At 53.8% G+C, this 48,681-nt stretch carries 51 protein-coding genes and 1 tRNA gene; 29 read left to right on the top strand and 23 right to left on the bottom strand.

The genetic code is table 11. The features are described from left to right. The 4 genes from L975_RS08820 to mutY all read right to left on the bottom strand — a co-directional run bounded on the left by L975_RS08820 (nt 1) and on the right by mutY (nt 2,838). Nucleotides 1–72, bottom strand: a tRNA-Asn gene (locus L975_RS08820). Nucleotides 73–348: 276 nt separating this feature from the next. Continuing rightward, nucleotides 349–1,428: a membrane-bound lytic murein transglycosylase MltC gene (gene mltC / locus L975_RS08815; RefSeq protein ID WP_047708176.1), complete on the bottom strand. Its 1,080-nt coding sequence runs from the start codon at nt 1,426–1,428 to the stop codon at nt 349–351. A gap of 55 nt (nt 1,429–1,483) precedes the next feature. Next, nucleotides 1,484–1,756 (bottom strand): oxidative damage protection protein, encoded by a 273-nt coding sequence (locus tag L975_RS08810; RefSeq protein ID WP_010864568.1) that lies wholly within the window; start codon nt 1,754–1,756, stop codon nt 1,484–1,486. Continuing rightward, a complete protein-coding gene (gene mutY, locus L975_RS08805) occupies nt 1,753–2,838 on the bottom strand; it encodes an A/G-specific adenine glycosylase (RefSeq protein WP_047708185.1) in 1,086 nt (361 codons plus the stop codon). The genes L975_RS08810 and mutY overlap by 4 nt, the downstream gene beginning before the upstream one ends. A gap of 188 nt (nt 2,839–3,026) precedes the next feature. Between mutY and trmB the strand changes: the two genes are divergently transcribed. The 4 genes from trmB to L975_RS08785 all read left to right on the top strand — a co-directional run bounded on the left by trmB (nt 3,027) and on the right by L975_RS08785 (nt 5,992). Further along, nucleotides 3,027–3,743 (top strand): tRNA (guanosine(46)-N7)-methyltransferase TrmB, encoded by a 717-nt coding sequence (gene trmB, locus L975_RS08800; RefSeq protein ID WP_010864566.1) that lies wholly within the window; start codon nt 3,027–3,029, stop codon nt 3,741–3,743. Next, on the top strand, nt 3,743–4,069 hold the full coding sequence (locus L975_RS08795) for a YggL family protein (RefSeq protein WP_047708175.1): 327 nt from the start codon (nt 3,743–3,745) through the stop codon (nt 4,067–4,069). The genes trmB and L975_RS08795 overlap by 1 nt, the downstream gene beginning before the upstream one ends. Nucleotides 4,070–4,266: 197 nt before the next feature. Then, complete coding sequence (gene glsB / locus L975_RS08790) at nt 4,267–5,187, top strand: glutaminase B (RefSeq protein WP_039045862.1); 921 nt, start codon at nt 4,267–4,269, stop codon at nt 5,185–5,187. Nucleotides 5,188–5,254: 67 nt separating this feature from the next. Beyond that, nucleotides 5,255–5,992 (top strand): DUF2884 family protein, encoded by a 738-nt coding sequence (locus L975_RS08785; RefSeq protein ID WP_081995648.1) that lies wholly within the window; start codon nt 5,255–5,257, stop codon nt 5,990–5,992. A gap of 44 nt (nt 5,993–6,036) precedes the next feature. Here the strand turns inward: L975_RS08785 and L975_RS18120 are convergent, their stop codons facing one another. After that, nucleotides 6,037–6,174: a hypothetical protein gene (locus tag L975_RS18120; protein WP_156121145.1), complete on the bottom strand. Its 138-nt coding sequence runs from the start codon at nt 6,172–6,174 to the stop codon at nt 6,037–6,039. A 221-nt stretch (nt 6,175–6,395) separates the two neighbouring features. Between L975_RS18120 and L975_RS08775 the strand changes: the two genes are divergently transcribed. Continuing rightward, nucleotides 6,396–6,689: a hypothetical protein gene (locus L975_RS08775; RefSeq protein WP_047708169.1), complete on the top strand. Its 294-nt coding sequence runs from the start codon at nt 6,396–6,398 to the stop codon at nt 6,687–6,689. A gap of 89 nt (nt 6,690–6,778) precedes the next feature. Here L975_RS08775 and hemW read toward each other — a convergent pair whose 3' ends face one another. From hemW to L975_RS08740, 7 genes are all read right to left on the bottom strand, one after another. Then, nucleotides 6,779–7,921 carry a radical SAM family heme chaperone HemW gene (gene hemW, locus L975_RS08770; RefSeq protein WP_047708168.1) on the bottom strand — a complete coding sequence of 381 codons (1,143 nt, stop codon included), beginning with the start codon at nt 7,919–7,921 and terminating at the stop codon, nt 6,779–6,781. Next, a complete protein-coding gene (locus L975_RS08765; protein WP_047708167.1) occupies nt 7,914–8,519 on the bottom strand; it encodes an XTP/dITP diphosphatase in 606 nt (201 codons plus the stop codon). Before L975_RS08765 ends, hemW begins: the two co-directional genes overlap by 8 nt. A gap of 193 nt (nt 8,520–8,712) precedes the next feature. Then, nucleotides 8,713–9,216 carry a DUF4426 domain-containing protein gene (locus L975_RS08760; protein ID WP_081995647.1) on the bottom strand — a complete coding sequence of 168 codons (504 nt, stop codon included), beginning with the start codon at nt 9,214–9,216 and terminating at the stop codon, nt 8,713–8,715. A 68-nt stretch (nt 9,217–9,284) separates the two neighbouring features. Beyond that, a complete protein-coding gene (gene yggU / locus L975_RS08755; protein ID WP_047708165.1) occupies nt 9,285–9,572 on the bottom strand; it encodes a DUF167 family protein YggU in 288 nt (95 codons plus the stop codon). A gap of 11 nt (nt 9,573–9,583) precedes the next feature. Next, nucleotides 9,584–10,138, bottom strand: coding sequence for a YggT family protein (locus L975_RS08750; RefSeq protein WP_010864557.1), 555 nt, complete (start codon nt 10,136–10,138; stop codon nt 9,584–9,586). 28 nt (nt 10,139–10,166) lie between these two features. Beyond that, complete coding sequence (gene proC / locus L975_RS08745) at nt 10,167–10,985, bottom strand: pyrroline-5-carboxylate reductase (protein WP_047708163.1); 819 nt, start codon at nt 10,983–10,985, stop codon at nt 10,167–10,169. Nucleotides 10,986–11,067: 82 nt separating this feature from the next. Continuing rightward, entirely contained in the window at nt 11,068–11,775 is a 708-nt protein-coding gene (locus L975_RS08740) for a YggS family pyridoxal phosphate-dependent enzyme (protein WP_047708161.1), read from the bottom strand. Between the two features lie 22 nt (nt 11,776–11,797). On the opposite strand from L975_RS08740, the gene L975_RS08735 reads away from it, so the two are divergent. From L975_RS08735 to npr, 3 genes are all read left to right on the top strand, one after another. After that, a complete protein-coding gene (locus tag L975_RS08735; protein ID WP_010864554.1) occupies nt 11,798–12,898 on the top strand; it encodes a type IV pilus twitching motility protein PilT in 1,101 nt (366 codons plus the stop codon). Beyond that, the gene (locus L975_RS08730; RefSeq protein ID WP_010864553.1) at nt 12,882–13,991 is read left to right on the top strand and encodes a PilT/PilU family type 4a pilus ATPase; all 1,110 of its coding nucleotides are present in this window, start codon (nt 12,882–12,884) and stop codon (nt 13,989–13,991) included. The genes L975_RS08735 and L975_RS08730 overlap by 17 nt, the downstream gene beginning before the upstream one ends. A gap of 237 nt (nt 13,992–14,228) precedes the next feature. Next, nucleotides 14,229–14,504 (top strand): PTS phosphocarrier protein NPr, encoded by a 276-nt coding sequence (npr, locus tag L975_RS08725; RefSeq protein ID WP_047708160.1) that lies wholly within the window; start codon nt 14,229–14,231, stop codon nt 14,502–14,504. Nucleotides 14,505–14,520: 16 nt separating this feature from the next. Here the strand turns inward: npr and ruvX are convergent, their stop codons facing one another. The 4 genes from ruvX to rsmE form a co-directional block, all read right to left on the bottom strand. Then, the gene (ruvX, locus tag L975_RS08720; RefSeq protein WP_010864551.1) at nt 14,521–14,940 is read right to left on the bottom strand and encodes a Holliday junction resolvase RuvX; all 420 of its coding nucleotides are present in this window, start codon (nt 14,938–14,940) and stop codon (nt 14,521–14,523) included. 24 nt (nt 14,941–14,964) lie between these two features. Next, entirely contained in the window at nt 14,965–15,528 is a 564-nt protein-coding gene (locus L975_RS08715; RefSeq protein WP_010864550.1) for a YqgE/AlgH family protein, read from the bottom strand. Between the two features lie 213 nt (nt 15,529–15,741). Further along, nucleotides 15,742–16,695, bottom strand: coding sequence for a glutathione synthase (gene gshB / locus L975_RS08710; protein WP_047708158.1), 954 nt, complete (start codon nt 16,693–16,695; stop codon nt 15,742–15,744). Nucleotides 16,696–16,704: 9 nt separating this feature from the next. Then, nucleotides 16,705–17,439 (bottom strand): 16S rRNA (uracil(1498)-N(3))-methyltransferase, encoded by a 735-nt coding sequence (gene rsmE, locus L975_RS08705; protein WP_010864547.1) that lies wholly within the window; start codon nt 17,437–17,439, stop codon nt 16,705–16,707. 181 nt (nt 17,440–17,620) lie between these two features. Between rsmE and L975_RS17245 the strand changes: the two genes are divergently transcribed. Genes L975_RS17245 through L975_RS08685 form a run of 4 tightly spaced genes read left to right on the top strand, consistent with a single transcriptional unit; the run spans nt 17,621 to nt 21,043 of the window. Next, nucleotides 17,621–18,133, top strand: coding sequence for a MarR family winged helix-turn-helix transcriptional regulator (locus L975_RS17245; RefSeq protein WP_010864546.1), 513 nt, complete (start codon nt 17,621–17,623; stop codon nt 18,131–18,133). Then, a complete protein-coding gene (locus tag L975_RS08695) occupies nt 18,130–18,339 on the top strand; it encodes a DUF1656 domain-containing protein (RefSeq protein ID WP_010864545.1) in 210 nt (69 codons plus the stop codon). The genes L975_RS17245 and L975_RS08695 overlap by 4 nt, the downstream gene beginning before the upstream one ends. Before the next feature lie 31 nt (nt 18,340–18,370). Further along, a complete protein-coding gene (locus L975_RS08690) occupies nt 18,371–19,378 on the top strand; it encodes an HlyD family secretion protein (RefSeq protein WP_036769981.1) in 1,008 nt (335 codons plus the stop codon). A gap of 3 nt (nt 19,379–19,381) precedes the next feature. Continuing rightward, the gene (locus L975_RS08685; RefSeq protein ID WP_047708156.1) at nt 19,382–21,043 is read left to right on the top strand and encodes an FUSC family protein; all 1,662 of its coding nucleotides are present in this window, start codon (nt 19,382–19,384) and stop codon (nt 21,041–21,043) included. 130 nt (nt 21,044–21,173) lie between these two features. Here L975_RS08685 and endA read toward each other — a convergent pair whose 3' ends face one another. The 3 genes from endA to metK all read right to left on the bottom strand — a co-directional run bounded on the left by endA (nt 21,174) and on the right by metK (nt 23,972). After that, nucleotides 21,174–21,902: a deoxyribonuclease I gene (gene endA, locus L975_RS08680; RefSeq protein ID WP_047708181.1), complete on the bottom strand. Its 729-nt coding sequence runs from the start codon at nt 21,900–21,902 to the stop codon at nt 21,174–21,176. A 90-nt stretch (nt 21,903–21,992) separates the two neighbouring features. Further along, a complete protein-coding gene (locus tag L975_RS08675) occupies nt 21,993–22,601 on the bottom strand; it encodes a SprT family zinc-dependent metalloprotease (RefSeq protein ID WP_052181357.1) in 609 nt (202 codons plus the stop codon). A gap of 216 nt (nt 22,602–22,817) precedes the next feature. Continuing rightward, nucleotides 22,818–23,972, bottom strand: coding sequence for a methionine adenosyltransferase (gene metK / locus L975_RS08670; protein ID WP_010864540.1), 1,155 nt, complete (start codon nt 23,970–23,972; stop codon nt 22,818–22,820). Between the two features lie 999 nt (nt 23,973–24,971). Here metK and speA point away from each other — a divergent pair. Then, nucleotides 24,972–26,870: a biosynthetic arginine decarboxylase gene (speA, locus tag L975_RS08665; protein ID WP_081995649.1), complete on the top strand. Its 1,899-nt coding sequence runs from the start codon at nt 24,972–24,974 to the stop codon at nt 26,868–26,870. Between the two features lie 91 nt (nt 26,871–26,961). Next, the gene (speB, locus tag L975_RS08660) at nt 26,962–27,882 is read left to right on the top strand and encodes an agmatinase (protein ID WP_010864538.1); all 921 of its coding nucleotides are present in this window, start codon (nt 26,962–26,964) and stop codon (nt 27,880–27,882) included. Nucleotides 27,883–27,975: 93 nt separating this feature from the next. Here speB and L975_RS08655 read toward each other — a convergent pair whose 3' ends face one another. From L975_RS08655 to map, 4 genes are all read right to left on the bottom strand, one after another. Then, nucleotides 27,976–28,395 (bottom strand): DUF3461 family protein, encoded by a 420-nt coding sequence (locus L975_RS08655; protein ID WP_039045872.1) that lies wholly within the window; start codon nt 28,393–28,395, stop codon nt 27,976–27,978. A 236-nt stretch (nt 28,396–28,631) separates the two neighbouring features. Beyond that, nucleotides 28,632–29,456, bottom strand: a complete 825-nt coding sequence (gene dapD, locus L975_RS08650; protein ID WP_047708152.1) for a 2,3,4,5-tetrahydropyridine-2,6-dicarboxylate N-succinyltransferase — start codon at nt 29,454–29,456, stop codon at nt 28,632–28,634. A gap of 97 nt (nt 29,457–29,553) precedes the next feature. Beyond that, nucleotides 29,554–32,175 carry a bifunctional uridylyltransferase/uridylyl-removing protein GlnD gene (glnD, locus tag L975_RS08645; RefSeq protein ID WP_081995646.1) on the bottom strand — a complete coding sequence of 874 codons (2,622 nt, stop codon included), beginning with the start codon at nt 32,173–32,175 and terminating at the stop codon, nt 29,554–29,556. 93 nt (nt 32,176–32,268) lie between these two features. Then, nucleotides 32,269–33,054, bottom strand: a complete 786-nt coding sequence (gene map / locus L975_RS08640) for a type I methionyl aminopeptidase (protein WP_010864534.1) — start codon at nt 33,052–33,054, stop codon at nt 32,269–32,271. A 315-nt stretch (nt 33,055–33,369) separates the two neighbouring features. On the opposite strand from map, the gene rpsB reads away from it, so the two are divergent. From rpsB to rnhB, 15 genes are all read left to right on the top strand, one after another. After that, complete coding sequence (rpsB, locus tag L975_RS08635; RefSeq protein ID WP_010864533.1) at nt 33,370–34,095, top strand: 30S ribosomal protein S2; 726 nt, start codon at nt 33,370–33,372, stop codon at nt 34,093–34,095. A gap of 130 nt (nt 34,096–34,225) precedes the next feature. Further along, nucleotides 34,226–35,080, top strand: a complete 855-nt coding sequence (tsf, locus tag L975_RS08630) for a translation elongation factor Ts (protein WP_010864532.1) — start codon at nt 34,226–34,228, stop codon at nt 35,078–35,080. A 146-nt stretch (nt 35,081–35,226) separates the two neighbouring features. Then, the gene (pyrH, locus tag L975_RS08625; protein WP_010864531.1) at nt 35,227–35,949 is read left to right on the top strand and encodes a UMP kinase; all 723 of its coding nucleotides are present in this window, start codon (nt 35,227–35,229) and stop codon (nt 35,947–35,949) included. An 85-nt stretch (nt 35,950–36,034) separates the two neighbouring features. Next, a complete protein-coding gene (frr, locus tag L975_RS08620; protein ID WP_010864530.1) occupies nt 36,035–36,592 on the top strand; it encodes a ribosome recycling factor in 558 nt (185 codons plus the stop codon). A 238-nt stretch (nt 36,593–36,830) separates the two neighbouring features. Beyond that, nucleotides 36,831–38,021 (top strand): 1-deoxy-D-xylulose-5-phosphate reductoisomerase, encoded by a 1,191-nt coding sequence (ispC, locus tag L975_RS08615; RefSeq protein ID WP_047708178.1) that lies wholly within the window; start codon nt 36,831–36,833, stop codon nt 38,019–38,021. 288 nt (nt 38,022–38,309) lie between these two features. Then, complete coding sequence (gene ispU / locus L975_RS08610) at nt 38,310–39,056, top strand: (2E,6E)-farnesyl-diphosphate-specific ditrans,polycis-undecaprenyl-diphosphate synthase (protein ID WP_039045874.1); 747 nt, start codon at nt 38,310–38,312, stop codon at nt 39,054–39,056. A 34-nt stretch (nt 39,057–39,090) separates the two neighbouring features. Beyond that, on the top strand, nt 39,091–39,945 hold the full coding sequence (gene cdsA / locus L975_RS08605) for a phosphatidate cytidylyltransferase (protein ID WP_010864527.1): 855 nt from the start codon (nt 39,091–39,093) through the stop codon (nt 39,943–39,945). A gap of 57 nt (nt 39,946–40,002) precedes the next feature. Beyond that, nucleotides 40,003–41,367 carry a sigma E protease regulator RseP gene (gene rseP / locus L975_RS08600; protein WP_047708148.1) on the top strand — a complete coding sequence of 455 codons (1,365 nt, stop codon included), beginning with the start codon at nt 40,003–40,005 and terminating at the stop codon, nt 41,365–41,367. A gap of 31 nt (nt 41,368–41,398) precedes the next feature. Continuing rightward, nucleotides 41,399–43,867 carry an outer membrane protein assembly factor BamA gene (bamA, locus tag L975_RS08595; protein ID WP_047708146.1) on the top strand — a complete coding sequence of 823 codons (2,469 nt, stop codon included), beginning with the start codon at nt 41,399–41,401 and terminating at the stop codon, nt 43,865–43,867. Between the two features lie 36 nt (nt 43,868–43,903). Beyond that, a complete protein-coding gene (locus tag L975_RS08590) occupies nt 43,904–44,413 on the top strand; it encodes an OmpH family outer membrane protein (RefSeq protein WP_010864524.1) in 510 nt (169 codons plus the stop codon). After that, complete coding sequence (lpxD, locus tag L975_RS08585; RefSeq protein WP_010864523.1) at nt 44,413–45,444, top strand: UDP-3-O-(3-hydroxymyristoyl)glucosamine N-acyltransferase; 1,032 nt, start codon at nt 44,413–44,415, stop codon at nt 45,442–45,444. The genes L975_RS08590 and lpxD overlap by 1 nt, the downstream gene beginning before the upstream one ends. Before the next feature lie 142 nt (nt 45,445–45,586). Continuing rightward, nucleotides 45,587–46,039: a 3-hydroxyacyl-ACP dehydratase FabZ gene (gene fabZ / locus L975_RS08580; RefSeq protein WP_010864522.1), complete on the top strand. Its 453-nt coding sequence runs from the start codon at nt 45,587–45,589 to the stop codon at nt 46,037–46,039. A 3-nt stretch (nt 46,040–46,042) separates the two neighbouring features. Next, complete coding sequence (lpxA, locus tag L975_RS08575) at nt 46,043–46,831, top strand: acyl-ACP--UDP-N-acetylglucosamine O-acyltransferase (protein ID WP_010864521.1); 789 nt, start codon at nt 46,043–46,045, stop codon at nt 46,829–46,831. Between the two features lie 54 nt (nt 46,832–46,885). Further along, nucleotides 46,886–48,058, top strand: coding sequence for a lipid-A-disaccharide synthase (gene lpxB, locus L975_RS08570; protein WP_047708144.1), 1,173 nt, complete (start codon nt 46,886–46,888; stop codon nt 48,056–48,058). Continuing rightward, on the top strand, nt 48,051–48,644 hold the full coding sequence (gene rnhB, locus L975_RS08565; RefSeq protein ID WP_039045876.1) for a ribonuclease HII: 594 nt from the start codon (nt 48,051–48,053) through the stop codon (nt 48,642–48,644). Before lpxB ends, rnhB begins: the two co-directional genes overlap by 8 nt. The last annotated feature ends 37 nt before the right edge of the window (nt 48,645–48,681 follow it).

Raw genomic sequence — 48,681 nt, 5'->3', positions numbered from 1 at the left:
TCCTCTGACTGGACTCGAACCAGTGACATACGGATTAACAGTCCGCCGTTCTACCGACTGAACTACAGAGGAATTGCGTAGCAGACGTGTCTGCCTAACGGAGTGCTATTAAACGGATTTTTTCGCCAGAGTCAACGGTCAATGACACTTTTTTATCGCTATTGGCATGCGTTTGACTGCTTTTTAGTCATTGGCGCATAATTTCTGCACTGAGCCTCTCATCGCGCTTAAGCGCCTGCGTAGCCGAAACCAGAGCTCGGTAAACCTTGGGTTCGGTAAGCCAGAGTTCGGTTCGCAGGCTCAGGCTTCGCGGTGGCTACCGCTAAGCCTGATCGCTAAGTAAGATGGTCAGACTATCCGGCCGCGATAGTTACGCTGCGCGGTATTCACCTTGTACAGGTAATGACGAGCTTGTGCCGAAGGGTGGCGAGTTGTCAGCACGTTGTACAGCTCATCCGGCGACATGCTGTTGATGATATCCACCGCTTTTTGTTTATCTTGCGAGAAGATTCGCAGCACCGCCCCAGCACCACCGTTATAGGCCGAAATCATGGCATAACGACGGGACACCGGATTGCGAATATTGGCCAGATAGTTGGTCTGCAAAATATGCAAGTACGCCGTACCGGTATCAATATTCTTTTCTGGATCAAACAGATAATCACGGCTTGGCGTGCCGTCTTTATTTTTGACCAGATTATACACATCGCGTCCGGCGGTGTGCTGCACCACCTGCATCAGCCCCAGCGCATTGGCCGAGCTGACCGCATACGGGTTAAAGCTCGATTCCACCTGCATGATGGCCAAGATCAGGCTTTCATCCACATTGTAGTTACGTGACGCTTTACGCACGATGTGGAGGTATTTCTTAGCCCGATAATTCAAGTGGTTAGCGATCATCGGAATATCGACATACCACACGGTACGGCCACCGATTTGGCGACTTTTCAGCTTGGTTTGCAGCAGATAATCGGCAAAACGACCGGCTTGGATCTGGTTGGTGATGGCTTTTTTCTGCTCATCCACCACTTGTCCGGCTAAAAATGGATGCTTGCTAAAAGGCACATCGCTGTCGGAGAACAGATCGATCCCGTTTGGATCGTCGCCCATCAACAGGGTATGCACCATGGCATTACGCAGCTTATCCAGTGGGTTTTGGGTGGCGATAGTTTCCACCGTCACCATCCCGTTTTCAAAGTCGATATGACTGCGGGTGTAGTAACGATCGGTGTACTTTACATAGTCTTTGCGGCTGGCAACCAGCATCTCGTTCAGACCCCACAGATCTTCGATATTGGCCGAAAACTGGCCCATCAAAATATCGAAACCGTTGGTATCTTTAACGTATAGCGAAGGATCTTCCTTTGGTTTACTGGCACAGGCAGCCAGTAGAGGCAGGATCACACACCAAGTGAGTTTTTTCTTCATAAGTCAGGGCAATACATACCGAAGCGCCAGCAGCACTTCGGTAATAGATGGAATATTATTCACTCGGTGGAGTGTAGCCTTCGATCTGAACATCTTGCCCTTCGAACAGGAACTTCTCCATCTCCTGCTCCAAGAATTTACGATGTTCTGGATTCATCATGTTCAATTTTTTTTCGTTGATCAGCATGGTCTGCTTGCTTTGCCACTCTTGCCAAGCTTCTTGGCTGATGTGGTCATAAATGCGTTTACCCAGCTCTCCTGGGTAGAGTTGAAACGCCAGTCCAGCGCCTTCTTTTTTCAGGCGGGCGCAAAATACGGTGCGACTCATCGTGATTCCTCGCTAGATAATTCCTCCGGTAGCAAGCGCAATAGGCGCTCTACCGGTGCAGCCAGTCCGACAGCTTGTGGTCGGGCTAAGTTATACCAGAGACCGTGCCCTTCATCCATGCAGTGATGGGATTCGCCCACCACCAACAGCGGAATAATATCCAGATGGAAGTGGCTGAAGGTATGGCGAAACGCCGTTAATTGACGACGTACCGTCAGACCACGCTGGGCCAGCCATTGTTCCGCTTCGCTGCGGGTCGCAAATTGGGGAAAGCAGAATAGGCCGCCCCACAATCCACTGGGTGGTCGCTGCTCTAGCCAAACCTGCGCATCGGGCAGTTCGGCCGGTGGCGACCACAAAATAAAGTAGCCCTCTTTTTCCGGCAGCGTCTGCTTAGGCTTTTTACCGGGAAATGATTGCCAATCGGCGTGGGCATAGGCTTCACAGCCATGTGCCAGCGGGCAGAGCGAGCATTTGGGTTTGCTGCGGGTGCACACCAGCGCGCCTAAATCCATCATCGCTTGATTGAAATACTGCACGCCCTCTTGCGGCGTGACTTTGGCGCTGATGTCCCACAGCCGATTTTCGACCGCCTTTTGCCCCGGCCAGCCGGCGACGCGATAACAGCGCGCCAAGACCCGCTTCACGTTACCGTCCAAAATAGGATAGTGCAGACCCAGCGAAAGCGACAAGATGGCACCTGCGGTGGAGCGGCCAATCCCCGGTAAGGCACAAATGGCATCAAAATCGGTCGGGAACTCGCCTTGATACTGTTCGGCAACAATTTGTGCGGTTTTATGCAGGTTGCGGGCACGGGCGTAGTAGCCGAGTCCGGTCCACAGGTGTAATACTTGATCCAATGGCGCGGCCGCTAAATCGTTGACCGTGGGGAAGTGCTGCATAAAGCGCTCAAAATACGGGATCACCGTGGCCACCTGCGTTTGTTGCAGCATGACTTCGGATAACCAAACGGTATACGGCGTTTTCTGGCGCTGCCACGGCAAGGTCTTGCGACCAAAGGCGTGATACCAGGTCAACACGGCCTCGGAAAAGGCAGCTGCAGGGAAGTGCGCGGTTGGCATAACTGACTCGGGTAATTGCAGGAAGCGTGATTGCATCACAGCCTTGGCAGGCTGTAAACCGGATAATCGGTAAGGGAATCGCCCTTCAGCGTGGCTTTCGGTGCTATCCTGCTTGCTATGTTGGGCCATCTTTGCATAATGCGCCTTCTATTAAGATTGATTGACGATGAATTCAGCAGGGTATGACCATGGGTGAGGTTACCATTCCAGAGTTTGATGAAGAAGGCCGCTATCTGCGTAAGATCCGCAGCTTTGTACGCCGTCAGGGCCGACTGACCAAAGGTCAGGAGTTGGCACTGGAGAACTACTGGGAGCAGATGGGCGTAGATTTTCAAGAGCAGGTGCTGGATTTTACCGCGCTGTTTGGCCGCGAAGCACCGGTGGTGCTGGAGATCGGCTTTGGTATGGGCGCATCGCTGGTGGAAATGGCGAAAAACGCACCGGAGAAAAACTTCCTCGGTATTGAAGTGCACACCCCAGGTGTGGGTGCTTGCCTGTCTTCGGCACATGAAGCTGGCGTGACTAATTTGCGCGTGATGTGCCATGACGCTATCGAAGTGCTGGAGAAGATGATTGCGGATGGCTCGCTGAGCACCGTACAGCTGTTCTTCCCCGATCCGTGGCATAAGGCGCGTCACCATAAACGCCGTATTGTTCAGCTGCCGTTTGCCGAGCAACTGCGCGTGAAACTGAAAATCGGTGGTGTGTTCCATATGGCCACCGACTGGGAAAATTACGCCGAGCATATGCTGGAAGTAATGCAAGCTGCGCCAGGTTACCGTAACCTGTCTGCTAGCAATGATTTTATGCCGCGTCCTGAACACCGTCCGCTGACCAAATTTGAGCAGCGTGGCCACCGTTTAGGGCACGGCGTGTGGGACCTGATGTTCGAGAGGACTGAGTAATGGCAAAACACCGTAGTGCGCGTCTGCGTAAAAAGCTGCATGTGGATGAGTTTCAGGAACTGGGCTTTACCGTTAATTGGCAGTTTCCTGAAGGAACCAGTGCTGAGCACATCGATGCTGCGCTGGATGCCTTTATCGCCGAAGTGATTGAGCCAAATGGCCTGTCCTACGACGGCAGCGGCTACCTGTACTGGGAAGGTCTGGTGGTGCTGCAGCAAGTGGGTAAATGTACTGATGAGCACCGTGCGCTGGTTCAAGCATGGGCTGAGAAGCAAGGGCTGCTGGAAGTTGAAGTTAGCCCACTGCTGGACGTCTGGTGGGATTAATTCCCCGCGCTGACTTCGCTATAATCTGGCCCCATTCGAGATAATTCGATGTGGTCGGGTAGTAGCAGGTTATCGGATGATGTAGTTCAGTGAATCTGCACTCTGAAACGGGCTCCCTCGGAGCCCGTTTTTTTGGCGTGGAATTTTTGTTTTGCCCTGCGAGCCGGCAGCACATCTAGGTGTAAGGATAAAAGACAGTGATATTGAGTAACGCATTGCTGGAGGAGATTCTGGCAGAGGTCCGCCCGCAAATCAGTCGCGGTAAAGTGGCCGACTATATTCCGGCGTTGGCCAGTGTGCCGGCGGAGCGGCTCGGTATTGCGGTGTGCATGAATGATGGCACGGTCTATCAAGCTGGTGATGCGCAGGAGCGCTTTTCGATTCAGTCGATCTCAAAAGTTTTAACTCTGACGCTGGCGTTAACGCGTTACTCGGAAGAGGAGATTTGGCAGCGCGTCGGCAAAGAGCCGTCCGGCCAGCCGTTTAACTCGTTGGTGCAAATTGAGCTTGAGCGCGGAAAACCACGCAATCCGTTTATCAATGCCGGTGCACTGGTGGTGTGCGATATGTTGCAAACGCGCTTGAGCGCGCCGAAACAGCGGATGCTGGATTTGGTGCGCCAGCTGGCGTGTCAGGCAGATATCGGTTATGACAGCGTGGTAGCGCGTTCAGAATTTGATCATTCGGCGCGTAACGCGGCGATTGCCTATTTGATGAAATCGTTCGGTAACTTCCATAATGATGTGACTGACGTACTGCAAACCTATTTCCACTACTGCGCTATCAAGATGAGTTGCACCGAGTTGGCGCGCGCCTTTTCCTATCTGGCCAATCACGGCCAGTCACTGTGCGCGCTCGAGCCAGTGATCTCCAGTCGCCAAACGCGGCAGATTAATGCGCTGCTGGCCACTTGTGGCCTGTATGATGGCGCCGGAGAGTTTGCTTATCGCGTTGGGATGCCGGGGAAATCTGGTGTCGGAGGCGGCATTGTGGCCGTCATTCCAGGTGAGATGAGCATCGCCGTATGGTCACCAGCGCTAGATGTAAACGGCAACTCGCTGGCGGGGATCTCAGCGTTGGAGCTGTTATCGCAGCGCTTAGGACGCTCGATTTTTTAATCTGGGTATTTAATCAAAGTTGTTAGCACGCAGACAAATGTGGCGCGGAAAATAACGAGGAACAACGATGAGAGCAAAACCGATGTTAGTCGCGCTACTGATGGCGATGGTGGGCGGCGTGATGACGCTGCCAGCGTTGGCGGCGGAGACTTGTCCGTACACGTTGAACCAGAATATCTATCTGACTCCAGAGGCGGTGGAGTTGCAGGGAAAAACCACGCAGCTGCGCATCAGCAAAGAAGGTGAGGTGAGCCGTAATCAGCAGCCCCTGACATTGGATCTGGCCGCTCAGCAGCAGGCATTTGCGCTACAGCAGCAATTACGTCGTGAGCTACCGGCGCTGGATAAACAGGCGCATCAGCAGTTACAGCAGGCGCAGCAAGGCCTCGATGATGTGGTGATCCGCCAGCTAGGGGGAAACAGTAAAGTGCGTGCGCAGCTGCGCGATTTGCACGCATTGCTGACGGTGCGACTGGATAAAATCGTGGTGCATCAAAACGGTGGACTGGCGATTCTCGCGGATGCATTGCCTGCCCAGCAGCAAGAAACCGAGCGTTTGGTGCAGCAAAAACTGGGCGAAATCTTGCAGCAAGGCTTGCAGGAGTTGAGTAGCCGACAAAGTGAAGGCGATGCCGCCAGTCAGCTCAAAGCGATGTTGGCGCAGGTAGCCAGCTTACGTAATGCGCTGTCTGCCGAGTGGAAAAGTCAGGAGCAGGGCTTTCGCCGCTTAGGTAGTGAAGCTTGTCATACCTTAGGGCGTTTGCAACAGCAGCAGCAAAAACTGGAGCAGTTACTGCCGCAGTAAGCTCACGTTAATCTTCCCATCGCATATCGCTAATCTGTGATAGCTTACCGGTGGTGGCGGCCAAATGTTGGCTGCTGCTGCCGTGGAATTGCCGAGGAGATTTCCTGCGCTACTGTTTTTCCTTTTCCTTTTCCTTTTCCTTTTGTCTCTCTTTTTATCCTTTTTAGCGCTTTCTTCTGCATGCTCTCTTGGTGTGTAGCGTGGTTCCCGTGTGCTGACGTAACGGTCGGCTACCTCTCTGTATTTCTGTTTTTGGTCACATTTTAGACTGTCGCTTGGCTGTAATCGGGCGGCTTTGCTTGTGTTTACGGCTTTTAGCTGACACGATTCAATTAAAGCCATATAGATAACATGGTTATTGGTGGCGTCGATGTCGGCGTAATGAACGGAAAGGAGTCTGGGCATGGCGATGGTGTATCTGGCGATTAATGCAGTGCTGGCGTTGGTGTCGGTGTATGCGATTGGCGATTTGTTGGGCGGCTGGAGTGTTTCATATGTGGCGGCCATTGCGCTGATTGTGTTTTTGCCGCGCTGGTTTGCGTTGCCGGCGATGGTCGGGGCGATGTATTGCTGGCAGTGGAGCCCGCTGGTGGCGGTGGCGGTGTTAGGCTGGCCGTTACTGTTATCTTTGTCTGGCCAAGGGCTGGAGAAGTTACCGGAGCTCAATAGCCGCTGGCGTCGGGTGCCGTCGCTCTGAATTAGCCACGATTGCATCATTTGAAAAAGCTCGGAGTCTCGCCGTGCGGGGAGGCTCCGGGCTTTGTCTTTTCTATTTTCTCTTTTCTCTTATGTATCGAGCGTGATGAATAGCTCTAGCAAGGAGTTGAGGAACAATTTGCCGTGCTCCGTCAGCTGCCAATGCGTGGCGGTTTCTTCGATATAACCGGCGCGCAGCGCTTGCTCGATGGCCGGACGAATACTCTCTTCGCTTAAGCCGGTAAAGCGCGGGAAATCGGCGCGCGGAGCTGGCTCTAGCAACCGAAAACGGTTCATAAAGAACTCGAATGGCCGGTCGTCCAACGCCACTTCGCTGTGATTATCAGTATAACGCCCTTGCAAATAGCCCTTCGGATGGCGGGTTTTCACTGTGCGCAGAATGCGGCCATCGGTAAAGCTCAGCTTGCCGTGTGCGCCGCAGCCAATCCCCAGATAATCGCCAAAACGCCAGTAGTTGAGGTTATGTTGGCATTGGTAACCTGGGCGCGCATAGGCTGAGATTTCGTACTGCTCATAACCCGCTTCGGTCAGCAGTTTGTGCCCTTCGGAGAAGATCAGCCACAACATATCTTCATCTGGCAGCACTGGCGGGCGCGAGTTAAACAAGGTGTTCGGCTCGATAGTCAGTTGATACCACGACAGATGTGGCGGGGCGAGGGCAATGGCTTGGCGTAAATCGGCCAGCGCTTCTTCTAGGCTTTGCTCCGGCAGGCCGTGCATCAGATCCAAATTGAAGCTGCGCAGACCCAAACCGGTGGCTAACTCGGCGGCGCGCACCGCTTCTTGCGGCCCGTGAATACGCCCTAACCGCTGCAGTTTGTCGGCGGCAAAGCTCTGCACGCCAATTGAGATGCGGTTGATACCGGCTTGTTGATAGCCGGTGAAGCGGTCGGCCTCCACGGTGCCGGGATTGGCCTCCATGGTGATCTCCGCATCGGCGGCGACCGCAATACGCGCCCGCACGCCATCGAGCAGTTGTTGCATCCCTTCGGCGGAGAACAGGCTCGGTGTACCGCCACCGATGAAGATGGTGCTGATCTCGCGACCACTGGTCAGCGGCAGGTCAGCTTCCAAGTCATTCAGCAGATGGCCGATATACTCTTGCTCGGGCAGCCCTTGCTTGAGTGCATGCGAGTTAAAATCGCAGTACGGGCATTTTTGCACGCACCACGGAATATGGATGTACAAACTGAGCGGAGGTAACTCAAGCATGCGTCATGGCGTCCTGTAATTTTTTCAGTGCTTGTGCGCGGTGCGAGACAGCCTTTTTGTGCTCGGCGGTCAGCTCAGCTGAGGTGCAACCCAGTTCCGGCACGAAGAAAATCGGATCGTATCCAAAGCCGCCTTGTCCAGCTGGGGCGCGGGTGATCATTCCTTCCCATTGGCCGTGACAAACGATCGGCGTTGGATCTTCGGCATGGCGTAAGTATACCAGCACGCAGTGAAAACGGGCGCGGCGCTCAGCATCGGGAATGTCTTGCATCGCAGTCAGCAGCTTTTGCAGGTTCTCTTCATCGCTGGCGTTTTCTCCGGCATAGCGCGCGGAATACAGGCCCGGTGCGCCGCCGAGGCAGTCCACCGACAGACCGGAGTCATCCGCGATGGCTGGCAAACCGGTCAGGCGGCTGGCATGACGAGCTTTGAGGATCGCGTTTTCGATAAAGGTCAGGCCGGTTTCTTCGGCGGAGTCGATCCCAAATTCGCTTTGTGCGACTACGTCCAGTCCAAACGCGGCCAGCAAGTCTGCCATCTCACGCACTTTGCCTTTATTGCCGGTGGCTAAAACCACTTTTTGTTGTGCTTTTTGCATCACGTCATCCGCCTGTATCAAATCAGTTTCAGTGGGCGAGATGGTAGCGCGCTTGGCTGCTGGGTGCCAGTGGCGCGCGTATTGAAGCCAAACGTTGAGGATGAAATACGCGCCTGCGCGGGGCACGACCGGCGCGTATGGGGAATGGGGTTTATTCTGCCAAGGTTATGCCGCTAAGGTTATTCAAACACGCTTAGTCAGTATAAAACGTCTGCTGAAAACGCACGGTGCCCGAGGCGGTTTTGGACTGAATATCTAAGGTAAAGCGATAGGTTTCTTCATTAACGATAGGCACTTCCGCTAAGTAATAACGGGCGCTGCCTTCTTGTACCGCTTTAAAGCTCAGTTGGCGAGTGTTACCGATCAGGTTTTGCGCTTGGCCGCTGAGGTTGATATCTACCGCCGGTTTACCGGCCACGCTGGCATCCAGTGCGGTTACGGTCAGTATGGCGCGGTAGTTACTGCGTGTCAGGCCATTACGGCTGGCTATCTCAGGCGTTAGCATGGTGGACGGGAAAACGCTGTAGTGGATTTCCAGATTACCGAGGGTCTGTAATTGTTCGGCGCGCGCTGGCGTACTGAGCAGCAATACACTGCCGAGCAACAGCGTGACGAGACCGCGCAGGGATACTGATGGCCAAGTCTGGGCAATACGGCGTAGCAAGGCATGAGCGTAATGGTGGGTAGACGCAAGCATGGTTTCCTCCTTGAAACCGAGAATGACCACCGCAGAGCATACGGTGATAGCGATGATCCGTGGTGTTGCTAGTTTAGCAGGGCTTGCACGGTTTCGGGGATTTGTTGCGGATGCTCGATGCGCACATATTTGTGCCGTCCGAGCTCACCTTTTTCGATGCAGACATTGCCCTTGGCGACGCGAAACTGTTTGGCCAGAAACTTGGTCAAATGCGCGTTGGCTTGTCCGTCTACCGGTGGCGCGGTGATCGCCACTTTCAGCTCATCCCCATGCAGGCCAACGATTTGATCGCGGCTGGCTTTGGGTTGGATGTAGAGGCGCAATAACAGCGCCTCTTCGGTACGGCTAACGGCCATGTTGTCCTGACTCACAGCTGCATCCACATGAAGCCGAATAGATCCGCGCCCAAATAGTTCAGGGCAATCAGGATGATAGACAGCAGCATTACGGACAGATCCAAGCCGCCCATCGGTGGCAGAATACGGCGCAGTGGTGCCAGCATCGGTTCAGTCAGCTGATACAGCACATAGTCCATCGGGCTGCGGCCTTGGCTCACCCAGCTCAGCAGAGCGCGGATCAGCAGTACCCAGAAGATCATCTTACCGGCGGCTTTCAAGGTTGCCAGCACGCCTAACAGAATATAACCCAAGCTCCAAAATGCTGCGCCGGTTTGTACCATCGCCAGCAGTGGGAATTTGATAATTTGGATCACCAGCACCAGCAAAATGGTGGCAATATCCCAGCCGCCAAAGCCTGGGATCAGACGACGGAGCGGCGCAACCACCGGCTGTGTGGCTTTAACCACGAACTGAGAGAACGGGTTGTAAAAATCGGCACGGGCAGCCTGCATCCATACCCGCAACAGCAGGACGAAGACATACAGGTCGATAACAGTACTCAGCAAAAAAGTCAGTGATTGCATTATGACGCCTTGCGGTTAAATAAAAGGATTAAAACAGTTTTTCCATTTCCTGTGCGCGTTGTACCGCGGCTTGCATGGCTTTGGCAACCATTTCTGGCAAATGTTCCTCATTGAACACACGGATAGCTTCGGCCGTGGTACCGCCTTTGGAAGTAACCTGAGCACGCAGCTCTGGCAATGAGGTGTGCGGGTTTTCCACCACCATGCGCGCGGCGCCGAGCGCGGCTTGCTGCACCAGCGCACGCGCGGTATCGGCGCTAAAACCTTGGCGCTGCGCTTCGGCTTGCATCGCTTCCATAAACAAGAAGAAATAGGCCGGCGCACTGCCTGAGGCGGCGATCACGCCATTAATGTCACTTTCCGCCGCGAGCCAGCAGGTTTTGCCAACTGCACTGAGCAGGGTATCGGCAAATTGGCGATCGGCTTGATTCACCGCTGGCGCGGCAAACAGCCCGCTCATGCCTTCGCCCAGCAGTGCTGGGGTATTGGGCATTACGCGAATAATCTGTGGTGCGCCAGACAGCAATTGCTGCAACCGCGCCACGGAAATGCCGGCGGCCAGAGAGATCACCAGTTTGCCGTGCCAATTCAGTTGCGCCAGCGGCGCCAGAGTGTCAGCCATATTTTGCGGTTTAACACCGAGCACGATGACATCAGCTTCGGCGGCGGCGCTCAGGTTATCGGCGGAGGTCTGGATCCCGAAGCGATCGGCCAGCGCATGGCGGGTTTCTGCCGTGCGGTTAGTGGCGCAGATCAGTGGCGCAGGATAGCCTGCACGCAACAAACCGGCGATGATCGCTTGCGCCATGTTACCGGCACCGATAAAGGTAATTTTACGCTGCTCCATATTCATCTCTTTTGTTGTCGCTCCATAACCTGAACGCGTCGTCAGTGGCTTGTACTAGCCGTGAGTCAACGCAATGCGAAACTCAGTGCTGACCGTAATCGCGCGCGCCAAAAATGGCGGTACCGATGCGCACCATGGTGCTGCCGGCGGCTATTGCGGCGCTCATGTCACCGGTCATCCCCATGGATAGGGTATCAATTTCTGGATGGGTTTGCTTGAGCAGCTCAAATACCGCGGTCAGCTTGGCAAAGTCCGCATATTGGGTTGCGTAATCGTGACTTTCTTGGGGAATGGTCATCAATCCGCGCAAACGCAGCTGCGGTAAGTTGGCAATCTGATCGGCCAAGGCGAGCACTTCGCTGGCATCAATACCGGATTTGCTCTCTTCGCTGCTGACTTTGACCTGAATCAGTACGTTCAGCGGCGCTTTATCCGCTGGGCGCTGTTCATTGAGACGCTGGGCGATCTTCAAGCGATCGACCGTGTGCATCCAATCAAAGTGCTCGGCAACCAGTCGGCTTTTGTTGCTTTGCAGTGGGCCAATAAAGTGCCATTCCAGCTCGGCAGCATACGGCGTAGTGGCAAAATGCTGGATTTTATCCACCCCTTCTTGCACATAGTTTTCACCAAAGGCGCGTTGACCGGCCTCGATGGCTTCCTGAACCGCAGTCACAGGTTTGGTTTTGCTCACCGCCAGCAGTGTAACGGATTCAGGAGCTCGCTCGCATTTTGCAGCGGCGTCGGCGATTTGTTGCTTAATCGCGTGTAGGTTCTCTTTAATACTTTGCATGTCGTTGTTTTAAGGGACTTAAATGGACATAACAGAACTGTTGGCTTTTAGTGTAAAACATAATGCCTCGGATCTGCACCTATCTGCCGGTAACCCACCGCTGATCCGCGTCGACGGAGAAGTGCGTCGGGTCAATATGCCGGTCCTGGATGGCCGTGAAGTGCGCCGTCTGGTGTATGACATTATGAACGATGTTCAGCGCCGTGACTTTGAAACTGAGATGGAACTGGACTTTTCGTTCGAACTGAACGGGGTTGGCCGTTTCCGGGTTAATGCTTATCAGCAGCAACGGGGAATTTCGGCGGCACTGCGTACCATACCTACAGATATACCAACACTGGAGCAGTTAAACGCACCGGAAGTGTTTCGGAATATTGCCATGCAGCCGCGTGGATTGGTATTGGTGACCGGCCCGACCGGCTCGGGGAAGTCGACCACCTTGGCGGCGATGCTCAATTATGTCAATCAGCACATGCATCACCACATTCTGACCATTGAAGATCCGATAGAATTTATCCACACCAGTAACAAGTGCCTGATTAACCAGCGTGAGGTGCATCGGCATACCCACAGTTTTAATAATGCACTGCGCTCGGCGCTGCGTGAAGACCCGGATGTGATTTTGGTGGGTGAGCTGCGCGATCTGGAAACCATTCGTCTGGCACTGACTGCCGCCGAAACCGGCCACTTGGTGTTTGGCACCTTGCACACCAGCTCGGCGGCCAAAACCATCGACCGTATTGTGGATGTGTTCCCCGGCGCGGAAAAAGACATGGTGCGCTCGATGCTGTCTGAATCGCTCAAAGCGGTTATCTCGCAGGTATTGCTGCGTAAAGAAGGCGGCGGACGTGTGGCGGCGCACGAGATCATGCTGGGAACGCCAGCTATTCGTAACTTGATCCGCGAAGATAAAATTCACCAGATCTATTCGATTTTGCAGACCAGCTCGCGTCAAGGTATGCAGACGTTGGAGCAGGCGCTGAATGTGCTGACCAGTCAGGGCGTGGTCAGCTACGAAGAGGCGCAGCGCAAGATGAACTCGTTGATGGATGGCGGGATCCAAAACGGCAATACCGCGGGTGGCACCGGTGCAGGAGCGATGGGCTATGGTTTCGCTGGATGAGTTATTGCAGGAGATGCTGCGCCAGCAGGCGTCGGATCTGTATGTTTCGGTCGATGTGCCCGCGCAGCTGCGCATCAATCATGAGCTGCACCCACTAGGTGAGGCGCTGTCGATTGAAACGGTCACCGAGCTGGTGGCGCAGGCGATGGGCGCCGAGCGCTTCTTACAGTTTTGTCAGCAAAAAGAGGGCAACATGGCGCTGGTGCGTCCGTTTGCCCGTTTTCGGGTCTCCGGTTTTTGGCAGCGTGAATTGCCGGGCATGGTGATCCGTCATATTCGTACCGATATTCCGACCATTGAAGAGCTGGGCTTACCGATGTTAACCGGTGAGCTGGCGATGACGCGCAAAGGCTTGATTTTGGTGGTCGGCGCTACCGGCAGCGGGAAAACCACCACGCTGGCAGCAATGCTCGGCTATCGCAACGAGTTTGACCATTCGCATATTCTGACGGTGGAAGACCCAATTGAATTTATCCATCCGCATAAGCGTTGTTTGATCACTCAGCGTGAAGTGGGCATGGATACCGAAAGCTACGAGGTAGCCTTGCGTAACGCGCTGCGCCAAGCACCGGATGTGATTCAGGTCGGTGAGATCCGCACCCGTGACACGCTGCAACATGCGATTGGCTTTTCCGAAACCGGTCATCTGTGTATCGCCACCTTGCACGCCAATAACGCCAGCCAAGCGCTGGAGCGAATGGTACACATGATCCCTGAAGGCAGTCGCGAAGCTTTCTTGTTTGATTTATCCAACAACTTGCGCGCCATTATCGGGCAGCAGCTGGTGCCGGGGATCACCCCAGGGCGCCGTTTGCTGGTGCACGAGATTTTGATTAATACGCCGCGTGTGACCGATTTGCTGCGTAAAAATCAGTTGTACGAGCTGCGCGATGTGATGGCCAGTAACAGCGAGATTGGCATGTGCACCTTTGACCAATCGCTGTATGGCTTGTATCGGCGCGGGCTGATTAGCTATACCGATGCGCTGCACTATGCGGAGTCAGCTAACGATTTGCGTTTGCGGATCCGCAGTAGCGGGGATGAGCCGTTCTCACCGAACACCTTCGATGATGTGACGGTGGATTTAAGCTAATGCCAAAGGATGTTGAGTGCGGTGGGGCTTGCTGGCGGTATGACTGTGCATCTCGCCAGTGAGCTTGCCCTGCGCTAAGATAAAGCCAAGACGCACATGCGCGCTGTAAGCACTGTGCTGAGATGCTGTGTATCGTTACCGGCTGATGATGTCTGTGACATGACTGCGCCCCGTTTTGCTGGCCAAAGCGGGGCGTGTTGTCTTTATGGCCTATTGGTGGGCGAAGTAGGAGTGGCTATGACGTTGCAAACCTCGGTTGAGGTCAGAAACAAGCTGGGCATGCATGCGCGCCCGGCCATGATGCTGTTTGAGCTGGTTCAAAAGTTTGATGCGCGGGTTGTACTGCGTAACTCTGCGGGCACCGAAGCGGAGGCCAACAGTATTATTGCCATGTTGATGCTGGAATCCGCGCAAGGCGGGCAGATCAGCGTGCAGGTCGACGGGCCACAAGAAAAAGAGGCGATGGCCGCAGTAGTGGCGCTGTTTGAAAGTGGGTTTGATGAGGAGGTCTGATCCTCCTCAATCCTCATTACCCCAAATTCTGCTCGAACCAACTTTCCAGAATCACGCAGGCGGAAGCCGCATCGACGCGGCCTTTGTCCAGCGCACGGAAACCACCGCTGGCAAACAGATGCGAACGGGCTTCTACGGTAGACAGGCGCTCATCGTGCAGCACGACCTTTTGCCCGAAGCGCCCTTGCAGACGATTGGCAAATTTGCGCGCACAGGCGGTGACCGGTTGCTCGGTGCCGTCCATATTCAGCGGCAGGCCAACCACCACCAGATCCGGTTTCCACTCGTTGAGCAGCTTTTGCAGTTGCTCCCAGTCTGGGATCCCATCGCGCGCTTTGAGCGAGGCGATAGGACGCGCGGTGGCGGTAATTTCTTGCCCGATGGCGACACCGATACTTTTGGTGCCGAAATCAAAGGCCATCATGGTTCGACTCATAGATACAGGCTCACGTAGACAAAATTAAGCATGGCCAGCATGTGGCGCTATCTGGCGGATATCGATGCCCAGCTTGCGCGCGGCGGCTTGCCAACGCTCATTGATCGGGGTGTTAAACAAAATGTCCGGATCGGCTTCCACTGTCAGCCACGCGTTGGCCTTGATCTCTTCTTCCAGCTGATCTTTTTCCCAGCCGGCATACCCCAGCGCGACCAAGACTTGCTTAGGCTGATTAGGCGTGCCGAGGGTTTCTAAAATATCGCGCGACGTGGTGATCATCACGTCGGAAGTCAGCTGCAAGCTCGCGCCAAATTGATCGCTAGGGGTGTGCAGCACAAAGCCGCGATCGTTGGCGATCGGGCCTCCGGCCAACACCGGACGGTTCAGGCGAATAGCCGGATCGCGCGGCTCTGGCGTGATCTCTATCTGCGCCAGCATCTCTTCCAGCGTCATTTCCGACGGACGAGTCAGGGTGATGCCCATAGCACCGTCAGTCGCGGTGTGTTCACAGATATACACCACCGAACGTTTAAAGAACGGATCCTGCATGCCCGGCATGGCCACGAGGAAATGGTTTTGCAAGTTCATGGTAGGTCGGAATCACCAGGTTGAAAGTCACGAAAATCAGGACCGCTGCCGTAAGGCCGCGGAGCGAGGTGGACAAGTATGCCAGCCTTGTGGGGCTGTCGTCACGCCCGCTGGCGGGAGATCTGATGGCAGTATAGCGCCGGATAAGAGAAGAAAAGCATCGCGCGGCGATTTTCCCCTATCCGGCCAGCCGGTTAAGCCGGCTGAGTAAGTTTAGGCGCGTTTACCTAAACGGCTTTCGATGGCATCCATCAGCATACCGGTGATCGAGACTGGGAACGCAGCTTCGATTTCGCGGATGCAGGTTGGGCTAGTGACGTTGATTTCAGTCAGCTTATCGCCAATCACATCCAGTCCGACAAAAATCAGCCCTTTTTGCTTAAGCACTGGCGCTACGGCGCGAGCAATCGCCCAATCCGATTCGCTCAGTGGGCGTGCTTCACCGCGGCCACCGGCGGCCAAGTTACCTCGGGTTTCGCCTTTTTGCGGAATACGCGCCAAGCAGTATGGCACCGGCTCACCGTCGACCACCAAAATGCGTTTATCGCCTTCGGTAATGGCCGGAATAAAGGTCTGCGCCATACAAAAATGCTGCTGATAACCGGTCAGGGTTTCGATGATCACTGACAGGTTTGGATCGCCGGCTTTGATGCGGAAAATCGAGGTGCCACCCATGCCGTCGAGCGGCTTGAGGATGATATCGCCATGCTGCTGGTGGAACGCGCGGATACGCTCGGCGCTACGGGTCACCAGTGTGGTTGGCGTCAGATCGGAGAACCACGCGGTAAACAGCTTTTCGTTACAGTCACGCAGGCTTTGCGGCTTGTTGACGATTAGCGTACCGGCTTCCTCGGCGCGCTCCAGAATGTAAGTCGCGTAGATGTATTCGGTATCAAACGGCGGATCTTTACGCATCAGGATCACGTCCAGATCGGCCAGTGGCATATGCTGCTCGCTTGCGAAGCTGAACCAGTGCTGCTTGTCATCATGCACGCTCAGCAGGCGTGTACGGGCCTTAGCTTCACCGCTATCCAGATACAGGTCTGCCATTTCCATATAGTGCAGTTCATAGCCGCGCTTTTGCGCTTCTTGCAACATGGCAAAACTGGAATCTTTCTTGATGTTGATGGATGCAATCGGATCCATCACGATACCCAACTTGATCATAAGAACTCCTTAACCCAGATCGCCGAAGCGAACTTGTAATGCGGTGATCGCGGTCAATGCGGCGGTTTCGGTGCGCAAGACCCGTGGACCGAGCAGAATTTCAGTAAAGGCATACTGCTCAGTCATCGCAATTTCTTCTGCCGATAGACCGCCTTCCGGACCAATCAACAGGCGCACGCCTTCTGGCGGCAGTGTTGGCAGTGTATTGATGCTGTAGCGCGCGCGTGGATGCAGGTTCAGCTTCAGGCTGCCATCGTTTTCGGCGCACCAGTTTTCCAGCTTCATCGCCGGGCGGATCACTGGCACGGCGTTGCGTCCGCACTGCTCACAAGCGGCCACTGCAATTTTTTGCCACTGCTGGATTTTTTTCTCCATCCGCTCAGCATCGAGGCGAACCCCACAACGCTCTGAAATCAGCGGGGTGATTTCGGTGACGCCGAGTTCGACCGATTTTTGAATGGTGAACTCCATCTTATCGCCACGGGAAATCACTTGCCCTAAATGGATGCGCAGCGGTGATTCACGGTTGTCTTCGCTCGCTTCGGTGACGGTGGCCGTCACCTGACGTTTGCTGCTTTCAGTGATCCGCGCCCGAAAAACTTGGTTACTGCCATCAAACAGATCCAGTTCATCGTCCGCGGTCATGCGTAATACCCGGCCCACGTGGTTGGCCGCATCGTCACTCAGGGTTACCAGCTGGCCAACAGTCAGTGGTTCAGGGTGATAAATACGAGGAATGCGCATAGGTCAGTGTCGTCATTGAAAAAGTTTTAATGCATAACATCTTACCATGCCTGAATAGTTCCTGCTGCTTTGCATCGGGTTTTCGAATAGACGGTAATTTGGCTGGTAATTAGTTAGCTAGCTAATTACAATTGTGATCAACTTCAAAGGATTTCAAGAGTAGAATTTCGGAGATTACAGTATGTCTACCCAGCACCGGCTGACTTTGGCCTATTGCGAACAGCATTTACCGGACTTGGATTTGGAGCGTATTCGCCTTTCGATCGATTTTTTTGAAGAGATCGATAAGTTGCGCTGTGGCTTGTTGCAGATAGCGGAATTATCCGGCTTGCAGGTAGGTCGTTTTTATATTTTGCGTATGTTGTTTGTCAGCCCAGAGCAGTCGTTATTACCGAGTGTTCTGGCTGAGGCTCTGGGGGTGGCGCGAGCTTCTATCAGTAAGCAGCTCGATATTCTGGAACAGCAAGGCATGGTGGCGCGCCGGATTAATCCTGAGGATCGGCGTTCGGTGTATGTACAGCTGACACCGGCAGGTGCCGAATTTATGCGCCGAGAATTGCCGTTATACCTACAGCGGGTTGACCGAGGGTTAACGGAATTTGAAACCACGCAGTTCAGTGCGGTGGTGGCACAGCTGCGTCGAGTACAACTCGGTATAGAACGAGAGTTAAGCGGAGTCAATGAGCAAGCATGAGTACGTTTTTGTCGCAAGATGTAGTGCTGTTTGATGTCTACATCCCGCGTCTGGTGGTGCTGGGGTTACTGGCGTTTATCTTCGTCTCGCTGGTGTTGCGGTTTACCGCCCGGCGTGGCTGGCTAGCCAAATTATGGCATCCACGTTTAGTGGTGTGGGTCAGCGGTTGTGGTGTATTGGCGCTGTTAAGCCTGATGTATCACTAAAAGTATAATTAACGATAAGTTTAAGAAGAATATGTCAGTCGATCCTCGTCGCCGTAAGGTACTGTTATCCCTTGGAGTTATGTTCGCCGCACTGCTGGTGATTGCTGGGGCGTTTAAATATCACCAACGTTCGCCGCAAACCCGGCATGCGGTGGTACGGGCCAATATTATTGCCCTGGCGCCACAAGTGAGCGGCGCTATTGTGGACGTGGCGGTTAGCGATAACCAACCGGTGAAAAAAGGGCAATTGTTACTGCGCATTGATCCGCGTCCGTACCAGTTAGCGGTGGATAAAGCCACCGTGGATCTGGCCAGTGCCCAGCAACAAGTCAGCCAATTAGAAGAAGCGGTTAAGAGTGCGCAAGCCAATGTCACCGCCGCGCAAACGCGCTATGAGTATGCGGTCAAAGAGATGTCGCGGGTGCAGCGTTTATGGCAGCAAAAAACCTTATCGCAAAGCACTTATGATCAAGCGCAGCGCGATGTGAATGTGGCGCGTTCGGATGTGCAAGCGGCGCAGAGCAAGCTGGCACAAGCGCATGCGCAGCTTGGCAGTGCGGGAGCCAATAACACCTTGCTGCGCGCTGCCAGAGTGGCGCTGGAAAAAGCGCAGTTAGATCTGGATAGAACCAGTTTGTACGCGGTGGCCGATGGTTATGTGTCATCGGTAAATATCCACAGTGGTGATTTTGCCCAAGTGGGCAAGCCGGTGATCGCGCAAGTGGATGCGGAGCATATGTGGGTGGAAGGGGCGTTCTCAGAAACCGATTTGGGCAATATCCGCGCCGGCATGCCGGCACAGGTTACGCTGATGGCGTACCAGAACCGAGTCTTGCGCGGCCATGTGGATAGTATTGGCCGTGCGCTTGACCCACAGGATATGGGCAGCGGTAGCAGCCTGATCCCGAACTTACCGAAAGTGTTCGACTGGGTACGTTTGGCACAGAATATTCCGGTGAAAATCCTGCTCGATCAGCGTCCTGCAGACATGGAAATCCTGCCCGGGCTGACCGCTACTGTTAACTTGCAGGCACAGTAAGCCATGAATCGGTTACGTTTTTGGCGCTCGTTGCGCCTGACGGTGGCCATTATCCTCAGCCTGTTTCTTGCCATGGGGCTGGGGATGCACAACCCGCTGTGGGCACCGACCAGCGTGTTGATGGTCGAGGCCGGTACGGTCGGCGAAGCGCAGATGCGCTGGTGGCAGCGGATTGCCGGCACCGTGCTCGGCGTGCTGTGGGGCTTTTTCCTGATCTGGCACTTTGTGCAGCGCCCAGAGCAGTTGATTGTCCTGTGTGGCCTGAGCGCATTTGTGCTGGCCTATGCCAGCTTGACCCACTTTGCTTGGCAAGATTTCTGGCGCTGGGTGTTGGTGGGGCTGCTGGTGATGCTGTGCTACGGCATTTTGAACCCAATGGGATCGTTCAGCGTGATGGTCGATCGTATCGGCTGTGTGTTTATCGGTGCAACGACCATCTATGTGCTGCATATCTTGTGGCCGCTGGAGGTGGGGCGTAGCCATCAGGAGCAGCAACAAGCGCTATTGCGCTCGTTACAAGGCTGGTTGGATGCGAGCCCCGAGGCATTGCCGGGCCACTTTTTTGGCTTGCTTGGACAGCTGCGTATGCTGCGCTTTCGTCTGTCGCGTAACTACGGTGACTACCATGTGTTGCACGATCCGCAGCGAAAAGCGATCGGCAGTCTGTACGGCGTTGAGCTGCTGGCGCGGCATCTGTATGCATGGCGCGTCAAATGCCCGCAGCCGGAGCCGGCCGAGCTGGAATGGGTGCGCGCGCTGATCGCTTCCTTGAGTGAGGGCGCGGTATTACCAGCGCCGCCGTCGGCACTGCGCAGTGGCTCGTTATTGTCGTTGATGCAGCAAGACGCCCAGCAGTTGCAGGCCGGACATAGCTGCTCGAAAAGCATGTTGCGTTGGCAGTGGCAAAATCGACTGTTTCAGGCCGGTACGGACTCACCGCTGCTGAGCGCACTGGTGATTGGCGGCGTGTGCGCGGCGAGCTTGCAGATTTGGCATTACACCGGCTGGCCGGGCGGCAATCTGGTGGTGCTGCTGGCCACGGTGTCGCTGTTGATGTCGCAGTATGCCGAGAAAGTTCCGACCCGCTTGTTCATGTTGCCGCTGTTCATCGGTAGCCTAGTGCTGTTTCCGATCTTCGTGTTTGTCTTGCCGCAGTTGGGCTCCGATGATGCGCTGATCATCATGCTGGTGGCGGTGTACTTGCCGTTGGCGTGGTTACTGCACGGCTCTAACCGCACCTTGGCGGTGGTCGGCTCGCTGATGTCAGTGATGATTAACTCCGGCTCAAGCAACTACATCCCCAGTGAGCTGTATGTGCAGCGCTTTTTCGTGATGTGCTGGGCGTGTTTAGGGGTGGGGCTGTTATTTCCGGTGGCGCAGCATATCTTGCTGCCGGATGATACCGAGCAACGCCTGAAGAATCACTTTGCGGTGTGGCAGCGTGAATGGCGGCACTGGATGTTGCAGCCGTATCAGACCGATATGACGCGTAAGGCGGCGCAGATGGAGCGGCGCACCGATATCATTCTGGCGCTGTATGGCCGTTTGCCGAAAAACAAACAGGCCAATTGGCAGGCTAAGCTGGCGCAATTGCCGCTGCTGATGGCCACCTGTCAGCAGTGGAGCTACAGCAAACGTACCGAGTCGGTCACGTCACATCGCTAGTAAACGCATATCGCTAGGATGCTAAGCGATACGTGCAGGCTGACATCGCAGCGTTTAATGTTCGCAAGTACAAAAACGGGAGCCTAGGCTCCCGTTTTTTATCGGTGTTGTGACCAGCAATACGCAAACGTCAGTCTTTCAGACCGACTTTCGCACAGGCTTGCTGCACATACGGGTTATGGTTGCCTTGAATACCGGCGACCAGCCCATCGCGCTTACATTCCCACGCGGTCACCGGATAGGTTTTGTCCCAAGCGGTAAACAGTTGAGTTTGTTGGCGTGACAGACGCAAATCGTAATTATCCCGCATGTAGAAGTAGGTACGGGCAATGGCACCGCGCGCGCGTGCTGGTGGCTCGGCACGTTTGCCTTTAAAGTCGACCTTCATCTCACAGTTACCATATTGGCCTTCGCTGCCATTCCACTGTGAATATTGGAAGTTGCTGCGATCGCCATTGACCTCACCGATGGCCGGTTGCAAATTGTGCAGGTCAGACTCCATTTTGCGGAAACGGCCATCTTCACCACAGGCTTTGCGTCCACCTTGTTGCCAGCACTGCAACTGATGACCAAATTCCCACGCTGGTACCACGTGCTCCCACTCAATGCGGTTGGCTCGGTTAGCGTTTTTACGTACTTGATAGCCAATCGCATCCAGATCCGGCACCATTTTTTTGCCTTCAAATCGAATGGGCGCGGCGCAGTAAAAGGTCACTGGATTTTGTTTCACGATTTTTACCCCAGCGGCTTTCGCTTGGGAAAAGTTTTGTGGCGCCGCGGCCAAGGCCGGCAGGGCTGGCGCTAATAGGGTCGGTAACAGCAGCCAGATGGCGGAGCGGCGAGCAAAAGAAAAAGACATAGTGGTTGAAATCAGTGGTTCAAACATACTGATTAGTGTAATTGACCAGACCTGAAATAGAAACTTTGTGTAATGAATGCCAGAACGCTCTTAGCTGGCATTTCCCTCTGTCTTTCCCTCGGTAGTCGTTGTTGCGGCTAGTGCGAGCGGTTTTAGCTCCTGCTGACACTGACGGCACAGATAGCGGCTTTCACCGCGCAGCACTCGATTATGTCGGCGAATACTGAGTGCGTGCTGCTGACAGGCACACTGATAGGCCACCGTGCGTCCACGCACGTTGCTGACATCAAAGCGGTGAGTGCGCCGTGCCGGACGACCCAGCACCGTTTCCATCAGCCAGCACCATTCGGCGCCATGCGGGGCAATACGGCTACGCCGCTTGCGCCACGCGGCTGGTAACTGCGCGCTAAGTGCCGGTGAAATCGGCTGACAACAGAGCCAATAGGCCAGCAAATGCGCCAATTCATGGGGGATCACTTCTTGGATAAAGGCACTGCCGTTTTCTTGCAGCAAAACCGGATTGAGGCGAATTTCACCGAGCTGCAGATGCGCGCTGCCGGCGCTCACCCCACGCTGGCGATAGCTGACTCGCGGCTCAGGAAAAGGGCTGTCAAAGTAGTCAGCGGCCATGGCCAGATACTGGCGTAGGCACTGCATGACTTCTTGTTGTAAGGCGGTAGGCAGTCGAGGGCTAGGCATAAGTCAGTACGGCGTGTTAATTCCAATAAAGAGTTGGGGGATAAGCGAGGCATTGTGACCAAAGCCGGCAGCCAGTGCAAACCGTAACACAGGGAGCCAAATAGGCGCTTAACGATAACAAGACGGCCAAAAGGATATAAAAAAGACATAAAAAAACCGGGCTGAGCCCGGTTTTTTTGTGCAGATTACCCGCGTGGCGGCTGACTGACCGAAGTCTTATTTCAGACCTGCTGCTTCACGCAGAGCCGCTGCTTTGTCAGTGGCTTCCCACGGGAACTCTTCACGGCCAAAGTGACCGTAGGCTGCAGTCTTCTGATAGATTGGCTGGATCAGATCCAGCATCTTGATCAGGCCGTAAGGACGCAGATCGAAGAATTCACGTACCAGTGAGTTCAGCAGCTCTTGCTCAACTTTGGCGGTACCGAAGGTTTCCACCATGATAGAGGTTGGCTCAGCGACACCGATGGCGTAAGACACTTGGATCTCACAGCGATCTGCCAGACCGGCCGCAACGATGTTTTTCGCCACATAACGCGCCGCATAGGCTGCAGAGCGGTCAACTTTTGATGGGTCTTTACCCGAGAAGGCACCACCACCATGACGCGCCGCACCACCGTAAGTATCTACGATGATCTTACGACCGGTCAGACCGCAGTCACCCATAGGACCACCGATAACGAAACGGCCAGTTGGGTTGATGAAGTACTTGGTCTCTTTGGACAGCCACTCGGTTGGCAGCACTGGCTTGATGATGGTTTCCATCACCGCTTCTTGCAGCTCTTTGTGACCGATAGACTCGCTGTGCTGAGTAGACAGCACGACGGCATCGATACCGACAATCTTGTGATCTTCGTACTTGAAGGTCACCTGGCTCTTCGCATCTGGACGCAGCCACGGCAGCGTGCCGTCTTTACGTACTTGTGCTTGGCGCTCCATCAGACGGTGTGCATAAGTGATTGGGGCTGGCATCAGCACGTCAGTTTCGTTGGTCGCGTAACCAAACATCAGACCTTGGTCGCCTGCACCTTGCTCCAGAGGATCTTTACGGTCAACACCTTGGTTGATATCTGGAGATTGCTTACCGATCGCGCTCAGTACCGCACAAGAGTTGGCGTCAAAGCCCATTTGTGAACTGGTGTAACCGATGTCGCAGACGGTCTTACGCGCCAGCTCTTCGATATCGACCCAGGCGGTGGTGGTGATTTCGCCACCAACCAGCACCATACCGGTCTTCACGTAGGTTTCACAAGCCACGCGTGCTTTAGGATCTTGCTTCAGAATGGCGTCCAGTACGGCGTCGGAAATCTGGTCAGCAATTTTATCAGGATGCCCTTCAGAAACGGATTCTGAAGTGAACAGGTGTCTTGTCATGGGATGCCAAGCTCCGAAAATCAATCAAATAAAAATCTACTTTGTAGATATATCCACAAACCGATTGCTTGTGGATGTATCCACATCTGGACGGCTATTCTAATTTCCCGCCCTTGCTATTGCCAGCAAATTTTTTTGCAAATCGTTTCTTGTGATTGCGGTGGCATTTTCAGCAAAATTCAGCTTTGCATTTTGTTACAATTACCGGTATAACTCGCCGCGCATCCGGACGGAGTAGCCCGGCCTGCCTAGCGTGTCCATCAGTCATGTCACTCGCCATGTCACTGATGCATGACGGCGCTGTTGGCCTTGCTGAATCCCAGGTTGGCAAAACCCCTTTTATTTTCATTAACCAAATGCGTAAGCAAGAGGTGGTTTTTAACCCTTGGGACCTGAGATTCAGATGCATCCAAGGGGAGATGGAGAACCTGTAACATGTCTTTTTCTCTGTTTTCCGGCCACAACGGCCACATCCGTCCTTTCGCGTCCCGTGCGCGCACCGTTCATTCTCCTGTTATGTCCCGCTGTGCTCTTAGGCTGTTATCGAGGCCGATGCCCAGCGCCAGTCGTATTTGAGCTCATTGCTACTCGCTTTCTGATGTCTGACCGCCAGATATCTGAATGTCGGCGTACTGAGTTTTGCTTCACTTACGTTTAACACCTTGTATTGATTTGCTAATAGTCTGCGCGAATAGGCCTACTCAGTCTTCACCGGCTCAGTACGGTACTTGCACCGCATCACGGGCACCGGATTAGTCATCATCTGCCCTGTGTGCAAGTTCGCTGTATCAGTGTTCGCGCAGCAATGCATGGTGTTGAGGTAATTGACGGGGAAACTGCCCCGAACCGTCCCAGTGTTGGTTAACTTATCATCAGCCACGCTGGATGCCGTCCCACTGTCATGCCATGATCAGGAATACCGCAATGACAGATATTTTGGTTGAACGCCCGGTTGCCACCGGCAGTTATGTTGCCCCACATCAAAATGAGGAAAATACGATGTCTAGCCGTACCGCAGGTAAAGCGCTCCGTACTTATAACGTCGCTCACTGGGGCGGTGGCTATTTTGATGTGAATGAACTAGGTCACATTACGGTGTGCCCGAATCCTGAGCGCCCGGAAGCGCGCGTTGATCTGGCCGATTTGGTGCGCCAGCTGCAAAGCGAAGGTCAGCAGATGCCGACCCTGTTCTGCTTCCCGCAAATTTTGCAACACCGCCTGCGTTCGATTAACGCGGCGTTCAAACGTGCGCGCAAAGATTTCGGTTATGAAAACAATTACATGCTGGTGTACCCGATTAAAGTTAACCAGCATCGTCGCGTGATTGAATCACTGGTGCATGCCGGTGAGCCGTTGGGGCTGGAAGCCGGCTCGAAAGCCGAATTGATGGCTGTGCTGGGACATGCCGGTCTGACTCGTAGCCTGATTGTGTGTAATGGCTATAAAGATCGTGAATACGTGCGCACTGCGCTGATTGGCGAAAAGCTGGGTCACAAAGTCTATCTGGTGATTGAGAAGCTGTCGGAAATCCAGTTGGTGCTGGAAGAAGCGCGCAAGCTGAATGTCACCCCACGTCTGGGCGTGCGTGCGCGTCTGGCGTCGCAAGGCTCAGGCAAATGGCAGTCCTCCGGTGGTGAGAAATCCAAGTTTGGTTTATCCGCAGAGCAAGTGCTGACATTGGTCGAGATGCTGCGCAGTGCCGGTAGCCTTGAGAGCTTGCAGTTGCTGCACTTCCACCTCGGCTCTCAGCTCGGCAACATCCGCGATGTGGCCACCGGCGTGCGTGAGAGTGCGCGGTTTTATGTTGAGCTGCATAAGCTGGGCGTTAACATCCAGTGCTTCGATGTCGGCGGCGGTCTGGGCGTGGATTACGAGGGCACCCGTACCCAATCCGATTGCTCGGTGAACTACGGTCTGAACGAATATGCCAGCACCGTGGTGTGGGGCATCGGTGAGGCCTGCCGTCAGAACAATTTGCCGCATCCTTTGATCATCACTGAGTCAGGCCGTGCGACTACGGCGCACCATGCGGTGCTGGTGTCTAACGTGATTGGCATTGAGCGTCATGACCCGAGCGAGCCATTGCCGCCGGCAGCCGATGCGCCGCGCGTGCTGCACAGCATGTGGGAAACATGGCAGGAGCTGTGCCAGTCACGCGATAAACGCTCTTTGCGCGCGTGGCTGCACGAAAGCCAGTTTGACCTGTCTGACGTGCACACCCAGTATTCTGTCGGCGTTCTTAATCTGGCGCAGCGTGCCTATGCCGAGCAGCTGCATTTGGCCCTGTGCATCAAGATTAACGAGCTGCTGAGTCCGAATAATCGTGCGCACCGTCCGGTGATTGATGAGCTGCAAGAGCGTTTGGCCGACAAGCTGTACGTCAACTTCTCACTGTTCCAATCGATGCCTGATGCGTGGGGGATTGATCAACTGTTCCCTGTGCTGCCTTTGGAGCACCTGAACGAAGCGCCAACTCGCCGCGCCGTGCTGCTGGATATCACCTGTGACTCCGATGGCGCCATCGATCAATACATCGATGGTGATGGGGTGGAAACCACCATGCCGATGCCAGAGTACGATCCCGAAAATCCTCCGCTGCTGGGCTTTTTCATGGTTGGCGCGTATCAGGAAATTTTGGGCAACATGCACAACCTGTTTGGCGATACCGCCAGCATGGATGTGCAGGTCTTCGACAACGGTGACGTGGAAGTGTACGCCTCCAGCGACGGTGACACCGTGGCTGGCATGCTGGAATACGTGCGTCTGGAGCCGGAAACCTTACTGACCCGTTACCGCGAACAAGTGGCGGCGTCTGGCTTGCCAGAAGAGGAGCAAGCAGCCTACTTGACGGAATTGGAAGCAGGTCTTTACGGTTATACATATTTAGAAGAAATTTAATGCTGGATGGCAGGCTTGCCTGCCATTAGAATCCACGGTTGCCAGCCGCGATGGGATCGTGGCGCACTGTTCTTTTTAAGTTGAGGTATTTATGAGCACCCTGGGTAATAAACCAGATATGTCTCTGGTTTCCAACGCGTTCGGTTTCCTGCGTCTGCCATTGAACTTTATGCCATATGACAGCGATGCCGATTGGGTGATTACTGGTGTTCCATTTGATATGGCAACCTCTGGCCGTGCGGGTGCCCGCCACGGTGCAGGTGCAATGCGTCAAGTTTCCACCAATCTGGCGTGGGAACATAACCGCTTCCCATGGAACTTCGATTTCCGTGACCGTCTGAAAGTGGTTGACTGTGGTGACGTGGTATTCAACTTCGGTGATGCCCGTGACATGAGCGAAACCCTGCAGGCGCACACTGAGAAACTGCTGGCCGCGGGTAAGCGTTGCCTGACTTTCGGTGGTGACCACTTCGTGACTCTGCCACTGCTGCGCGCTCACGCGAAGCATTTCGGTAAAATGGCGCTGATCCACTTCGATGCGCACACTGATACCTATGCTTGGGGTGCAGAGTTCGACCACGGCACTATGTTCTACACAGCGCCGAAAGAAGGTCTGATCGACCCAACTAAATCCGTACAGATCGGTATCCGTACCGAGTATGACCGTGACAACGGTTTCACCGTACTGGATGCGCCACAAGTGAATGATCGCACTGTGGAAGATGTTGTGGCTCAGATCAAATCCATCGTGGGCGATATGCCGGTATACCTGACTTTCGATATCGACTGTCTGGATCCAGCACACGCACCAGGTACTGGTACTCCAGTTATCGGTGGTATCACTTCTGACCGCGCTCTGAAGATTGTTCGTGGCCTGCAAGGTCTGAACATCGTGGGTATGGACGTAGTAGAAGTTTCCCCAGCGTACGACCACGCTGAGATGACTTCTCTGGCTGCTGCTACTCTGGCGCTGGAAATGCTGTACGTTCAAGCGGCGAACAAAGGCGAGTAATCCCGCTTTTGCGAGACTGAAAAAAGCCCCGTCTAGACGGGGCTTTTTGTTTGAAGTGGGATGTCTTGCGCCACACTGTAGCGCAATAAACCACTAGCGCTGCGCGGTTAGTTTCTCCAGATCGGCCTCAATTTCCGCAATCTTATTGGCCACCACTTTTTCTAGGTGGCGCAAATCACCCAGAATTTTTTGCTTCAATTCCGCTTCACTCAAGGTCCGCCCTGCGCTGGTTAAGCTCGTGCTGCTATTACCGGTGACATGCTCTAATTCATCGAGCAAAAAACGCAGATTCGGATTAATTTCACTGACCGCTTGATAGTGCGCTGGCTGGCCATCGACCGGTAGGGTTTTATGCGGACGTGGATATTTGAATTTGACGCTTTTGGCAAAAAACTCGCCTTTTTCTTTCTGAAAATAGATTTTCAGAATATCGAAGTCAGCTTCCTGCCGCAGGCTGTAACGGTCAATCTCGTGCGGATGGGTAATTCCAAGCTTTTTCAGATTCTCGTACATAAAACGCACCGTTTTGTTTTTTATCAGTCATCCATACCAAACAGCATGCGTCAGTAGCACTTTTTTTGCTGTGATCCTGTTAAGGAAAATGAATGCTGAAAAAAGGTAATCACGATGTTATCAATGCGGCTTCGATGTGGTAGTGAGCGGGTGGGTGACTTAGGATGTGGACGGCAAAGAAAGAAAAACCCGGACCAGCCGGGTTTAGAAAAAGATGACGCGAGCGTAGGCGAGACTTAGTCGATGCTGCGCAGCAGCTCGTTGATGCCCACTTTACTGCGGGTTTTGGCGTCGACTTTCTTCACGATCACCGCGCAGTACAGGCTGTACTTGCCACACTTCGAAGGCAGGCTGCCAGAAACCACGACCGAGCCGGCAGGAACGCGGCCGTAATGGATTTCACCGGTTTCGCGGTCATAAATGCGGGTGCTCTGGCCGATAAATACGCCCATGGAGATCACCGAGCCTTCTTCCACGATCACGCCTTCCACCACTTCGGAGCGTGCGCCGATAAAGCAGTTATCTTCGATGATGGTCGGATTGGCTTGCAACGGCTCCAGTACGCCACCGATGCCGACGCCGCCGGACAGGTGTACGTTCTTACCGATTTGCGCACATGAACCGACGGTGGCCCAGGTATCCACCATGGTGCCTTCATCCACAAACGCACCGATGTTGACGTAAGATGGCATCAGTACGGTATTGCGTGCAATGTGTGCACCTTTACGTACGGTGGCTGAAGGCACCACACGCATGCCTTCTTGCTCAAAGCGTGCCTGATCGTATTCGGCAAATTTCAATGGCGCTTTGTCAAAATAGCGGGTTTCGGCGCCATCAATGACTTGGTTTTCGTTGATGCGAAACGAGAGCAGAACCGCTTTTTTCAGCCATTGGTGAGTAACCCACTCACCATCAATCTTCTCGGCCACGCGCAGTTTGCCGTGATCCAGCAGGTCAATCACCTGAGCGACCGCAGTGCGCAGCTCGGTAGTGGCATTGGCCGGCGTGATCTGGGCGCGATCTTCAAAGGCCTGTTCAATAATGGTCTGCAAATGATTCATGCTTCATCCTGTCTGAGTTGAGTCCGTAAACACATGCTGAAGCTGGCCCTGATATGTCAATCCGTGAGCCAGCGAAATCAATAATCCTGTAGTTGTATCACACTTTTTCGCTCTGGTTGAGCGCGGCGATCAGGCGTTGGCGTAAATCCTCGCAGGTTGCTGCGTCCAGCGGCTTACGCTCGTGATCGCTTAAGATAAATAAGTCCTCCACGCGCTCGCCGATGGTGGTGATTTTCGCGCCGCGTAGCGACACGCCGGTATCGGCCAGCACAGCGCCCACTTGGGCGAGCAAGCCGGGGGTATCGAGCGCGACCAATTCCATCAGGGTGCGCTTATTGCCACGCGCCGGTAGGAAACTGATCTCGGTCGGTACGCTGAAGTGGCGCAAGCGCGGCGAAGGGCGGCGCGTACGCTGCTGCGGACAATCTGGCTCGCTGAGGGCTTTTTCCAGCGCGTGGCGCAGGCTGTCGTGACGATCGGGAGCCAACGGTGAGCCATCTGGCTCCAGCACCACAAAGGTATCGAGGGCATAGCCATCGCGGCTGGTAATGATCTGTGCATCGTGGATACTGAGATTGCGCCGATCCAGCTCTCCGGCCACGGTGGCAAACAGCCGCGGCTGGTCAGGGCAATAGATGAAAATCTCAGTGCCGCCGCGGCTGGCATGGCGGCTGACCAGCACTTGGGTCTGCTCTTGCGGCGCGTGGAGTAGCGCCTTGGCATGCCAGGCTAGCTGGCGCGGCGTATGGCGCAGGAAGTAATCGGCGCGACAGCGTTGCCACAGCGCTTGCAGCGCCGCTTCATCGGTATTTTCCATGCGCAGCAGCGCCAGCGCTTGCTCACGGTTGTGGCGGATCCGAATGCGTACATCCAGCCCATTCTCTAACCCTTGGCGCAGTTGACGCTCGGTGGCGAAGTAAAGCTCGCGCAGCAGCGTCTGCTTCCAACTGTTCCACAGGGTTTCATTGGTGGCGCAGATATCGGCGACCGTCAGGCACAAGAGGTAGTTCAGGTGCTCTTCATGGCGTACTTCACCGGCAAAGGTGCGCACCACTTCAGGGTCATGAATATCTCGGCGCTGGGCGGTGACTGACATCAGCAAATGATGCTCCACCAACCATGCCACCAAGCGTGCATCAGCTTCGCCATAGCCATGTAAGCGACAAAATTGGTAGGCATCGTGGCTGCCCAATTGCGAGTGATCGCCGCCGCGCCCTTTGGCGATATCGTGGAATAGGGCGCTGAGTAAAATCAGTTCACGCGAAGGCAAGCGCGGGAAGAGCTCTACACACAAGGGATGTTGCTGGCGCTGCGGCTCATCGGCAAAGCTTTCCAGTTTTAGCAGCACGCGAATGGTGTGCTCATCCACGGTGTAGGCATGGAACAGATCAAACTGCATCTGGCCGACAATCTGGCTCCACTGCGGCAAGTAGGCGGCCAGCACGCCGTGATGGTGCATCGGCAAAAAAGCTCGCGCAATGGCGCCCGGCTGAGCTAGCAGGGCAACAAAGCGTGCACGCGCTGCTGGGTTATCGCACAGGTAGCCTTGTAAGTTACGCCGCGCAAAGCGCAATTGGCGCAAGGTGGTGGAGTAGATCCCACTGATTTGGCGATTGCGCGCCAGATGCAAAAACAGATCGAGAATGGTTTCTGGATGGGTAATGAAGTGCTGTGGATCGCACACATCAATCCGATTACCGCGCAGCTGGAAGTGCTCATCAAGCGGTTGCGGCTTTTCATTGGCACTGAGCGACAAAATGGCTTCGTCAAACAGTTGCAGCAGCATCTCATTGAGCTCACGCACTCGGTGCAAGGTGCGGTAGAAATCTTTCATCATCCGCTCGACCGGCTGGTTGCGCTCACCTTGGTAGCCGAGCATTTGGGCGACGGTAAACTGGCGATCAAACAGCAGACGGTTATCGTAGCGGGTGAGGCTTAAGTGCAGCGCAAAACGCACCTTCCACAAAAACTCCTGACATTCGAGCAGTTCGTGGTATTCGGCATCGGTGAGAAAACCAAAGCGGGTCATTTCATCTAAGCTGGCCGCGCCGAAGTGACGACGCGCCACCCAACTCAAAGTATGGATATCGCGCAGGCCACCAGGGCTGGTTTTGATGTCCGGCTCTAGGTTGTAGCTGGTGCCATGATAGCGGGCGTGCCGTTCACGCTGCTCTTGCTGTTTGGCGCGGAAAAACTCCGGTGATGGCCAAAAATCATCGGCGAACACATGTTGCTGTAAGCGATCGCACAGCGCCGGATTGCCGCATAACCAGCGCGATTCGAGTAAATTGGTGGCGACCGTGAGATCGTGTAAGCCTTCATCCAGACACTCTTGCAAAGTGCGCACACTGTGGCCGACGGTCAGACGCAAATCCCAGAGCAGAGTGATGAACTGGCCGATGTGCGCTGCCAGTGCTTCATCGACCGGCTGCGCGGTTAAAATCAGCAGATCGATATCGGAAAGTGGGTGTAACTCCCCTCGGCCATAACCGCCGACGGCGACTAAGGTTAATGCCGGATTCTCTGCCAGACCAAATTGCTGCCACAGGTGGCACAATAGGGTATCGATAAAGGCGGTGCGCTCGGCGACCAAGTTGGCTATCGGACGGCCAGCGGCAAAATCGTCCGCCATACGTTGGCGCTGCTGTTCGAGGAGAAGTTTCAGCGCCGGCAACTGCATACCGGCGTCTTGCCATGCATCGTTCAGAAGGTGGGGCATCAGACGTTCCTTGGCCGCAAAACACGAGATCACAGATGTAAAAAAAGCCGGAAATCTCCGGCTTTGTAAAGCATAAATTGCCGCGTCGGCAATTTAGTTATGCAGCACGCGCGGCAGGCTTTCGTCGCTGCGCAGAGTCAGGATTTCGCAACCGTCGGCGGTAACCAAAATGGTGTGCTCGTACTGCGCAGACAGGCTGCGGTCTTTGGTTTTGACCGTCCAGCCATCGCCCATCAGACGCACTTGACGCTTACCGGCGTTGATCATTGGCTCAATGGTAAAGGTCATGCCTTCACGCAAGATCACGCCACCGTCATCGGCATCGTAGTGCAGCACTTGTGGCTCTTCGTGGAATTCCGCGCCAATCCCGTGGCCGCAATATTCACGCACGATAGAAAAGCCTTCAGCTTCGGCAAATTTTTGGATGGCTTTACCGATTTCGCGCAGGCGCACACCCGGCTTCACCATTTTCAGTGACAGATACAGGCTCTCTTGTGTGATGCGGCACAGGCGCTCACCCAAAATTGTCGGCTTACCAACGATGATCATCTTCGAGGTATCGCCGTGATAGCCATCTTTGATCACTGTAATATCGAAGTTAACGATATCGCCGTCTTTCAGCACTTTCTCACCAGGAATGCCGTGGCACACTACTTCATTCACTGAAATGCAGGTGGATTTCGGGAAGCCGTGGTAGTTCAGTGGCGCTGGAACCGCTTGCTGCACATTGACGATGTAGTCGTGGCAGATTTTATCCAGTTCACCGGTGGTCACGCCCGCTTTCACGTGCGGTTCGATCATCTCCAGCACTTCCGCCGCCAGACGGCCGGCAACGCGCATTTTTTCGATTTCGTCTGCGGTTTTGATTGTAATAGCCATAAATAATTTTCCGGTATTCGCCGCGCGGGCGGCATCAGAGTCTGGGAGTATGGTAACAGGGCGCTACCCGAGTTGAAAACCAATCTCAACAAAAAGCAATTGAATCTGGAGTCCGCGGCTAAATTATGGTATAAAGCGCGCCGGATTCCGGAATTGTCAGTTTTGACCCGGAACGCCTAAAGAACTCATGTGAAATATCACACACGTATCGACACCGTGCTCCGGGGTGCTCTGTTTTCCCTTTATGGAGAGATAGAGTCGGTTGCAGGGGATACGTGGAGGCTTAACCCCAATTTATTTTCTGAGGAAAAACTCATGGCAACTGTTTCCATGCGCGACATGCTCAAGGCCGGTGTACACTTCGGTCACCAGACCCGTTACTGGAACCCAAAGATGAAGCCATTCATCTTCGGTGCGCGTAACAAAGTACACATCATCAACCTTGAGAAAACTGTACCAATGTTCAACGAAGCTCTGGCTGAGCTGAGCAAAATCGCTGCCCGTAAAGGCAAGGTTCTGTTTGTTGGTACTAAGCGCGCTGCAAGCGATGCAGTTAAAGAAGCTGCACACGGCTGCGATCAGTTCTATGTAAACCACCGTTGGTTAGGCGGTATGCTGACCAACTGGAAAACCGTTCGTCAATCCATCAAGCGTCTGAAAGATCTGGAAACCCAATCTCAAGACGGTACCTTCGACAAGCTGACCAAGAAAGAAGCGCTGATGCGCACTCGTGAGCTGGAAAAGCTGGAGAAGAGCCTGGGTGGTATCAAAGACATGGGCGGTTTGCCTGATGCTATCTTCGTTATCGATGCTGATCACGAGCACATCGCTATCACTGAAGCGAACAACCTGGGTATCCCAGTATTCTCTATCGTTGATACCAACTCTGATCCAGATGGCGTAGACTTCATCATCCCTGGTAACGACGACGCCATCCGCGCTGTTCAACTGTACCTGTCTGCCGCAGCGACTGCAATTCGCGAAGGCCGTGGCCAGGATCTGGTTGCTCAGGCTGAAGAAGGCTTCGTAGAAGCCGAGTAATAAGGCCCGCTCGAACAGAGCCCTTATTAACCAGATAGTACACGTCAGATACTAGACTGATATGGTTAGCAGGGGCCGATGAGGCCCCTGTTTTTTATGATCTCCCCCCGAGATAACCGAGGATAATACGATGGCAGAAATTACCGCTGCTCTGGTAAAAGAACTGCGTGAGCGTACCGCTGCAGGCATGATGGAATGTAAAAAAGCTCTGGTTGAAGCTAACGGCGACATCGAGCTGGCAATCGACAACATGCGTAAAAACGGTCAAGCCAAAGCGGCTAAAAAAGCTGGCCGTGTTGCTGCTGAAGGTGTGATTCTGGTTAAAGTTAGCGCTGACAACAAAGTTGCCGCTATCGTTGAACTGAACTGCGAAACTGACTTCGTTGCTAAAGATGCTGGCTTCAAAGCATTCGGCGAAGAAGTGGTTGAAGCTGCTCTGGCTGAGCGCATCGCTGACATCGCTGCTCTGCAAGCGAAGTTCGAAGAAACCCGTACCAACCTGGTTGCTAAGATCGGCGAAAACATCAACATCCGTCGTGTAACCATCGTTGAAGGCGAGCAAGTAGGTACCTACCTGCACGGTGCTAAGATCGGTGTTGTAGTTGCCGCTACCGGTGCTGACGAAGAACTGATCAAGCACATCGCTATGCACATCGCTGCTAGCAAGCCAGAGTACGTGAAGCCAGAAGACGTTCCAGCTGACGTTGTTGCTCACGAGCGTGAAATCCAGGTTGAAATCGGTATGCAATCTGGCAAGCCACGTGAAATCGTTGAGAAAATGGTTGAAGGCCGCATGAAGAAGTTCACCGGCGAAGTGTCCCTGTACGGTCAGGCCTTCGTAATGGACCCTTCTAAGTCTGTTGGCGATCTGCTGAAAGAGAAAGGTGCAAACGTAGTTAGCTTTGTACGTTTCGAAGTAGGTGAAGGTATCGAGAAAGTTGAAGCTGACTTTGCTGCTGAAGTAGCGGCGATGGCTAAGCATTAATTCTCTCTTTACATGAGAACCCCACTGAACCGCGGATATCTGCGGTTCAGTTTTAATTACCGGCATATAATTGCTAGTAATGCGGCGTAAGCCGCGTCTTTATATCCGTCAGACTATTCATCCACAGCGTGTCAGGAAGGAAAACCATGACCACCAATGCAAAACCGGCATATCAACGTATTCTTTTGAAACTGAGTGGAGAAGCTCTTCAGGGCGCAGAAGGATTTGGTATTGACCCGAGTATCCTCGATCGCATGGCTCAAGAAATTAAAGAGTTGGTCGAGCTCGGCGTTCAGGTTGGTGTCGTTATCGGCGGTGGTAACCTGTTCCGTGGTGCGGGTCTGGCGAAAGCGGGGATGAACCGTGTGGTCGGTGACCATATGGGCATGCTGGCAACCGTGATGAACGGTCTGGCTATGCGTGATGCGCTGCACCGCGCGTATGTAAATACCCGTCTGATGTCAGCCATTCCATTGAACGGCGTGTGTGACAACTACAGCTGGGCTGAGGCCATCAGTCTGCTGCGTAACGGCCGAGTAGTGATTTTCGCTGCCGGTACCGGTAACCCGTTCTTCACCACTGACTCTGCCGCTTGCCTGCGCGGTATCGAGATTGAAGCCGATGTGGTGCTGAAAGCCACCAAGGTTGACGGTGTGTTTACCGATGATCCGGCGAAAAACCCGGATGCAGTCCTGTACGAAACCCTGAGCTATCAGGAAGTACTGGAAAAAGAATTGAAAGTGATGGATCTGGCCGCCTTTACCTTGGCGCGTGACCACGGTATGCCAATCCGTGTCTTTAACATGAACAAACCAGGTGCACTGCGCCGAGTGGTAATGGGTGAACGTGAAGGCACAGTAATTTCCTGATATTGCCCACGTTAAGTTTTTGCCTCAAAGGGGCAAAGCGCGGTATCTTACCACCTGTTCACTAGCAGAATTGAAGGGTTACATCGTGATCAACGCAATCAAGCAAGATGCGCAAGTGCGCATGGAAAAATGCGTAGAAGCATTCAATAACCATATTTCCAAAATCCGTACCGGCCGTGCGCATCCTAGCCTGCTGGAAGGGATCACCGTTGAATATTACGGCTCACCAACTCCGCTGCGCCAGCTGGCCAACGTGGTTGCGGAAGACGCCCGTACCCTGGCGATCACTGTGTTTGACCGTAGCATCGGTGCCGCAGTAGAAAAAGCCATTCTGACTTCTGATCTGGGTCTGAACCCAAGCTCCGCCGGCGCGACTATTCGTGTTCCGTTGCCACCGCTGACCGAAGAGCGTCGTAAAGATCTGATCAAGATCGTGCGTGCTGAAGCAGAGCAAGGTCGTGTGTCGGTACGTAACGTGCGCCGTGATGCGAACGACAAGATCAAAGCGCTGCTGAAAGACAAAGAAATCAGCGAAGACGACGAGCGTCGTTCACAGGACGAAATCCAGAAAATCACCGATTTGATGGTGAAAAAAGTGGACGAAGCGCTGGCTGAGAAAGAAAAAGAGCTGATGGAGTTTTAATCTCCTCGCGCAGAAAAGCGTCGCCTCGGCGACGCTTTTGTTTTATGGATGCGTCAGATTTTGGTGTTAAACACTATTAACCTTGCGGTATTCGCCGTATCATTTTAACCCGCCGTGTAAGTCATCGACTTTCAAACATACTGCTAACCGCTAACCCTGCGGTTCATCTCGGCAGATTGGCAACGATGTTATCCAGCTCCCAGCAAGTGATACCAAGCAGATCATGAGTAATCAACTGATGGTGAATTTAAGCGTTTTGGGCTCCACCGGCTCTATCGGTGTCAGCACTCTTGATGTCGCGGCACGTAATCCGCAGCGTTTCTCGGTGGTCGGGTTGGCCGCGGGTCGTAATGTCAGCGTCATGGTGCAGCAATGTCTGCAATTTCGCCCCCGTCTGGCGGCGATGGCCGATGCCGAGGCTGCAGCGGCTGTGCGCGCACAGCTGAAACAGCACGGCTGCCACACTGAAGTGCTCAGTGGTGAAGCGGGCGTGTTGGCGGTGGCCGCGCAAGACGAAGCCCATCAGGTGATGGCGGCCATTGTCGGCGCATCGGGCCTGCTGCCAACCCTGGCCGCGATTCGCGCGGGTAAGCGGATTTTGCTGGCCAACAAAGAAGCGCTGGTCACTTGTGGTCGCCTGTTCTTGCAGGAAGTGCAGCGTCATCAGGCGCAGTTGCTGCCGGTGGATAGCGAACATAACGCGATATTTCAGTGCTTGCCTGAAAACGTGCAGCGTGAGCTGGGCTTTTGCGATCTGGCCGCGGCGGGCGTCGATAAAATCGTCTTGACCGGCTCTGGCGGGCCATTTCGTACTACGCCACTGAGCGAGTTTGCCGCGCTGACACCGGCGCAAGCCTGTGCCCATCCTAATTGGTCCATGGGGCGTAAAATCTCGGTGGACTCGGCCACCATGATGAACAAAGGGCTGGAGTACATCGAAGCGCGCTGGCTGTTTAATGCCAGTGCTGAGCAGATGGAAGTGATTATCCACCCGCAGTCGATCATCCATTCGATGGTGCGTTTTAGCGATGGCAGTGTGGTTGCGCAGATGGGCAATCCCGATATGCGCACCCCAATTGGTCATGCGATGGCGTATCCTGAGCGTATTCAAACCGGTGTAGCGCCGCTCGACTTTTTCCGCTTATCGGGCCTGAGCTTTGAGCAACCGGACTTTAACCGCTACCCGTGCCTGCAATTGGCCATCGAAGCATGCCAGCAGGGGCAGATGGCGACGACGGCCTTGAATGCGGCCAACGAAATCAGTGTTGAGGCCTTTTTGCAGGGGCAAATCGGCTTTACCCAGATTGCCACCGTGAACCGACAGGTGCTGGATACGCTGATGTTACCGGAACCTACCTCGGTTGAGGATGTCCTAGAGATTGACCGCCGCGCCCGCGCGTGCGCAGCGCAGCAGATCACCGCGTGTTAAATGCGGCCTACCGCGGCGCGACGGCAGGTTTGTTCCGTTATTCACGAAGTGATATAGTGATGTTTTAAGCTGTCGCTTTTTCTCGGTCACGTTTTGACGTTGGTCGTAAATAACACAGTGATCGCGAACAAAAAGTAAGAAAGGCAAAAAAGAGATTGCGCAAGGCCGTGTGTTAACACGGCTTTTTTACGATCCGGCCCTCGACGCTGGGCAGAATTCCGCGGGCCGCCACTGGCGCTGCGGAGTAAAAAGCGCAGTAAGACTTTGACAGGAATGACTTAGACACCTATGGCAGAGCCGCAACCGCAAGCATTTACAGCCGAACAAATGCCTAAACACGTTGCTATTATCATGGATGGCAACGGACGCTGGGCCAAGCAACAAGGCAAAATGCGGATTTTTGGACATAAAGCAGGTGTTAAAGCTGTACGCCGTTCAGTCAGTTATGCCGCCCGCAACCATATCCAATCCTTGACCTTGTACGCATTTAGCAGTGAAAACTGGCGCCGTCCTGAGCAGGAAGTTTCCGCGCTCATGGAATTATTTATGCGCGCACTCGATAATGAAGCTAAGAGCCTGCACAAGAATAATATCCGCCTGCGGATTATCGGTGACATCTCCCGTTTCAGCACCCGGTTACAAGAGCGCATCGCCAGTGTGGAAGCGCTCACTGCCAACAACACCGGTTTGGTGTTAAATGTGGCCGCTAACTATGGTGGGCGCTGGGATATCGTACAAGCTACTCGGCAGATTGCTGCCCAAGTACAAGAGGGTAAACTTCACACTGATGATATCGACGAAACCTTGCTCAGTAAGGTGATATGCATGGGGGATCAACCTCCAGTAGACTTGGTCATCAGAACCAGTGGCGAGCATAGGATCAGCAACTTTTTGTTGTGGCAGATAGCCTATGCCGAGTTCTACTTTTCTGAGGTGCTATGGCCAGATTTTGATGAACAAGAATTTGACCGTGCTGTTTCATCCTTTGTCTGTCGCGACAGACGTTTTGGTGGTACTGGCGACAACGGCCGTTGAGCAACGGCGGATGAGTAGAGCTTAGGAGGTTTCATTGCTCAAGCAACGTATTATTACTGCACTGATTTTGGTTCCTTTAGTCATTGCAGGCTTATTTTTACTGTCGCCGCTGCATTTTGCCTTGCTGGCGCTGGCGTTGAGTATGCTGGCAGCCTGGGAGTGGGCATTGTTGGCTGGCTTTGAAAATAAAGCTGTACGCGCGGGTATCGCGGTGATTTGTGGTTTGGGCTTGGGCGCCTCCTTACTGGCTGTGCCGGTGCAGGATACCTCGATTCTATTGCAAAACACCTTTATCCGGACGGTGCTGATTATTGCCCCGTTGTGGTGGCTGCTGGCCTTAGGGTTAGTGCTTGGCTACCCGAGTTCGGCTAAATGGTGGCATAACGCCAAACGGTTGAAAGTTCTCTTCGGTTTGCTGACGCTGGTGCCGTTTTTCTGGGGCTTAATTGTGCTGCGCATGTACTCGTACAGCGTAGACAGCTCTTTTGGGGCTGTGTGGATTTTGTATCTGCTGTTCCTGATCTGGGGCGCTGACTCGGGGGCGTACTTTACCGGTAAGGCCTTTGGTAAGCACAAGTTGGCACCGAAAGTGTCACCGGCGAAGACTTGGGAAGGCGTGATTGGCGGCCTGACAACATCTGCCGTGATTGCGGTGGTGTTCGATCACTTCTCACCACTGCAAGCCGGGACTCACAGCATGATCATCAGCTCGGTGATCGCCGTGGCCGTATCAGTACTGGGCGACCTGACCGAAAGTATGTTTAAGCGCGAAGCAGGCGTCAAAGACAGCGGACAAATTATGCCGGGCCACGGTGGGGTGCTCGATCGTATCGACAGCCTGACCGCGGCGGTGCCGGTATTTGCCTGCTTGTTACTGCTGGTTTTTTAATGGCGTTCAAGCCGTCATGCTGAATGGCAAGCTTACAGAGCAGACAAGGATAGAACGATGACAGGAGCGCTTTGGAATCTGCTGGCGTTTTTAGTGGCGCTGGGGATTCTGATTTCAGTTCACGAATTTGGCCACTTCTGGGTGGCGCGTCGCTGCGGGGTTAAGGTCGAGCGTTTCTCGCTTGGCTTTGGCAAAGTCCTGTGGCGCCGCGTGGATAAGCAGGGCACTGAGTTTACCCTGTCGCTGATCCCCCTCGGTGGTTATGTCAAAATGCTCGATGAGCGTGTGGCACCGGTACCGGATGAGTTGCGCACGCAGGCGTTTAACAATAAAACCGTCTGGCAGCGTGCCGCCATTGTGGCTGCAGGACCGTTCGCTAACTTCGTGTTTGCGGTGCTGGCGTACTGGGCGGTATTCCTGCTCGGGATCCCGAGTGTGCATCCGGTGGTAGGCGCTGTGGCGCCGAATTCGATTGCTGCGCGCGCTGGAATTACGCCGGGAATGGAACTTAAATCGGTTGCCGGTATCGAAACACCTGACTGGGAGTCAGTGAATCTGGCGTTGGTATCGCTGATTGGTGATCAACAAGCCACGATCGACGTCAGCCCCTTTACCGCATCCGGTACGACTGCGGTGGTGCAAAAAACGCTACCGCTGGATGGGTGGAGTTTTGAGCCCGATAAGCAAACGGCATTTGGGGCGCTGGGGATCACCCCGAAAGGCCCAAGCATTTTGACCGAGATTGCCTCTGTGGGCGCCGATTCTCCGGCGGCACAGGCTGGCTTGCAGGTGGGCGACAAGATTATTGCTCTCGATGGTCAGCCGCTGACTGATTGGTCTAGCTTCGTGCGTCAGGTACAAGCACATCCGTTGCAACCACTGCAACTGGTGGCCGAGCGTGACGGGGTGACCCGAAACGTGACTCTGATCCCGCAAGAGCAGACTGACGGTCAAGGCCAACGCATCGGTTATGCCGGTATCGCACCAAAAGTGTTACCGTTACCGGCAGAGTATCAGTTTGTCCGCCAGTTTGGTCTGGTTGACAGTCTGATCAAAGCGACACAAAAAACGGTACAATTGTCCGAACTAACCTTGGATATGCTGGGGAAACTCTTTACCGGCGATGTCGGTATCAAGAGTTTGAGCGGTCCGATTTCCATTGCCAAAGGCGCCGGGATGACGGCGGAATTCGGGCTGGTATTTTACTTAGGTTTTCTGGCGCTAATCAGCGTGAACTTAGGTATTATAAATCTGTTTCCTCTGCCGGTATTGGATGGCGGGCATCTGCTGTTCTTGGCCATTGAAGGGGTGACAGGTAAACCCTTGTCAGAGCGGGTGCAGGAGTACTGCTTCCGTTTTGGCACAGTATTATTGGTGTTGTTGATGGGCGTTGCGCTATTCAACGATTTTTCCCGCCTGTAAGCGGGGCAATTAGGAAGAACGCATAATAAAGATGGCGATGAAAAAACTGCTTCTTGCGTCGCTGCTTTTCAGCAGCGCCACCGCTTACGGTGCCGACTTTGTAGTCAAAGATATCCAGTTCGAAGGTTTGCAACGTGTCGCCAAAGGTGCGGCGCTGTTGAGCATGCCAGTACGAGTGGGTGATGAAGTTAATGACGACGAAGTCGCGCAGATTATCCGAGCCTTGTTTGCTACCGGTAACTTTGAAGATGTGCGCGTGCTGCGTGATGGCTCAACCTTGCTGGTGCAAGTCAAAGAGCGTCCGACGATTGCCAGCATTACCTTCTCCGGTAACAAGGCACTGAAAGAAGATGCCCTGAAACAAAACCTCGATGCTTCGGGGATTCGAGTGGGTGAAGCGCTGGATCGTACCTCGCTGTCCACCATCGAAAAGGGCTTGGAAGATTTCTACTACAGCGTGGGTAAATACAGCGCCAACGTGAAAGCGGTGGTGACGCCACTGCCACGTAACCGTGTCGATCTGAAACTGATCTTCACCGAAGGCGTATCCTCCAACATCCAACAGATCAACATCGTTGGGAACAAAGCGTTCAGCACCAATACCTTGCTGTCCCAATTTGCCCTGCGTGATGAAGTGCCATGGTGGAACCTGGTTGGCGATCGTAAGTACCAGAAACAAAAACTGGCCGGCGATCTGGAAACCCTGCAAACCTACTACCGTGACCACGGCTATGCCAATTTCCGTATCGAGTCGACTCAGGTCAGCTTGAGTCCGGATAAAAAAGGCATCTACATCACCATCAATATCGATGAAGGCAAGCAGTACAAACTGCAAGGTGTGACCCTGACCGGTAATCTGGCCGGCCATGCTACGGCACTGCAAGCGCTGGTGCATGTTGAGCCTGATGAGCTGTATAACGGCACCAAAGTGACCCGTATGGAAGAGGACATCAAGTCCTTGCTGGGGCGCTATGGCTACGCGTATCCAAAAGTGACCACTCGCCCAGAGATGGATGAGAAAAACCAGACCGTCAAACTGGTGATGAATGTCGAGCCGGGTGAGCGTTTCTACGTGCGCCGTATTCGTTTTGAAGGCAATGACATCACTAAAGATGAAGTGCTGCGCCGTGAAATGCGTCAGATGGAAGGCTCGTGGCTGGCCAGTAATCAGGTCGAGTCCGGTAAAGAGCGTCTGAACCGTTTGGGCTACTTTGAGACTGTGGATACCGAAACAGTGCGTGTACCGGGTACTCGCGATCAGGTTGATGTGCTGTACAAGGTCAAAGAGCGTAATACCGGTAGTCTGAACTTTGGTGTCGGTTACGGCACGGAAAGCGGTATCAGCTTCCAAGTCGGGGTGCAGCAGGAGAACTTCCTGGGTACCGGTAATACCGTGGGGATTAACGCTACCCGTAACGATTACCAGACCTATGCGGCCTTTGAATACACTAACCCATACTTCACCAAAGATGGCGTGAGTCTGGGCGGTCGGATTTTCTATAACGACTTTAAAGCCGAGCAAGACTACAGCCTGTCTGAGTATAACAACCTCAGCTACGGTGTAGATGGCACACTGGGCTTCCCAGTCAATGAGTACAACAGCCTGCGTACCGGTATTGGCTATGTACACAACGAAATCTCCAATATCACCCCTACGGTGAACATGCTGTCTTATTTGAACAGCATGCAAGACAGCTTTGACAACCAAAAGCTGTCCTCGGATGATTTCCAGCTGACTGCCGGTTGGACCTATAACAACTTGGACCGTGGTTTCTTCCCGACCAAAGGTATTCGTGCCAACTTGAACGGTAAGATCACTACGCCTGGCTCCGATAACCAGTTCTACAAACTGAACTTTGATATCGCCGGTTACTATCCGCTGGATCGAGACCGTGAGTGGGTGGTACTGGGTCGTTCGCGTTTAGGCTATGCTGATGGTTACGGTGATAAAGTGTTGCCGTTCTATGAGAACTTCTACGCCGGTGGTTTCAGTACTGTGCGTGGTTTCCGCTCTAACACCATCGGTCCAAAAGCGATTTATCTATATAAGAATAATGGCTCCGAAGAACGTTGTTCACGTACGGATGGGTCAAAAACATCTATCAATGATTTGAAAGATAATTGTGTATTAAGTGGCTCTGAGGATGCAGTAGGCGGTAACGCCATGGCAACCGCCAGCGCCGAGCTGATTGTGCCAACGCCGTTTATCAGTGAAAAATACCGTAACTCGGTACGTACCTCAGTGTTTGTGGATGCCGGTACGGTGTGGGATACCCACTGGAGTGATAGCTCTGCGATTTTGAGTTCAGGGATTCCTCTAGAAAATCAGCAATACTTTGGTGATTACGGCGATCCGAGCCGGATCCGTATGTCTGCGGGTATCGCCCTGCAGTGGATGTCACCGCTTGGCCCACTTGTATTCTCGTACGCGCAGCCGTATAAGAAATATGAAGGTGACCGGGTTGAACAATTCCAGTTCAATATCGGCAGAACATTCTGATAGCCGTGCTATCAATATAAAAGTAAGGAGACAACCTTGAAAAAGTGGTTACAGGCAGCTGGCGTAGGTATTGCGCTGATGGCATCGAGTGCCGTGGTGAATGCCGCCGAGCAGAAAATTGCTGTTGTTGATGTGGCAAGTGTGTTCCAACAGCTGCCACAGCGTGAAAAGGTTGCGCGTCAGCTGGAGTCTGAGTTCAAGAGCCGTGCTTCTGAACTGCAGTCTCTGGAAAAGCGCATCCGTGATCGCATGGAAAAGCTGCAGCGTGATGGCAGCACGATGTCTAACAGTGACCGCACCAAAGCAGAGCGTGATATCGCCCAAATGCAGGCTGATTTCAACCTGAAAGGTCGTGCACTGGAAGAAGATAGCCGTCGTCGTCAGGCCGAAGAACGTAATAAGATCCTGCGTCAGGTACAAGATGCAGTGAAAACCATCGCTAACAAGGAAGGTTACAGCGCAGTTATTGATACCAACGCTGTCGTGTTTGCGCGCCCTGACATGGATATCTCTTCTCAAGTTATCAAAATGGTAGGCAACAAGTAATGTCAGGATTCCGTCTCGCGGATCTGGCTGAACATTTGGGTGCTGAAGTACACGGAGATGGCGATACCGTCATCTCCGGTATTGCTGCACTGGATAATGCACAGGCCGGTCAAATCACCTTTCTGTCCAACAGTAAATACCGTACCCATCTGGCGCAATGTGCGGCCAGTGCTGTTGTTTTAACAGCAGACGATGTACCATTTTGCACCACCAATGCATTGGTCGTTGCTAATCCTTATCTGGCCTATGCTTTATTGGCGCAGTATATGGATACAACGCCGCAGCCGGCACAGGATATTGCTCCAAGTGCGGTGATCGCGGACAATGTACAGCTGGGCCAGAATGTGTCCATCGGTGCCAATGCCGTGATTGAATCCGGTGTGGTACTGGGCGATGGTGTGGTGATCGGGGCGGGTTGCTTTATCGGCAAACAGACCAAGATTGGTGCCGGTACGCGTTTGTGGGCGAATGTGACTGTGTATCACCGCATCACCATCGGTGAGCAGTGCCTGATTCAGGCCGGTACCGTGATTGGTGCTGACGGTTTTGGTTATGCCAATGATCGTGGTCGCTGGATTAAAATCCCTCAGCTGGGTGGCGTGCGTATCGGTAACCGCGTCGAGATCGGGGCTTGTACCTGTATTGACCGCGGCGCGCTGGAAGACACCGTCATTGAAGATGGTGCGATAATTGATAATTTATGCCAGATTGCCCATAACGTGGTGATCGGCGAAAATACCGCCGTAGCTGGCGGTGTGATTATGGCGGGCAGCTTGAAAATTGGCCGTCATTGTATGATTGGTGGTGCCAGCGTGATCAATGGTCACATGGAAATCTGCGATAAAGTCACTGTCACCGGTATGGGTATGGTGATGCGCCCCATTAGTGAACCGGGAATGTATTCGTCCGGTATTCCGCTGCAAAACAACAAAGCTTGGCGTAAAACGGCCGCTTTGGTGATGAACATTGATGAGATGAACAAGCGTCTCAAAGCAGTGGAGCGGAAGCTGGAAAAAGAAAGCAACGAGTAAGTGTCTTTTCACCCGTTGCCGCTGTCCCGCCGGGGCAGCCGCTGAAGTAGACTGACGGCCTGCCATGCGTGCAGGCCGTGTTATTCCTGAAGTAACCCGAATACCTATTCCCGCTCAGATGATAAGAGACAGGAACATTATCTTGACGACTCAAGCAAACTCATTACAGATCGAAGAAATTCTGGACCTTTTACCGCACCGTTATCCGTTCTTACTGATTGATCGGGTGCTGGATTATAAAGAAGGTGAATACCTGCACGCACTGAAGAACGTTTCTGTGAACGAGCCGTTTTTCCAGGGGCACTTCCCGCAAAAGAAAGTGTTTCCAGGTGTGTTAATTCTGGAAGCCATGGCTCAGGCAACCGGCGTGCTGGCATTTAAAACCTTCGGCAAGCCAAACGGTAATGAGCTGTATTATTTTGCCGCGATTGATAATGCCCGCTTCAAGCGTCCAGTGACTCCTGGTGATCAGATGGTGTTTGAGGTGCAGTTCCTGAAAGAGCGCCGCGGTATTGCGCGTTTCACCGGGGTTGCCAAAGTGAACGGCGAAGTCGTGTGTGAAGCTGACTTAATGTGTGCACGTCGAGAGGTGTAATCCGTGATTCATGAAACGGCCTTCATTCATCCTTCTTCTATCGTAGAAGCAGGGGCGGTAATCGGTGCGGGTGTGCAAATCGGCCCGTTTTGTGTGGTTGGCGCTGATGTAGAAATCGGCGAAGGCACCGTACTGAAATCCCACGTGGTGGTGAACGGCCATACCCGTATCGGACGCGATAACCAGATTTATCAGTTCGCGTCGATCGGCGAAGCCAATCAGGATAAGAAATATCACGGTGAACCGACGCGAACCGAAATCGGCGATCGCAATGTGATCCGCGAAAGCGTCACCATTCACCGCGGTACCGTGCAGGATACTGGGATCACCCGTGTGGGTAACGATAACCTGCTGATGATCAATGCGCACATCGCACACGACTGTGTGGTCGGCAATAACTGTATTTTCGCCAATAACGCTACGCTGGCAGGCCACGTCGAAGTGGAAGACTTTGCCATTGTCGGTGGTATGTCGGCGATCCACCAATTCTGCCGTATCGGTCAGCATGTGATGCTGGGCGGTGGCTCGATTGTGGTGCAAGATGTGCCGCCGTTTGTGATGGCCCAAGGCAACCATGCGGCGCCATTTGGCGTGAACATTGAAGGCCTGAAGCGTCGCGGTTTTGAAAAGCCGACCCTGCATGCGATCCGCAATGCCTACAAGCTGATTTACCGCAGTGGTAAGACGCTGGATGAGATTCGTCCTGAGCTGGCTGAATTGGCCAATGCGCATCCGCCTGTACAGGCATTTATTGACTTCTTAGCGCAATCGCAACGCGGAATTATCCGTTAATACGAGACTTCGTTAATTCGAGACGTCGTTAATTCGAGACTATGCCTCAACACTATGCAGCCTGAGCAGACATCGTTACCGGTCACGCAACCTCTGGTGATTGGCATTGTGGCCGGAGAAACCTCCGGCGACATTCTCGGGGCCGGTTTGATCTGCGCCCTGCGTGCCCAGCATCCGGATGCCCGCTTTGTCGGCATCGCCGGCCCGCGTATGCAGGCCGAAGGGTGCGAAAGCTGGTTTGATATGGAAGAGTTGGCCGTGATGGGGCTGGTGGAAGTGCTCAAGCACTTGCCGCGTCTGCTCACCATCCGCCGGACTCTGGTGCAAAATTTTACTCGCCTCAAACCGGATGTGTTTATCGGTATCGATGCGCCAGATTTCAACATTGGTCTGGAGCTAAAACTCAAGCAGCATGGGATCAAGACGGTGCATTACGTCAGCCCATCAGTGTGGGCGTGGCGGCAAAATCGGGTATTCAAAATTGCCAAAGCCACCGATCTGGTGCTGGCCTTTTTGCCATTCGAGAAAGCCTTCTACGATCGCTTCAATGTCCCGTGTCGTTTTGTCGGTCATACCATGGCTGACAGTATGCCGTTGGACGCCGATAAAGCCGGTGCGCGTCGGACGCTGGGCTTGAGCGAGGATGCCTCAGTGCTAGCGGTGTTGCCGGGCAGCCGCGCAGGTGAAGTGGCCATGTTGGCTGAGCCGTTTTTGCAGACGGCGCAGCGTTTGCAGCAGCAGCGCCCGGAGTTGCAAATATTAGTGCCAATGGTCAATGCGCGTCGTCGTGAGCAGTTTTTGGCGTTAAAGGCTGAGATTGCTCCGGATTTGCGTATCACCTTGCTTGATGGCCAAGCGCGGGACGCAATGACGGCGGCCGATGCGACGTTGTTGGCGTCCGGTACAGCGGCCTTAGAGTGTATGCTGGCCAAATCACCGATGGTGGTGGCGTATCGGGTCAAACCGCTGACTTACTGGCTGGCCAAAAAGTTGGTCAAAACAGAGTTTGTTTCGCTGCCTAACCTGTTAGCCGGTAAGAAAATCGTGCCCGAGCTGATTCAGGAAGATTGCACGGTTGAACGCTTAACTGCCAAGCTCAGCATGCTGTTGTCGCAGGATAACCGCTGCTTAAAGCGGATGTTTACCGAGCTACATCAGAAAATTCGCTGCGATGCTGACCAGCAGGCGGCGGCAGCGGTACTGGATTTGATTCAACGTGATGACTGATTTATTTGTATATCCGGATGCTGGCTTGATTGCCGGTGTCGATGAAGTGGGGCGCGGTCCGTTGGTGGGCGCGGTGGTCACTGCGGCGGTGATCTTAGATCCTGCGCGGCCAATTGTTGGCTTGGCCGACTCAAAAAAGCTGTCAGAAAAAAAGCGCTTGGCGCTGTTTGATGAAATCAAAGAAAAAGCGCTGGCGTGGAGTTTAGGCCGCGCCGAGCCGCATGAAATTGATGAGCTGAACATTTTGCACGCTACCATGCTGGCGATGCAGCGCGCGGTGGCGGGGTTGCCTATCACGCCAGAGTTTGTGCTGATTGACGGTAACCGCTGTCCAGCGCTACCGATGCCAGCGCAAGCGGTAGTCAAAGGGGATAGTAAGGTCGCCGAAATCAGTGCCGCGTCTATTTTGGCCAAAGTGACCCGAGATCGGGAAATGGCAGAGCTTGATGCGCAGTATCCACAATACGGCTTTGCCAAGCATAAAGGCTATCCGACTGCTGATCACTTACGGCTGTTAGCCGAGCACGGCGCGATTGCTGAGCATCGTCGCAGTTTTGCGCCCGTGAAGCGGGCGCTCGGGCTGTAATCGACCGCTTAGCGAGCCAAAAGCACTAACGGGTGTG

Origin of the sequence: Plesiomonas sp. ZOR0011, from assembly GCF_000800945.1 — a bacterium.
GTDB classification, from domain to species: domain Bacteria; phylum Pseudomonadota; class Gammaproteobacteria; order Enterobacterales; family CAMTGL01; genus Plesiomonas; species Plesiomonas shigelloides.
This window is presented reverse-complemented; position numbering and strand designations above follow the sequence as displayed.

What these genes read in the sequence shown, in the direction of transcription:
- mltC (WP_047708176.1), bottom strand. Translation starts at nt 1,428, where the DNA reads ATGAAGAAAAAACTCACTTGGTGTGTGATCCTGCCTCTACTGGCTGCC.
- L975_RS08810 (WP_010864568.1), bottom strand. Translation starts at nt 1,756, where the DNA reads ATGAGTCGCACCGTATTTTGCGCCCGCCTGAAAAAAGAAGGCGCTGGA.
- mutY (WP_047708185.1), bottom strand. Translation starts at nt 2,838, where the DNA reads ATGCCAACCGCGCACTTCCCTGCAGCTGCCTTTTCCGAGGCCGTGTTG.
- trmB (WP_010864566.1), top strand. Translation starts at nt 3,027, where the DNA reads ATGGGTGAGGTTACCATTCCAGAGTTTGATGAAGAAGGCCGCTATCTG.
- L975_RS08795 (WP_047708175.1), top strand. Translation starts at nt 3,743, where the DNA reads ATGGCAAAACACCGTAGTGCGCGTCTGCGTAAAAAGCTGCATGTGGAT.
- L975_RS08785 (WP_081995648.1), top strand. Translation starts at nt 5,255, where the DNA reads ATGAGAGCAAAACCGATGTTAGTCGCGCTACTGATGGCGATGGTGGGC.
- L975_RS18120 (WP_156121145.1), bottom strand. Translation starts at nt 6,174, where the DNA reads ATGCAGAAGAAAGCGCTAAAAAGGATAAAAAGAGAGACAAAAGGAAAA.
- L975_RS08775 (WP_047708169.1), top strand. Translation starts at nt 6,396, where the DNA reads ATGGCGATGGTGTATCTGGCGATTAATGCAGTGCTGGCGTTGGTGTCG.
- hemW (WP_047708168.1), bottom strand. Translation starts at nt 7,921, where the DNA reads ATGCTTGAGTTACCTCCGCTCAGTTTGTACATCCATATTCCGTGGTGC.
- L975_RS08765 (WP_047708167.1), bottom strand. Translation starts at nt 8,519, where the DNA reads ATGCAAAAAGCACAACAAAAAGTGGTTTTAGCCACCGGCAATAAAGGC.
- L975_RS08760 (WP_081995647.1), bottom strand. Translation starts at nt 9,216, where the DNA reads ATGCTTGCGTCTACCCACCATTACGCTCATGCCTTGCTACGCCGTATT.
- yggU (WP_047708165.1), bottom strand. Translation starts at nt 9,572, where the DNA reads ATGGCCGTTAGCCGTACCGAAGAGGCGCTGTTATTGCGCCTCTACATC.
- L975_RS08750 (WP_010864557.1), bottom strand. Translation starts at nt 10,138, where the DNA reads ATGCAATCACTGACTTTTTTGCTGAGTACTGTTATCGACCTGTATGTC.
- proC (WP_047708163.1), bottom strand. Translation starts at nt 10,985, where the DNA reads ATGGAGCAGCGTAAAATTACCTTTATCGGTGCCGGTAACATGGCGCAA.
- L975_RS08740 (WP_047708161.1), bottom strand. Translation starts at nt 11,775, where the DNA reads ATGCAAAGTATTAAAGAGAACCTACACGCGATTAAGCAACAAATCGCC.
- L975_RS08735 (WP_010864554.1), top strand. Translation starts at nt 11,798, where the DNA reads ATGGACATAACAGAACTGTTGGCTTTTAGTGTAAAACATAATGCCTCG.
- L975_RS08730 (WP_010864553.1), top strand. Translation starts at nt 12,882, where the DNA reads ATGGTTTCGCTGGATGAGTTATTGCAGGAGATGCTGCGCCAGCAGGCG.
- npr (WP_047708160.1), top strand. Translation starts at nt 14,229, where the DNA reads ATGACGTTGCAAACCTCGGTTGAGGTCAGAAACAAGCTGGGCATGCAT.
- ruvX (WP_010864551.1), bottom strand. Translation starts at nt 14,940, where the DNA reads ATGAGTCGAACCATGATGGCCTTTGATTTCGGCACCAAAAGTATCGGT.
- L975_RS08715 (WP_010864550.1), bottom strand. Translation starts at nt 15,528, where the DNA reads ATGAACTTGCAAAACCATTTCCTCGTGGCCATGCCGGGCATGCAGGAT.
- gshB (WP_047708158.1), bottom strand. Translation starts at nt 16,695, where the DNA reads ATGATCAAGTTGGGTATCGTGATGGATCCGATTGCATCCATCAACATC.
- rsmE (WP_010864547.1), bottom strand. Translation starts at nt 17,439, where the DNA reads ATGCGCATTCCTCGTATTTATCACCCTGAACCACTGACTGTTGGCCAG.
- L975_RS17245 (WP_010864546.1), top strand. Translation starts at nt 17,621, where the DNA reads ATGTCTACCCAGCACCGGCTGACTTTGGCCTATTGCGAACAGCATTTA.
- L975_RS08695 (WP_010864545.1), top strand. Translation starts at nt 18,130, where the DNA reads ATGAGTACGTTTTTGTCGCAAGATGTAGTGCTGTTTGATGTCTACATC.
- L975_RS08690 (WP_036769981.1), top strand. Translation starts at nt 18,371, where the DNA reads ATGTCAGTCGATCCTCGTCGCCGTAAGGTACTGTTATCCCTTGGAGTT.
- L975_RS08685 (WP_047708156.1), top strand. Translation starts at nt 19,382, where the DNA reads ATGAATCGGTTACGTTTTTGGCGCTCGTTGCGCCTGACGGTGGCCATT.
- endA (WP_047708181.1), bottom strand. Translation starts at nt 21,902, where the DNA reads ATGTCTTTTTCTTTTGCTCGCCGCTCCGCCATCTGGCTGCTGTTACCG.
- L975_RS08675 (WP_052181357.1), bottom strand. Translation starts at nt 22,601, where the DNA reads ATGCCTAGCCCTCGACTGCCTACCGCCTTACAACAAGAAGTCATGCAG.
- metK (WP_010864540.1), bottom strand. Translation starts at nt 23,972, where the DNA reads ATGACAAGACACCTGTTCACTTCAGAATCCGTTTCTGAAGGGCATCCT.
- speA (WP_081995649.1), top strand. Translation starts at nt 24,972, where the DNA reads ATGTCTAGCCGTACCGCAGGTAAAGCGCTCCGTACTTATAACGTCGCT.
- speB (WP_010864538.1), top strand. Translation starts at nt 26,962, where the DNA reads ATGAGCACCCTGGGTAATAAACCAGATATGTCTCTGGTTTCCAACGCG.
- L975_RS08655 (WP_039045872.1), bottom strand. Translation starts at nt 28,395, where the DNA reads ATGTACGAGAATCTGAAAAAGCTTGGAATTACCCATCCGCACGAGATT.
- dapD (WP_047708152.1), bottom strand. Translation starts at nt 29,456, where the DNA reads ATGAATCATTTGCAGACCATTATTGAACAGGCCTTTGAAGATCGCGCC.
- glnD (WP_081995646.1), bottom strand. Translation starts at nt 32,175, where the DNA reads ATGCCCCACCTTCTGAACGATGCATGGCAAGACGCCGGTATGCAGTTG.
- map (WP_010864534.1), bottom strand. Translation starts at nt 33,054, where the DNA reads ATGGCTATTACAATCAAAACCGCAGACGAAATCGAAAAAATGCGCGTT.
- rpsB (WP_010864533.1), top strand. Translation starts at nt 33,370, where the DNA reads ATGGCAACTGTTTCCATGCGCGACATGCTCAAGGCCGGTGTACACTTC.
- tsf (WP_010864532.1), top strand. Translation starts at nt 34,226, where the DNA reads ATGGCAGAAATTACCGCTGCTCTGGTAAAAGAACTGCGTGAGCGTACC.
- pyrH (WP_010864531.1), top strand. Translation starts at nt 35,227, where the DNA reads ATGACCACCAATGCAAAACCGGCATATCAACGTATTCTTTTGAAACTG.
- ispC (WP_047708178.1), top strand. Translation starts at nt 36,831, where the DNA reads ATGGTGAATTTAAGCGTTTTGGGCTCCACCGGCTCTATCGGTGTCAGC.
- ispU (WP_039045874.1), top strand. Translation starts at nt 38,310, where the DNA reads ATGGCAGAGCCGCAACCGCAAGCATTTACAGCCGAACAAATGCCTAAA.
- rseP (WP_047708148.1), top strand. Translation starts at nt 40,003, where the DNA reads ATGACAGGAGCGCTTTGGAATCTGCTGGCGTTTTTAGTGGCGCTGGGG.
- bamA (WP_047708146.1), top strand. Translation starts at nt 41,399, where the DNA reads ATGGCGATGAAAAAACTGCTTCTTGCGTCGCTGCTTTTCAGCAGCGCC.
- lpxD (WP_010864523.1), top strand. Translation starts at nt 44,413, where the DNA reads ATGTCAGGATTCCGTCTCGCGGATCTGGCTGAACATTTGGGTGCTGAA.
- lpxB (WP_047708144.1), top strand. Translation starts at nt 46,886, where the DNA reads ATGCAGCCTGAGCAGACATCGTTACCGGTCACGCAACCTCTGGTGATT.
- rnhB (WP_039045876.1), top strand. Translation starts at nt 48,051, where the DNA reads ATGACTGATTTATTTGTATATCCGGATGCTGGCTTGATTGCCGGTGTC.